At 37.1% G+C, this 57,671-nt stretch carries 57 protein-coding genes and 1 riboswitch (1 of these 58 running past the window's edge); of the genes, 34 read left to right on the forward strand and 23 right to left on the reverse strand.

Annotated features, from left to right (window positions below):
* A partial coding sequence (locus COE25_RS31095; RefSeq protein ID WP_218964345.1) for a hypothetical protein occupies window positions 1-214 on the forward strand: 214 nt, incomplete at its 5' end.
* Between the two features lie 223 nt (window positions 215-437).
* Window positions 438-1,796, forward strand: a complete 1,359-nt coding sequence (locus COE25_RS27295; RefSeq protein WP_088087742.1) for an arsenic transporter — start codon at window positions 438-440, stop codon at window positions 1,794-1,796.
* A gap of 20 nt (window positions 1,797-1,816) precedes the next feature.
* Here COE25_RS27295 and COE25_RS27300 read toward each other — a convergent pair whose 3' ends face one another.
* Window positions 1,817-2,422, reverse strand: coding sequence for a VanZ family protein (locus tag COE25_RS27300; RefSeq protein ID WP_098934884.1), 606 nt, complete (start codon window positions 2,420-2,422; stop codon window positions 1,817-1,819).
* Window positions 2,423-3,778 carry a D-serine ammonia-lyase gene (locus tag COE25_RS27305; protein WP_373605384.1) on the reverse strand — a complete coding sequence of 452 codons (1,356 nt, stop codon included), beginning with the start codon at window positions 3,776-3,778 and terminating at the stop codon, window positions 2,423-2,425.
* Between the two features lie 213 nt (window positions 3,779-3,991).
* On the opposite strand from COE25_RS27305, the gene COE25_RS27310 reads away from it, so the two are divergent.
* From COE25_RS27310 to COE25_RS27380, 14 genes are all read left to right on the forward strand, one after another.
* Window positions 3,992-4,741, forward strand: a complete 750-nt coding sequence (locus COE25_RS27310) for a hypothetical protein (protein ID WP_142292175.1) — start codon at window positions 3,992-3,994, stop codon at window positions 4,739-4,741.
* Window positions 4,742-4,890: 149 nt separating this feature from the next.
* A complete protein-coding gene (gene map / locus COE25_RS27315; RefSeq protein WP_088087739.1) occupies window positions 4,891-5,631 on the forward strand; it encodes a type I methionyl aminopeptidase in 741 nt (246 codons plus the stop codon).
* 95 nt (window positions 5,632-5,726) lie between these two features.
* A complete protein-coding gene (locus tag COE25_RS27320; protein WP_098934885.1) occupies window positions 5,727-6,140 on the forward strand; it encodes a MerR family transcriptional regulator in 414 nt (137 codons plus the stop codon).
* Window positions 6,141-6,229: 89 nt separating this feature from the next.
* Window positions 6,230-7,540 (forward strand): hemolysin family protein, encoded by a 1,311-nt coding sequence (locus COE25_RS27325; RefSeq protein ID WP_088087737.1) that lies wholly within the window; start codon window positions 6,230-6,232, stop codon window positions 7,538-7,540.
* A 296-nt stretch (window positions 7,541-7,836) separates the two neighbouring features.
* Window positions 7,837-8,496, forward strand: coding sequence for a sugar transferase (locus tag COE25_RS27330; RefSeq protein ID WP_098934886.1), 660 nt, complete (start codon window positions 7,837-7,839; stop codon window positions 8,494-8,496).
* Between the two features lie 18 nt (window positions 8,497-8,514).
* The gene (tuaB, locus tag COE25_RS27335; protein WP_098934887.1) at window positions 8,515-9,975 is read left to right on the forward strand and encodes a teichuronic acid biosynthesis protein TuaB; all 1,461 of its coding nucleotides are present in this window, start codon (window positions 8,515-8,517) and stop codon (window positions 9,973-9,975) included.
* Complete coding sequence (gene tuaC / locus COE25_RS27340) at window positions 9,975-11,168, forward strand: teichuronic acid biosynthesis protein TuaC (RefSeq protein WP_088087734.1); 1,194 nt, start codon at window positions 9,975-9,977, stop codon at window positions 11,166-11,168. The genes tuaB and tuaC overlap by 1 nt, the downstream gene beginning before the upstream one ends.
* A gap of 40 nt (window positions 11,169-11,208) precedes the next feature.
* Window positions 11,209-12,543, forward strand: a complete 1,335-nt coding sequence (tuaD, locus tag COE25_RS27345; RefSeq protein WP_088087733.1) for a UDP-glucose 6-dehydrogenase TuaD — start codon at window positions 11,209-11,211, stop codon at window positions 12,541-12,543.
* A gap of 11 nt (window positions 12,544-12,554) precedes the next feature.
* Complete coding sequence (locus COE25_RS27350) at window positions 12,555-13,499, forward strand: NAD-dependent epimerase/dehydratase family protein (protein WP_088087732.1); 945 nt, start codon at window positions 12,555-12,557, stop codon at window positions 13,497-13,499.
* 24 nt (window positions 13,500-13,523) lie between these two features.
* On the forward strand, window positions 13,524-14,840 hold the full coding sequence (gene tuaE, locus COE25_RS27355) for a teichuronic acid biosynthesis protein TuaE (RefSeq protein WP_098934888.1): 1,317 nt from the start codon (window positions 13,524-13,526) through the stop codon (window positions 14,838-14,840).
* Window positions 14,841-14,854: 14 nt separating this feature from the next.
* A complete protein-coding gene (locus COE25_RS27360; RefSeq protein ID WP_098934889.1) occupies window positions 14,855-15,541 on the forward strand; it encodes a hypothetical protein in 687 nt (228 codons plus the stop codon).
* Between the two features lie 11 nt (window positions 15,542-15,552).
* Window positions 15,553-16,311 (forward strand): teichuronic acid biosynthesis protein TuaG, encoded by a 759-nt coding sequence (tuaG, locus tag COE25_RS27365; RefSeq protein WP_098934890.1) that lies wholly within the window; start codon window positions 15,553-15,555, stop codon window positions 16,309-16,311.
* A 6-nt stretch (window positions 16,312-16,317) separates the two neighbouring features.
* Window positions 16,318-17,484 carry a teichuronic acid biosynthesis protein TuaH gene (tuaH, locus tag COE25_RS27370; RefSeq protein ID WP_373605385.1) on the forward strand — a complete coding sequence of 389 codons (1,167 nt, stop codon included), beginning with the start codon at window positions 16,318-16,320 and terminating at the stop codon, window positions 17,482-17,484.
* Window positions 17,485-18,528: 1,044 nt separating this feature from the next.
* Window positions 18,529-18,867 (forward strand): YmaF family protein, encoded by a 339-nt coding sequence (locus COE25_RS27380; RefSeq protein ID WP_098934892.1) that lies wholly within the window; start codon window positions 18,529-18,531, stop codon window positions 18,865-18,867.
* A gap of 73 nt (window positions 18,868-18,940) precedes the next feature.
* Here the strand turns inward: COE25_RS27380 and COE25_RS27385 are convergent, their stop codons facing one another.
* Both COE25_RS27385 and COE25_RS27390 read right to left on the reverse strand, forming a co-directional pair.
* Window positions 18,941-19,879 carry a TIGR03943 family putative permease subunit gene (locus tag COE25_RS27385; protein ID WP_098934893.1) on the reverse strand — a complete coding sequence of 313 codons (939 nt, stop codon included), beginning with the start codon at window positions 19,877-19,879 and terminating at the stop codon, window positions 18,941-18,943.
* 11 nt (window positions 19,880-19,890) lie between these two features.
* Window positions 19,891-20,898, reverse strand: coding sequence for a permease (locus COE25_RS27390; RefSeq protein ID WP_098934894.1), 1,008 nt, complete (start codon window positions 20,896-20,898; stop codon window positions 19,891-19,893).
* 225 nt (window positions 20,899-21,123) lie between these two features.
* On the opposite strand from COE25_RS27390, the gene COE25_RS27395 reads away from it, so the two are divergent.
* Window positions 21,124-22,062, forward strand: coding sequence for a metal ABC transporter substrate-binding protein (locus COE25_RS27395; protein WP_088087724.1), 939 nt, complete (start codon window positions 21,124-21,126; stop codon window positions 22,060-22,062).
* 103 nt (window positions 22,063-22,165) lie between these two features.
* On the opposite strand, the gene COE25_RS27400 is transcribed toward COE25_RS27395, so the two are convergent.
* The 3 genes from COE25_RS27400 to COE25_RS27410 all read right to left on the reverse strand — a co-directional run bounded on the left by COE25_RS27400 (window position 22,166) and on the right by COE25_RS27410 (window position 24,771).
* Entirely contained in the window at window positions 22,166-23,014 is an 849-nt protein-coding gene (locus COE25_RS27400) for a TIGR03943 family putative permease subunit (protein WP_098934895.1), read from the reverse strand.
* Window positions 23,015-23,026: 12 nt separating this feature from the next.
* Complete coding sequence (locus tag COE25_RS27405) at window positions 23,027-23,914, reverse strand: permease (protein ID WP_088087722.1); 888 nt, start codon at window positions 23,912-23,914, stop codon at window positions 23,027-23,029.
* 230 nt (window positions 23,915-24,144) lie between these two features.
* Window positions 24,145-24,771, reverse strand: a complete 627-nt coding sequence (locus COE25_RS27410) for a metal-dependent hydrolase (RefSeq protein WP_088087721.1) — start codon at window positions 24,769-24,771, stop codon at window positions 24,145-24,147.
* Window positions 24,772-25,004: 233 nt separating this feature from the next.
* Here COE25_RS27410 and COE25_RS27415 point away from each other — a divergent pair, with 233 nt between their 5' ends.
* Window positions 25,005-25,379: a DnaJ family domain-containing protein gene (locus COE25_RS27415; RefSeq protein ID WP_098934896.1), complete on the forward strand. Its 375-nt coding sequence runs from the start codon at window positions 25,005-25,007 to the stop codon at window positions 25,377-25,379.
* Window positions 25,380-25,462: 83 nt separating this feature from the next.
* On the opposite strand, the gene COE25_RS27420 is transcribed toward COE25_RS27415, so the two are convergent.
* The 7 genes from COE25_RS27420 to COE25_RS27450 form a co-directional block, all read right to left on the reverse strand.
* Entirely contained in the window at window positions 25,463-26,026 is a 564-nt protein-coding gene (locus COE25_RS27420) for a YitT family protein (RefSeq protein WP_179195844.1), read from the reverse strand.
* Window positions 26,027-26,158: 132 nt separating this feature from the next.
* On the reverse strand, window positions 26,159-26,485 hold the full coding sequence (locus tag COE25_RS27425) for a hypothetical protein (protein WP_088087719.1): 327 nt from the start codon (window positions 26,483-26,485) through the stop codon (window positions 26,159-26,161).
* A gap of 71 nt (window positions 26,486-26,556) precedes the next feature.
* Window positions 26,557-27,729: an MFS transporter gene (locus COE25_RS27430; protein ID WP_088087718.1), complete on the reverse strand. Its 1,173-nt coding sequence runs from the start codon at window positions 27,727-27,729 to the stop codon at window positions 26,557-26,559.
* Between the two features lie 313 nt (window positions 27,730-28,042).
* Entirely contained in the window at window positions 28,043-29,680 is a 1,638-nt protein-coding gene (locus tag COE25_RS27435; RefSeq protein WP_098934897.1) for a PhnE/PtxC family ABC transporter permease, read from the reverse strand.
* Window position 29,681: 1 nt separating this feature from the next.
* A complete protein-coding gene (locus COE25_RS27440) occupies window positions 29,682-30,434 on the reverse strand; it encodes a phosphonate ABC transporter ATP-binding protein (RefSeq protein WP_098934898.1) in 753 nt (250 codons plus the stop codon).
* Window positions 30,435-30,448: 14 nt separating this feature from the next.
* A complete protein-coding gene (locus COE25_RS27445; RefSeq protein ID WP_088087715.1) occupies window positions 30,449-31,348 on the reverse strand; it encodes a putative selenate ABC transporter substrate-binding protein in 900 nt (299 codons plus the stop codon).
* Window positions 31,349-31,552: 204 nt separating this feature from the next.
* Window positions 31,553-33,106, reverse strand: a complete 1,554-nt coding sequence (locus tag COE25_RS27450) for an ABC-F family ATP-binding cassette domain-containing protein (RefSeq protein WP_098934899.1) — start codon at window positions 33,104-33,106, stop codon at window positions 31,553-31,555.
* 162 nt (window positions 33,107-33,268) lie between these two features.
* Here COE25_RS27450 and COE25_RS27455 point away from each other — a divergent pair, with 162 nt between their 5' ends.
* Both COE25_RS27455 and COE25_RS27460 read left to right on the forward strand, forming a co-directional pair.
* Window positions 33,269-33,748, forward strand: a complete 480-nt coding sequence (locus COE25_RS27455; protein WP_088087713.1) for a hypothetical protein — start codon at window positions 33,269-33,271, stop codon at window positions 33,746-33,748.
* Window positions 33,749-33,884: 136 nt separating this feature from the next.
* The gene (locus tag COE25_RS27460) at window positions 33,885-34,103 is read left to right on the forward strand and encodes a spore germination protein (protein WP_088087712.1); all 219 of its coding nucleotides are present in this window, start codon (window positions 33,885-33,887) and stop codon (window positions 34,101-34,103) included.
* A gap of 316 nt (window positions 34,104-34,419) precedes the next feature.
* On the opposite strand, the gene COE25_RS27465 is transcribed toward COE25_RS27460, so the two are convergent.
* The 3 genes from COE25_RS27465 to COE25_RS27475 all read right to left on the reverse strand — a co-directional run bounded on the left by COE25_RS27465 (window position 34,420) and on the right by COE25_RS27475 (window position 37,589).
* Window positions 34,420-34,725 carry a hypothetical protein gene (locus COE25_RS27465; protein WP_098934900.1) on the reverse strand — a complete coding sequence of 102 codons (306 nt, stop codon included), beginning with the start codon at window positions 34,723-34,725 and terminating at the stop codon, window positions 34,420-34,422.
* 966 nt (window positions 34,726-35,691) lie between these two features.
* Window positions 35,692-36,996, reverse strand: a complete 1,305-nt coding sequence (locus COE25_RS27470; protein ID WP_098934901.1) for a nucleobase:cation symporter-2 family protein — start codon at window positions 36,994-36,996, stop codon at window positions 35,692-35,694.
* Entirely contained in the window at window positions 36,993-37,589 is a 597-nt protein-coding gene (locus COE25_RS27475; RefSeq protein ID WP_088087709.1) for a xanthine phosphoribosyltransferase, read from the reverse strand. The genes COE25_RS27470 and COE25_RS27475 overlap by 4 nt, the downstream gene beginning before the upstream one ends.
* 131 nt (window positions 37,590-37,720) lie before the next feature.
* Window positions 37,721-37,822, reverse strand: a riboswitch (purine riboswitch).
* Window positions 37,823-38,032: 210 nt separating this feature from the next.
* Here COE25_RS27475 and COE25_RS27480 point away from each other — a divergent pair.
* Entirely contained in the window at window positions 38,033-39,031 is a 999-nt protein-coding gene (locus COE25_RS27480; RefSeq protein ID WP_098934902.1) for an NAD(P)H-dependent flavin oxidoreductase, read from the forward strand.
* Window positions 39,032-39,170: 139 nt separating this feature from the next.
* On the opposite strand, the gene COE25_RS27485 is transcribed toward COE25_RS27480, so the two are convergent.
* A complete protein-coding gene (locus tag COE25_RS27485; RefSeq protein ID WP_098934903.1) occupies window positions 39,171-39,458 on the reverse strand; it encodes a hypothetical protein in 288 nt (95 codons plus the stop codon).
* 336 nt (window positions 39,459-39,794) lie between these two features.
* On the opposite strand from COE25_RS27485, the gene COE25_RS27490 reads away from it, so the two are divergent.
* Window positions 39,795-40,985, forward strand: coding sequence for a glycine C-acetyltransferase (locus COE25_RS27490; protein WP_098934904.1), 1,191 nt, complete (start codon window positions 39,795-39,797; stop codon window positions 40,983-40,985).
* Window positions 40,986-41,067: 82 nt separating this feature from the next.
* Window positions 41,068-42,012, forward strand: a complete 945-nt coding sequence (locus COE25_RS27495; protein WP_098934905.1) for an L-threonine 3-dehydrogenase — start codon at window positions 41,068-41,070, stop codon at window positions 42,010-42,012.
* 71 nt (window positions 42,013-42,083) lie between these two features.
* Here COE25_RS27495 and selD read toward each other — a convergent pair whose 3' ends face one another.
* Window positions 42,084-43,139, reverse strand: coding sequence for a selenide, water dikinase SelD (gene selD, locus COE25_RS27500; protein ID WP_373605386.1), 1,056 nt, complete (start codon window positions 43,137-43,139; stop codon window positions 42,084-42,086).
* A 137-nt stretch (window positions 43,140-43,276) separates the two neighbouring features.
* Between selD and COE25_RS32435 the strand changes: the two genes are divergently transcribed.
* Window positions 43,277-43,516 (forward strand): Rdx family protein, encoded by a 240-nt coding sequence (locus COE25_RS32435; RefSeq protein WP_373408495.1) that lies wholly within the window; start codon window positions 43,277-43,279, stop codon window positions 43,514-43,516.
* Window positions 43,517-43,696: 180 nt separating this feature from the next.
* On the opposite strand, the gene COE25_RS27510 is transcribed toward COE25_RS32435, so the two are convergent.
* Window positions 43,697-44,095, reverse strand: a complete 399-nt coding sequence (locus COE25_RS27510) for an Hsp20/alpha crystallin family protein (RefSeq protein WP_098934907.1) — start codon at window positions 44,093-44,095, stop codon at window positions 43,697-43,699.
* 169 nt (window positions 44,096-44,264) lie between these two features.
* On the opposite strand from COE25_RS27510, the gene selA reads away from it, so the two are divergent.
* On the forward strand, window positions 44,265-45,671 hold the full coding sequence (selA, locus tag COE25_RS27515) for an L-seryl-tRNA(Sec) selenium transferase (protein WP_098934908.1): 1,407 nt from the start codon (window positions 44,265-44,267) through the stop codon (window positions 45,669-45,671).
* An 82-nt stretch (window positions 45,672-45,753) separates the two neighbouring features.
* Here selA and COE25_RS27520 read toward each other — a convergent pair whose 3' ends face one another.
* Window positions 45,754-45,891, reverse strand: a complete 138-nt coding sequence (locus tag COE25_RS27520; RefSeq protein WP_088087701.1) for a small acid-soluble spore protein P — start codon at window positions 45,889-45,891, stop codon at window positions 45,754-45,756.
* Between the two features lie 113 nt (window positions 45,892-46,004).
* Here COE25_RS27520 and COE25_RS27525 point away from each other — a divergent pair, with 113 nt between their 5' ends.
* Window positions 46,005-46,274 (forward strand): hypothetical protein, encoded by a 270-nt coding sequence (locus COE25_RS27525; RefSeq protein WP_088087700.1) that lies wholly within the window; start codon window positions 46,005-46,007, stop codon window positions 46,272-46,274.
* Between the two features lie 36 nt (window positions 46,275-46,310).
* Here the strand turns inward: COE25_RS27525 and sspO are convergent, their stop codons facing one another.
* Entirely contained in the window at window positions 46,311-46,463 is a 153-nt protein-coding gene (gene sspO, locus COE25_RS27530; RefSeq protein ID WP_066087231.1) for a small acid-soluble spore protein O, read from the reverse strand.
* 329 nt (window positions 46,464-46,792) lie between these two features.
* On the opposite strand from sspO, the gene acnA reads away from it, so the two are divergent.
* Together acnA and abc-f are read left to right on the forward strand one after the other, a co-directional pair.
* The gene (acnA, locus tag COE25_RS27535; protein ID WP_098934909.1) at window positions 46,793-49,498 is read left to right on the forward strand and encodes an aconitate hydratase AcnA; all 2,706 of its coding nucleotides are present in this window, start codon (window positions 46,793-46,795) and stop codon (window positions 49,496-49,498) included.
* Between the two features lie 323 nt (window positions 49,499-49,821).
* A complete protein-coding gene (gene abc-f / locus COE25_RS27540; RefSeq protein WP_098934910.1) occupies window positions 49,822-51,552 on the forward strand; it encodes a ribosomal protection-like ABC-F family protein in 1,731 nt (576 codons plus the stop codon).
* Between the two features lie 85 nt (window positions 51,553-51,637).
* On the opposite strand, the gene COE25_RS27545 is transcribed toward abc-f, so the two are convergent.
* Window positions 51,638-52,675: a Rossmann-fold NAD(P)-binding domain-containing protein gene (locus COE25_RS27545; RefSeq protein ID WP_098934911.1), complete on the reverse strand. Its 1,038-nt coding sequence runs from the start codon at window positions 52,673-52,675 to the stop codon at window positions 51,638-51,640.
* Window positions 52,676-52,858: 183 nt separating this feature from the next.
* Between COE25_RS27545 and mtnA the strand changes: the two genes are divergently transcribed.
* The 6 genes from mtnA to COE25_RS27575 all read left to right on the forward strand — a co-directional run.
* A complete protein-coding gene (mtnA, locus tag COE25_RS27550) occupies window positions 52,859-53,908 on the forward strand; it encodes an S-methyl-5-thioribose-1-phosphate isomerase (protein ID WP_098934912.1) in 1,050 nt (349 codons plus the stop codon).
* A 188-nt stretch (window positions 53,909-54,096) separates the two neighbouring features.
* Complete coding sequence (locus tag COE25_RS27555) at window positions 54,097-54,633, forward strand: redoxin domain-containing protein (protein ID WP_098934913.1); 537 nt, start codon at window positions 54,097-54,099, stop codon at window positions 54,631-54,633.
* Window positions 54,634-54,776: 143 nt separating this feature from the next.
* The gene (locus COE25_RS27560; protein WP_088087694.1) at window positions 54,777-54,908 is read left to right on the forward strand and encodes an FbpB family small basic protein; all 132 of its coding nucleotides are present in this window, start codon (window positions 54,777-54,779) and stop codon (window positions 54,906-54,908) included.
* Between the two features lie 67 nt (window positions 54,909-54,975).
* On the forward strand, window positions 54,976-55,119 hold the full coding sequence (locus COE25_RS27565; protein WP_088087693.1) for an acid-soluble spore protein N: 144 nt from the start codon (window positions 54,976-54,978) through the stop codon (window positions 55,117-55,119).
* A gap of 125 nt (window positions 55,120-55,244) precedes the next feature.
* The gene (tlp, locus tag COE25_RS27570) at window positions 55,245-55,478 is read left to right on the forward strand and encodes a small acid-soluble spore protein Tlp (protein ID WP_373408494.1); all 234 of its coding nucleotides are present in this window, start codon (window positions 55,245-55,247) and stop codon (window positions 55,476-55,478) included.
* 101 nt (window positions 55,479-55,579) lie between these two features.
* Window positions 55,580-57,671, forward strand: partial view of an AAA family ATPase gene (locus tag COE25_RS27575; RefSeq protein WP_098934914.1) — the 5' portion only. It continues 233 nt past the right edge of the window; 2,092 of the gene's 2,325 nt are visible here — the first part of the coding sequence; it begins with the start codon at window positions 55,580-55,582; the stop codon falls past the right edge of the window.

Below are 57,671 nucleotides of genomic sequence, written 5' to 3' on the forward strand. Positions count from 1 at the left end.
GGCAGCTCAGGCAGCTCAGGTAGCTCAGGCAGCTCAGGCAGCTCAGGCAGTGGAAGTCACGGTAGCAGTGGCAGCTCAGGCAGCAAAGGAAGCAGCGGTAGTAGCGGAAGCCACGGTAGCCATGGTAAAAAAGGTCCAAAAGGAAAAAAACACTAACAGTAGCAACCGATACTTTCAAAAGTATCGGTTTTTTTGTTCATTTCTTGTTACATAAACCTATTAAGATGCATGTGTGGCATTCGTCTATATATAAAAATATAGGTAAAAATCTAGGAGGATTTTTGAAAATACTTCTAGTTACATGCTGATTTATGAAAAGACGAGACATTCGTTTAGAACAAGCCTTCACATTGGGACGTAATATAAAGCAAAGGACAAGAAGGAAATAAACGGAAAATAATGAAGGAAACTTATGTGAAGGGAGTAAATTAATTTATATGTATCATCAATCGACGGTAATCATTACCATCCTTGCTTTTATTCTAACAATGGTCCTGATCTTTATCCGTCCAAAAAATATGAACGAAGCAATCCCAGCAGCAATAGGCGCCATTATTGTTTTTGTAAGTGGAAGCGTTTCGATTGGGGATTTAGTTGACATAAGTTCAAAGGTTACAGGGGCAGCAATTACCATTATCGCCACAATCGTTATGGCTATCGTACTTGAAAGCTTTGGTTTTTTTAGCTGGACCGCTGCTTTAATGTTAAAAATATCAAAAGGGTCAGGAATTCGCTTATTTTGGAATACCTTGATACTCTGCTTTTTAATGACACTATTTTTTAATAACGATGGAAGTATCTTAATTACTACACCAATTCTGATCTTAATTTTAAATAATTTAAAATTAAAAAACAGGCAAAAGATACCGTTTCTCTTAAGCGGTGCGTTAATCGCGACTGCTTCAAGTGCTCCAATAGGTGTTAGTAACATCGTTAATCTAATAGCCTTGAAAATAATAGGAATGGATTTGTATCTCCAAACGGAAATGATGTTTGTTCCTGGGGTTCTGGGATTACTATTTTTATCCTATCTATTATTCCTAGTTTTTAAGAAAGATATTCCGAAAGAAATCCGCTTCCATTCCTACTCCATTCCACTGCATAAAAACCGTCCATATCATCCCTTACAACAAGGCTCTGAAACTTTATTCAATCAACAAAAGAAACTCATGCTCAATATGCTCATCTTTGTATTCCTTGTACGGATTAGTCTTTTCGTCGCATCCTTTATTGGCATCTCAGTCTCGTTGGTAGCTGTGTGTGGTTCGGTTATCTTACTTATATGGAGATGGATTCACTTAAAGGTAAATCCAAAAGATGTAGTCGGCAAAATTCCGTGGCATATCTTAATATTCGCCTTTAGTATGTATGTCATCATCTATGGTTTACACAATATTGGATTATCGAATCTTCTTATAAGCTATCTAAAACCAATCGTTAATGATAGTCTGATTCATGCTAGTTTAACCATGGGTGTCATAACAGCATTTCTTTCAAATATCTTTAACAACCATCCAGCCTTAATGATTTCAACCTTAGCCTTGACGGATATGGGACTAGAACCCTTATTAACGAAAACCGTTTACTTATCAAACATCATTGGCAGTGATATTGGGTCGCTGATCCTCCCAATCGGAACTCTTGCAACACTACTTTGGATGCATATTTTAAAGACTAATAAGATTAAAATAACTTGGATGGAATATATTAAAGTGACCATTGTTGTCATACCTCTAACACTAATTTTCACGCTAATTAGCTTGTATTTATGGCTATTACTCGTATTTGCAGCTTGATAATAAAAGATAAAAAGGACTCATCTATCGATGGGTCCTTTAGTATTCGGGATATTCACTACTTGTTGAACCAAAGGAAAGAGAACGCAGCCAAGATAAATTCCAAGTAAATTTAAAATCAAATCGTCTATGTCCAAGCTCCCGCGATGGGAAACAAATTGAAAAACCTCAATGCAAGCAATGATCAGTGAAGCAATAAATATTGCCTTCCATTGAGAGAAACGTTTAAACCTAAGGAATAGGCCGTAGGGGATGAACAAACCAATATTAGCAGCCAAATTATAAAAGGAAATTAACCAGTTTACCTTTCCTGACAAATAAAATGCAACTGTGGAAAAGGGGACAAGATTCATTGAGTTATAGCTTTGCTCGTTCGGTCGGAAAAATAACAAAATCACAAGTGCAACCGAGTAGAGAGTTAACCCTACCAAAAACAGTGGGTAGGGAAGATTGATTGTTTCTTTCCGGATAAATAAAACCAACCCTATGACCAACCAAACAATACATAACAGGACCACTACTAAAACGATTGGGTGTAAATATGAAACTAGTCGAATAAAAACAGGTGAAAAAAGAATAAATATAACAAAAGAAATCATCGTTGAAATAAATAATGTTTTTCTCAATTATTTTGATCCTTTTTGATAATATTCTGCCATCATTTCTGCAGGAACCATGCTTCCGCCAGTTGCCCAAACGATATGTGCAGCATTGCTCATTTTATCCAATAAATTATGGTCTCGTAAGTAATCAATTCCCTCTCTAAATAAGAAAACCGGTCCAATCATGCCTGCGAGTGCAGAAGGCTCTAAATGAATTTCTTCAGTATCGACAAGATCCTTGAGCAATTTGTATAATTGTTCGTCGCATATTGTATAACTTCCACTTAAGAAGGGTTCAATTATTTTGCCGACAAATCCCGAGGGTCTACCGACAGCAAGTCCATCTGCATCTGTCACATTATCAATCCCAACATCTTGGACAGATATTTGATCATGTAATCCCGTCATTATTCCGAGTAACATACAAGGAGAATGGGTGGGTTCAGCAAAGAAACAGTGTATGTTATCTTTAAACAATTGCTTCAATCCAAATGCTACGCCTCCGGGACCACCGCCAACCCCACATGGCAGGTAAACGAATAAAGGATGATTTTCATCGACAGTGTACTCTAATTGTTCTAACTGCTTCTTTAAGCGGGAAGCGGCCACCGCGTATCCTAGGAATAAATCACTTGAATTTTCATCATCCACGAAATAACATCTAGGATCTGCTTTTGCTTGGATTCGTCCTTGCTCGACAGCTTTGCTGTAATCGGCTTCATATTCAATTACCTGCACATTTTTGCTGCGAAGCAAGTCCTTTTTCCATTGTTTTGCGTCCGCGGACATATGAACTGTTACCTTAAACCCTAATTTAGCACTGATGATACCAATACTTAGCCCTAAATTTCCAGTAGAACCGACGGCAATAGAATAAAGGGAAAAGAAGGATCGGAATTTTTCACTTGCTAGAATCGAATAATCATCTTGGATGGTAAGCAATTGATGTGAAAGAGCCAATTCTTCTGCATGTTTGAGTATTTCATAAATACCGCCTCGCGCTTTAATTGATCCAGAGATTGGCAGGTGACTATCACACTTTAGTAATAAATCACCTAAGATAGGCTGTCCGTAATCCTGGGCTAATTTTTGCTGCATAGATGGTATGCTCACTAATGGAGATTCAATGATCCCATTAGCTGCTTTTGTTTCCGGGAAAACCTTAGCGAGATAGGGAGCAAAACGATTTAATCTTTCTTCAGCATCTTTAATCTCCTCTAAAGTCAGCGGAGATTTTTCGATTCCTCGCTGAGAATTTTCAAGGGTAGGATTCACCCAAAATACTTCATCTAATGATTTGAGTTTTTCTAATAATGGGAGTTTTTTGCTATCGAGCCATGTTTGTATTTCTTTGTTAATCATGTTCTTCATGTTCTTCATTAGGATACCTCTGTCTTTTTGGAATATAATAAAGCTCTTTTTTAGAATATATAAATTTTATCACAAGAATATTTTTCTACGTTATTAATTGTATAGTAGTCGCTTGTCTTTAACACTTGTTTTGTTCTTGCATATGATTTAAATAAAAGGCATGTGAGGGACATGTATTTAGTTGGCTTTTACTCTCCAAAAGCAAAATCAGGTGTAACTGAATTGTCTTTATCCATTTATAATTGGCTTAAATTAAATACAAATATAGCTGCAGCATTCATTTCTTACGGGACTTTAGAAAAAGAAGAGACTTCAAATGAGCTCATCCACGAATTTTCGAAATTAACTTTAATCGAACAAAAACGAAAAGTGAAGTTAATGAAAAACGAGTATGATATCATTATTTATGATGCATCAAGTCAACTTTCCGAGGGAGTCTTAAAGCTTTTACCGATTGTTGACCGGCTATTTGTTGTGGGTGAAGAACATACTGATTTTGCCGTTAAACTGCAAAAAATTATTCAATTTGATAAAATTTTTGATAAAAGCGTCAAAAATTTTATTACACATTTACGAGGTAGTAAAACGTTTATTATTCGTGAAAATAAGGAAGATCGTGTGATTGGATTCAACTTCTCAAAAAATGAAACAAATACTATTGGTCAGATGGTGTATACAGACTATGTAACACGGTATATAGAAGAGAAATTCATTGAAAAAAATATTAAAATATTTAAGAAGATCTTACGTATACCTAAGAAGGACTTATATAAAGGCTTACATGAATTAGGTATTGATTTTGAAAAAGCACTGCTATTTCATGAATATGTTTTTCTCCGGGAAGCGTTAGGTCAAGAATACCAAGAAGCACTAGAAAACCTCTTTCCACTTTTAATTAATTCCACCTACAAAGAAATTTTTGAAAAATTTCTAAATGAAATAAATTTTATCAAAAAAGTAAAATTATTATGATGGATAAAAAACAGTGTTACATTGGGTAACTCTGTTTTTTGTTGTTTTAAACTTCATGAAATTATTATGCTTGGATTTTATCTGAGGATAAATGTACAATCTAATAGGTGAACGTTTATTAAGATAAAATAATTTAGGTGGGAAAAAGCATGATTGCAAAGACGGAAGAGGATTTTAATGGATTGAAAGAAATTGGCAGAATCGTTGCCGGGATTCGCGATGAATTAGTGCAACGAGCGGTACCTGGGGTAACTACTAAAGAGCTCGATGATATAGCTGGTCAGTTATTTGAGAAGGAGGGTGCCATTTCTGCTCCAAAGGGGGAGTACGATTTTCCCGGGTTTACGTGTATTAGTGTCAACGAAGAAGTGGCTCATGGAATTCCTAGTGATCGAGTGATTCAAGAAGGAGATCTTGTTAATATAGATGTTTCTGGTTCCAAGAACGGTTATTTTGCAGACACAGGCGTCTCGATTGTCGTTGGAAAAGGTGAGGAAATCTTATTGAAAATTTGCGACGTTGCAAAAGAGGCATTTGAAGCTGGTCTTAAAAAAGCAAAACCAGGTTCCAAAATAAACGGGATGGGTAAAGTCGTTTTCCAAACGGCTAGAAATCATGGATTAACCGTGATTAAAAATCTTACAGGACACGGTATTGGACGAACCATCCATGAAAAACCTGAATATATTTATAATTATAATGAAACCTCTGACAATGGATTGCTTAGAGAAGGCATGGTTATTGCATTTGAACCATTTATCTCCACCCATGATGAAGAAGTATTTCAACTAGAGGACGGCTGGACCTTTGTTACAGAAAGAAGCTTTGTCGCTCAGTACGAACATACACTTATCATAACTAAAAACGGACCAGTCATATTAACACGATGATATCCATAGATCAAACCGGAACGTTGACTGTACGGTTTGATCTATGGTATATTTAATTTAACATTTAACTGGGAAGGGGTGAGTAATTTGGGGAGTTGTATCGAATTGGTGAAATAGCAAAATTAAAGAATATTTCCAAACGGACAATTGATTATTACACCCAAATAGGCTTACTTAACCCTATTCGGACGGATTCTAATTATCGATTGTACAATGAGGAGTGTCTTCAAATTTTAAATATGGTTGAACATTATAAAAATTTGAATATGCCCCTTGAGGAAATAAAGTCTTCCATTGAATTGATTAAGTCAGACAATACAATTGATAAACAAAAAGTAGAAAAACATGTTGAACAGATTGCTAGTATTATGCAGCATCTGAAAGAAGAAATAAATGTCATGGAACCTATTCTTCAAAAATTAAACAACCAGCAAAAAGAATCACTTGTTAATAAATTATCATCAGAAGGCGTTACATTGGCTCAAACATTATTATTATTGTTTAGCTAAGTTTTAATTTATTATTTTGATAGAAAATAATTAATCTCGTAAAAAAACAGGAGGTGTATTCCTTACTTATCTATTAAGTAAGGAGACCATTGATAATTAGTAATCTACTAATAATAGCAATTTTAATTGCATTTACAGCATTTTTTGTAGCATATGAATTTGCTATTGTTAAAATCCGCGGTACACGTATTGATCAGCTCGTTAGCGAAGGGAACAAGAACGCGATCGCGGCAAAAACGATTGTTACTAATCTTGATGAATATTTATCTGCATGTCAATTAGGAATTACCGTTACAGCTTTAGGGCTTGGGTGGTTAGGAGAACCAACGGTGGAACTTATCCTTCATCCGTTGTTAAGTTACTTTAACATGCCAGAATCTATATCAGGTATTACTTCATTTATACTAGCGTTTGCATCAGTAACTTTTATTCACGTAGTTGTTGGGGAGCTTGCACCAAAGACGTTTGCCATACAAAAAGCGGAACAGGTCACTTTGATTTTTGCACGACCGATGATTCTCTTTTATAAAATAATGTATCCATTTATTAAAGCACTAAATGGTTCTGCTCGTTTCATTGTCGGAATTTTTGGACTGAAACCTGCATCAGAACATGAAGTAGCACACTCAGAGGAAGAACTTCAATTAATCATTTCCGAAAGCTATAAGAGCGGGGAGATTAATCAATCTGAATATAAATATGTGAACAATATTTTCGAATTTGATGATCGAAACGCCAATGAAATTATGGTACCGCGCACTGAAATTATTGCTTTTGATATCTCACAATCTTTAAATGAATGTCTTCAAATCGTGACGGAAGAAAATTATACAAGGTATCCGGTCATCGATGGTGAGAAGGATAACATCGTTGGTATGGTAAATATGAAAGAGGTTTTTACCGAATATATTAAAGGCAAAAATGTTGAAACATCGATTCAAGAGTATGTTCGCCCAGTTATCCAGGTTATTGAATCGATCCCAATCCATGATTTGCTCCTGAAAATGCAAAAAGACCGTGTTCATATGGCCATCTTAATGGATGAATATGGCGGTACAGCAGGATTAGTCACTGTCGAAGATATTTTAGAAGAAATTGTTGGTGAAATCCGTGATGAGTTTGATGCGGATGAAGTCCCTGAAATTAATAAAATTAGTGAAAATAAAACCATCGTTGAGGGTAAAGTCCTTATTGATGAAATTAATGATTTATTCGGTTTAGACCTTGACGATTCAGATATGGATACCATCGGTGGATGGATCTTATCAGAAAAAATGGATGTCGTCGAAGGCGATAAAGTTAGATATGATGATTATGAATTTAAAGTGCTTGAAATCGATGGCTACCATATTAAATCATTAGAAATTTTAAAAATTGCCAAGCAAGAATCGATTGCTTAAACTAACTCCCTCTTGTCTAGATAAGAGGGAGTTTTTTTGTAACCCTATAAGAATCTAAGAAACTGACACAAAAAGGAAAAGTCCAAATCCTTATTGTGTCAGTTTTTTTCATTATATCGTTATATCTGCCTATACTTTGTAAAAATCTTTACAAAGTATTTAGAAACTTAATAAATATTCTAAATATTTTACAAACTCTTCACCAGTACTCAACAGCAACTTCAAGTTTTGTACCTATACTTTACGTATGGATTAGCAAAACACTTTATTAATAAATCTTATGGGGTGGTACATTTGTGAGTACTGAAAAAAGCTACAATATCTACCAAGATTATTTGACGGTCCCAGCCTCAAATCTCACTTTATCAAAGAATGTGGAACATTACCTCTATTTAAAAAGAGTGTATGATATTTTTCTTGCAGCCACTGGGTTTCTTATCGCACTGCCAATCGTTGTTATATTTGCTGCCCTCATCGTCCTTGAAACACCAGGTTCACCATTTTATGTTCAGGAGAGGATGGGGAAGAATGGAAAACGTTTCAAGATGGTAAAGTTACGATCCATGAGGAATGATGCTGAAAAAGAGGGGGCCAAGTGGGCAGTGGTAAATGACCCTCGTATAACAAAAGTTGGGGCTTTTATACGAAAAACGCGCATTGATGAGCTTCCTCAATTGATATCGGTTTTAAAAGGAGATATGTCAATTGTTGGTCCAAGGCCCGAAAGACCTGTTTTTACAGCACAATTTAATAAAGAGATAAAAGGTTTTGAAAATCGTTTGCTTGTTAAACCAGGCCTAACAGGACTTGCCCAGGTTAGTGGGGGTTATGATATTTCTCCAAGAGAAAAACTTAAATATGACTTGTTGTACATACAAAATCTAACATTCTCTCTTGAACTAAAGATTATTTTGAAGACATTTAAAGTCATTTTCACAGGAGATGGAGCACGATAAAAAAGGCAGGGAATGTATATGTCAGACATCAGAAACCAACTACATAAAGGAGTAAAGTGGACTGGAATTTCTACACTTATGATTTCAGCTATTCAAATCATCCAGTTTGCATTACTTGGAAAACTAATGAGTATATCCGAATTTGGGCTAGTTGGAATGATTACAACCATAGTTGTGTTTGCTCAAATAGTGCTAGATTTAGGCTTTGGTTCAGCCGTGATTCAAAAAGAAAAGGTTTCATCTCGTGTGTTGTCAACTCTGTTTTGGCTCAATGTGGGGGTTGGTTTGGGCTTGTTTGTTCTCTTATTTCTATGTAGCCCACTGATTGCGATGTATTTTCAACGAAGTGAATTAAGCGAGCTGATTCGTATATTGGCGCTGATGTTTTTAATCGCTCCAATCGGTCAGCAATGCCAATATTTGTTGCAAAAAGAATTACGTTTTAATTTGCTGGGGGCAATTGAAGTGGGGACTACGTTGATCTCCTTTTTAACATTGGTTATTCTCATGTTTACAATTCGTCCGATTTATGCATTTGTCATTTCACAAGTTGTCCTGAATTCGTTAAAAGGCATTCTTTATTATATTAGTTATCAAAAGAAATGGCGTCCATCTTTGGTATTTGATATGTCAGAATGCAAAGAATACATGACATTCGGGGCATTCCAATTAGCGTCACGGTTAGTTAATCGAATTGGCTCCAATCTTGATGTTATATTAATTGGCCGATTTATGGGTGCTGAGGCACTTGGTATTTATAATCTTGCCTATCAAATCGTAACCATTCCGGTATTAAAGATCAATCCGATTATTACAAGAGTAGCTTTTCCGGTTTTTTCGAAAAGTCATCAAAATCAAGTTGAATTAACTGATGGATTCTTACACATGACAAGGCTTTTAAGTCTAGTTTCTTTTCCCATCTTGATGGGTTTGACTGCGGTGTCAAATGTTTTAATCCAAACTATTTTTGGACAGAAGTGGCTGGAAGCTGTTCCTGTTTTGCAAATTATGGCAGTCGTAGGCATTCTAAGGGTTTTAATGAATCCAAATGGATCTGTAATTTTAGCAAAAGGAAAAGCCAATCTTGCATTTTATTGGGATGCCTGCGTTCTTATTTTCTATGGTGTTTCTTTATGGCTAGCGGTCATGACGAATAAATTGGAAATTGTAGCTTGGACCTATGCAGGGGTAAGCCTGGTGAATTTCTTAGTGGGGAGATGGTTCTTAAACTGGTTGATACAGCTGCGTTTTCGGCAATACCTGAAAACCATTTCTATTCCATTCCTATTATCTTTGCTCATAACAGCAATCGCCTTTTGTATGAAAGAAATTTCTGTCTTTTATTTTTCTCAAACCAGCATTTGGCCACTTATTTTTTCGGTGGGCGTAAGTGCGGTCGTCTATATTTTGCTTTTGTATAAGATGTATCCCCATTTTTTCTTGAGTATCGTAAAAAAACAAATAAGAGGGCAATCCTAATGAAGATTTTATGGATTACAAGTGTATATCCTAGTGACGAAAAACCTGGTCTTGGTGTATTTCATGAGACTCAGGTTCAAGCATTGATACGACTAGGAGTGGAGGTTACAGTGATTTGTCCTGTACCGCGGAATCCCGTTTTGATCAGATACGCGCGAAAGAAATATCGGGCTAATCAGGGTATTCCTTTTCAGTATCTCCGAAAAGGAGTGACGGTCTATCGCCCGTCCTATTTAGCTCTTCCTGGCCAACTAAGATGGGCCCAGCCAGATAAACGAATTGCAGCTTCCATATTAAAAACAATGTCGGATTATCAGATAGAGGCCGATTTAATTCACGCACATTTTGCCATGCCGTCTGGAGGGGCAACGAGAATTGTTGCTGAACAAAAAAAGCTGCCCTGGGTACTAACGTTACATGGTAGTGATGTAAATATTTATCCCAATTTTAGTGCTAGTGCAAAAAAAGCATTCAAACAAACTGTACAGGCGGCAAATCAAGTAATAGCAGTGGGTGAGAGTCTTAAAAAGAGGGCAAAAGAATTAGCAGGTAGGGATAGTATAGTTCTCCCCATAGGGATTGATCTATCAAAATTTCAACAAACAACCGAAACCAAAACTCAACTAAGAAGACGTCTTAACCTTCCAGAATACAAGAAGATTGTTGTTTTTGTAGGAAGGTTAACAAAAGCAAAAGGTGTTTTTGAACTCGCTCATTCACTTGGATGGCTTTCTAATGATGTAGCTCTTGTGTTTGTTGGAGATGGGCCCGCTAAAGAAAAATTACTTCAGCATTCTGATTTTAATAGCAGATTGTACTTAACAGGGCAGGTTGAAAATGAAAGTGTAAAAGATTATTTGTTTGCTAGTGATGTATTGGCCCTCCCGTCTTACACAGAAGGGATGCCAACTGTAGTCATTGAAGCATTAGCCTTGAAAACACCAGTGATATGTACAGCAGTAGGAGGTGTTCCGGATTTATTTGGGGAGCATTGTCCACTTTTAATAAAAAGTAAGTCGGTATCAAGCCTAGTAAATCGTATAAACGATATCCTAAGTAGGAATCTATATACTCCTGAGGTTCAGGATCAACTGTATGAAAATATACAAAAAAACTATCATGCCGATCACAATGGAGCATTGCTAAATGATGTCTATACACGGACGATAGAATCTATTTATGTAACTAAATAGTCTTTTCTTCAAGTAAAAATCATCAGGAGGATTGATAAAGATGAAAAAAATTGCTGTCATTGGAACTGGATATGTTGGTCTCGTATCAGGCACATGTTTTGCTGAATCAGGAAACCAAGTTACTTGCTGTGATATTGATCAACTGAAAATAAATGACCTCATACGGGGGATCATGCCTATTTATGAGCCTGGATTAAAAGAGCTGGTCCACAAAAATGTACGGAAGGGAACGCTAAATTTTAGCGCTAATATAAGTCAAGAGATTCGAGATGCTGAGGTAATTTTTATTGCAGTTGGTACCCCAATGACATCATCAGGCAAAGCGGACTTAACCTATGTAAAACAAGTCGCTAAATCCATTGGTGAAAATTTAAATAATTACAAGGTGATTGTCACAAAAAGTACGGTACCCGTTGGAACTGGAAAATTAATTGAAACTATTGTTCATGAATTCAACAAGGAAAAACAACCTTTTGATGTTGTTTCAAATCCTGAATTTTTAAGAGAAGGGACAGCTATTCAGGATACGATGAATATGGAGCGTGCAGTAATTGGGGCCAAAAGCGAAAAAGCTTTTCAAATAATTTCGGAAATACATCAACCGTTTACAGCAAATATTGTGAAAGCCTCTTTAGAAACGGCGGAAATAATTAAATATGCTGCCAATGCTTTTTTGGCTACTAAGATTTCATTTATCAATGATATAGCTAATATTTGCGAACGTGTCGGTGCTGACGTAACAAAAGTATCCACTGGAATTGGCTTAGATAGCCGGATTGGTAATAAATTTTTACAGGCAGGCGTTGGATTTGGCGGTTCCTGTTTCCCAAAAGATACCGCTGCACTTCTGCATATTGCCGAGGATTGTGGATACGATTTTAAATTAATCAAAGCGGTTATTGAAACAAACGAAGGGCAAAGGGTGCAATTAGTGAATAAATTGTTACTTAAATTAGGTTCTTTGAAAGGGAAAACAATAAGTGTTCTTGGATTAGCGTTTAAGCCTGATACAGATGATATTAGGTCTTCTCCAGCAATGGATATTATTCCTTACTTAACAGAGCAGGGTGCGATCGTTAAGGCATATGATCCAATCGCGATTGTAGAAGCAAAAAAACAGATCGGTTACCAGTGCATCTATTCAGAAGATATATATGAAACTATCAATGATTCAGATGCGTGTATGATCTTAACAGACTGGATGGACGTAAAAAAATTGGATTTACCATTAGTCAAACAATTAATGAAGCAGCCTCTGATTGTTGATGGGCGGAATCTCTTTGATTTAGAGATGATGAAAGGTCTTGGATTTACGTACCTTTCGATTGGGAGACCAGCTATTCAATCGGAATCAGTCATATCAAAGGTAATATAGGAGGGTTTTTGATGAGTAAAGTGATTGTCACAGGCGGCGCAGGGTTTATTGGCTCCCATATAGTAGAGGAATTGCTTCGAAAAGATTTCAAAGTTTCGGTTATTGATAATTTTTCAACTGGTCGAAGAGAAAACATCGAGCATTTACCTATTGAAGTCATTAATTACGACATTACCGATCCAAGTGTTATTGAATTAATTGTTTCCCTATGTCCAGATTATATTATCCATCAAGCCGCACAAGTAAGTGTGGCAGAGTCTGTCAGGGACATTCTATTTGATGAAAAAGTAAATATTAGGGGATCTCTTCACATTATTAAAGCTGCGATTAAATCAAAGGTGAAAAGAGTTGTTTTTGCTTCATCCGCAGCTGTATATGGAAACCCTATGGAATTGCCTCTGACGATCGCTCACCCAACGCAGCCTGAGTCACCATATGGTCTTACAAAGTTATCAGTTGAAAATTATTTGAAAATGTCGAGTAAACTGTATCAACTGCCATATAGTATTTTGCGCTACAGCAATGTATATGGTCCAAGACAAGACTCAAAGGGTGAAGGTGGAGTAGTAGCTATTTTTTCAAATCAACTTACTGAGAATAGAGCACCCGTTATATATGGAGATGGAGAGCAAACGAGGGATTTTATTTTTGTTAAAGATGTGGCATCTGCAAATGTAAAGGCGCTTAATGCAAAGGAAAATATTAATGTCCATGTGTCATCAGGATCATGCATTTCCATCAATGAATTGTTCGAAACGATGAAAGAAGCTACTGGTTCGAATTTATCTCCAATCTATAAACAGGAGCGTTCAGGCGATATACGTCATAGTATTCTTGCCAATGAAGAAACAAAAACAATACTGAATTGGGAGCCCTCTATGACACTATTCGAAGGATTACAAGAGACTCTCCAGTTCTCAAACAAAGCTTATCAATTGCAGCTAGTAAATAGTTAATGTGAAAAAGGAGAAGGAAGTTTGATGCAAAGTAATCCACTAGTTAAACAGGCAACAGATGTATCAGCTTGCGTTATGTACATTTTTGTCATGACAACTTTTCTGAATCAATCGGTTTTACACATTCATATTGGATTTTTTAGTTTATTTTTGTATCGCTTGTTCCTGATAGCTGCGGTTATGCTCTTTATCTTTCAAGCTATGAAGGAAAAGAATCTTCCGCAATATTGGAATGAGGTACATATAAAAGGTGTTCTCTTTTTTCTATTGTTTTGGATGGCCTATGGAGCGGTTTCACTACTATGGGCAAAGTCCATAATAGAAGGCATTAAGTCATTAATTCTTTTGGGTATGGGAATATCGTTTGTTTTTCTGGCAGTTTTTACTTTCAGGAAAATGATCAATTTGGTTCTGTTTTATGGAATTTGGATGTTTATGACAGCCATTTTATTGGTGATTGGATTAATAAATCATTTTGCACACATCCAGCTGCCTACATCAACTTTATACGGAGGCTCTGAGTATAAGTTGTCATATCCAACATCTGTTTTCTTTAATCAAAATGATTTTGCCACGTTTCTTACCATATCATTCTTTTTTTATCTATCTTTAACAAAAAATAGTAAACTAGTATTTTTGAAAACAACAAGTTGTATACTTTCGATTTTATGCGTGTATTTGATCTATTTGACGGAATCACGCGCTAGTTTGCTTGGAGTCATGATCGGCATAATCGTTTATATGTTTATCCTTCTTCCGAGATTTTTAAAGAAAGTGGCAGCCATTATCGGTTCAACAGTTTTCCTATTTTGTGTAATCGTATTTTTCGGCAGGTTTATCAATATGTTTGAGCGTTTGTTTAGCGCTGCAACCTTTTATCCAAGTAATGAACTGCTTCCATCTAATTTAGCGAGATTAAATTTACTGAGAAATACCCTTCACTTTTCATTAGAAACATTTGGATTTGGGGTTGGTGCTGGCAATATCCCATTCTATTTAAAAAACGAGTCCATCTATGCAACAAATCATGTGGTAGAAGTGCATAATTGGCTGGCCGAAATAATGGGTAATTTTGGAGTAATAATTTTGCTTGGTTATGTAACCATGTATGCTTATCTTTTCGTAAGTCTCTATAAATTTTATAAAGAATGTACCAACCGGAACCATAAAGGGTTACTTGAAGCGTGTATGATGGGCTCTATTGGATTTCTAGTTTCAAGTATCAGTCCAAGTTCCGTTAGTAACTTATATTTTCATTGGGTATTTCTTGGATTAGTTATTTCTATTGTTTCGGTATTGACAGGCAAGAAAAATCAACACAATGTGGAAAATTCCTATTAAGGAGCAAGGTTCAAATGGGACAAATGATTCAAGCTTTAAAAGACAGAATGAACAAATACATCCTAATAATATTAGCAACAACCGTTTTGCTTGGTGTGATGGGGTGGTGGCTGCCGGTAGGAAAAGAGGAATCAAGTTATACAGTAGAAGCATCCCTTACCCTTGGAAACTACAAATACCCAGAGTTAAATAATCCTAAAAGTGTCATTATTTTGTTAACTAGCGCCCGGTTTTATAAAGAACATTTTGCGGATCTATGGGAAGAAAAGTATGACGAAATAAGGACGAAATTAAATGTAACAGCAGGAACGGATAACATGATAACACTTTCGTATTCCGATCATTCGAAAGAAAGCGCTGCTAAGGTTCTTAACGAAATCATAAGCGCCTTTATGGCCAATGACCAAGCTAAGTTCCAACAAAAACAGAAAATCATTCAGGAATCTATTGAATCATTAAACAATGAAAAAGTAGGTCCAGAGGCATTAGTAGATCAGCGATTCTTATATGAACAGAAGACAGCTCTAGATGAAATTAAACCGGCTTTATTACTAAAAAAAGCAGATGAAAATGCAAGTAATACTGAAAATAGAGCCTTCAACTCAAAAGAGAGAGCGGTTTTAGGGGTGTTATTGGGCGTAACACTAGGCTTTTTCTGGATAGTTTTCCCCGTAATTTTCCGGGAAGGGTCATATGAATAGGAGGTTTTTTTATGGGTCCACAGCAGCCACTGATCTCAATTATAACACCTTCATATAATGCCAATTTGTTTATAGAACATACAATTGATTCAGTTCGAAAGCAAACCTTTCAAAACTGGGAAATGGTTATTGTAGATGATTGTTCTACTGACGATACACCAGATAAATTAAAATTCTATGAAAAAATAGATGAAAGAATACATGTTATTTATTTAAATCAGAATGGTGGGGCTGCTGTTGCAAGAAACATTGCTTTGCAGCATGCAAAGGGCAGATTTGTAGCATTTCTTGATAGTGATGATTGCTGGAAACCAGAAAAATTGGAAAAACAGCTTAATTTTATGCTAACAAACGATTATGCTTTTACGTTTACAGGCTACGAATTTGTATCAAATGAAGGAGTACAATTGAACAAACGGATAGGAGCTCCCAAGCAGGTTTCGTACAATGATATGTTAAAGAATACTATAATAGGATGTTTGACAGTAATGATAGATCGAAGCATTGTCGGTCAAATTCAAATGCCTAACATACGAACACGACAGGATTTAGCCACCTGGCTTGCCATTTTAAAAAAGGGCATTATTGCATACGGGTTAAATGAAAATTTGGCCGAGTACCGGATAGGAAATCCTTCCATTTCGAGAAACAAGTGGAAAGCTGCAAAAATGAATTGGTTTGTGTATCGCAAGGTTGAAAAGCTAAACCTTATAAAAGCATTTTGGTGTTTTTCTCATTATGCCTTGCATGCGGTTGTTAAAAGGATCTAGAAAGGGATGGGACAAATGAAAAGCATACATATCATTGTGGCAACAGGTGAGTGGGATCAAGATCAACTTCGGTATCGTAGACATCGGCTTGCAGAATATTTGCAAAATCATCCTGAAACAAAGGAAGTAATCTGGTTATGTCCAACACCAAACCAAAAAGAAAAGCACAATAAAAGATTATCAAATGGAATATATCAGTGGACCATCCAAGATTTGTTTCCACAAAAAGTGTTTCGGTTTGGCCGCTATATCGATGCATTTCATAAAATAAAATTGCAGCCATTACTATTATATTTAAAAAAAGCTAAGGAAAGGTATATTGTTAATTTATGGTATACCTTTCCTGGATTCCCAACACTTTCTAACCTTTTTTCTTGGAATAAAGTGGTTTATGATTGCAGTGATTTATGGACCTCTCCTATCAATGGGAAAAACTCTATCCTATCCAATTTTAGAAAAAATATCATATCAATTGCAGAAGAGCGGATTATTAATAGGGCAGATGTGATTTTTTGTACCTCTGATTATTTACGTACAAGAATCATAGAAAAATTAGGTACTGAAGAAAAGGTGTTTACCTTTGAAAATGGGGTGGAATTTGATAGGTTTGCAAACTATCCGACAAAAATGGATCATATTCTACCTGATCATTTTGACGGAACGGTTTTAGGCTTTATCGGGGGAATTAAACCTAAGCTGGATTTTGATTTGATCCAGGAAGTAGCACAAAAAAAGCGTGAGTGGATTTTTCTGTTTGTGGGTCCAGATGGTACCAATGATCATCCTAAATTTAAAAATTTATTAACTGAGCGGAATGTTTTATGGACTGGAAGTGTCGCTCCTTCCGAGGTTCCAAAATATATGAACTTAATAGATATTGGAATTATGCCCTACAAGTCATCTCGGTATAACCAAGCGGTCTTTCCATTAAAGTTATTTGAATTTCTAGCAGCGGGGAAGTCTGTAATTGGCATGCATTTGCCATCTACTAAAAAATATGCTGAGCAGTCTGTATATGCTCTTTTAGATACCAATGATTCTAGCCAATTTATCAGTGCATGTGAACATTTAGAGAGCATCAAAAATCACGAAAACTATATCCTTAGACGTAAGACACTTGCTAAAACAAAAAATTGGAACGAAGTATTTGAGGATATGTTCCAATTAGTTTAGATTAGAACAAACCTAGTTTATTTCCATTGTAGGAGACCCAAAAGGGTTTCCTTATTTTTTGTGTTTATTAGTCCGTTGGAAATATACAGAGTCTACATAGGCACAGGTGCGTAATTTTAGGGGAAGGACATGAAATGAATAGATAACTTTGTGGATAAGTTGATGGATAATGATTGGGTGTAGCAATCAATGTTTATTCGATTTTGTTTTAAAGAAAGAGTAATAAAAAATTCTTATAAAGGCAACCGAGATATACATTAAGAACAGAAAATTTAGAAAACTATACATGCAACTTCCTCCTAGTCAGAAAATGTACTTATAAGAAGAGCTATTGAATAGGTATCGCTATAGTTACATTTTATGCTGTTAATACGAAGAAATAATGGATTCCATGTTAATCTTTTGTAAAGTAATGAGAATCTTATTTAAAATGTAAATAAGCCCATCTCCATCTTAAAAGACAAGCGAACCAATAACAGCCATAAGCGGGACTGGAATGCCCAGAAACGAAGCGACAAAGAGGCTGACACGGACAGCAAATACAAATAGTAGGACGTTGCGCATAAACCTTGAACGTTCCTCCTCAGAACCATGTTTCATTGAACTTGGCTTAAGAGGATGATAAGAAGGGAGTGACAAACCAGTTACCTTAGTAGGGACAGTTTTCGGTAAGACTTTTTTGAAGCGAAGGAACAAGAGCCATGTCAGCAGTGTATAGGTATAACAACTAAGACAGGCTTTAGGTTTGTACCTGTTTTTCCATAAATCCGCTGAAGTCTAAAAAATAAAATCTTGTTTTTGGTTGTCCAAAACATATTCCTAGTATTAAGTAAATATCATTAGTAATAAAGCAGCAAAGGAGGTTCATCATACAAAATCAGCCGCAACTTCCAGTTCATGTATATAACGACAAGTTTAATCAGATGTTAGATGCTCCAGAATCATTCGCAGGAAGATCTGAATCGCTAACCGAGCAACTAGTAAATCGTGCACAAAATCTATAAAACAACGAAATTAGCCAAAAAAATTAACTGAGGTGAGGACGTGAGTAAGGTAAGTAAAGATGATTTTGTTCAGGGGTTTGTGGCTAACCATAATCATGGTTCGGTTGATTATACTTCTGTGGCTGCAGGTCATGTCCATCAGTGTTTAGATGTTACTTCGCCTCCAATCCAGACTCAGGATCAAAACCATATTCATTTTACAGAGGGATATGTTGTTTTCGAAAATGGCCATACCCATTATTATAAGGCATATTCCGGTCCAGCTATTCCGGTAGGAAATGGAATGCATGTACATCATTATGATTTTTATGCTACAGAAAATGATGGGCATAAGCACCATATAAGAGGTGTGGACCAACCTGCACCAGGAAATAAATAAAAATCACTGGAAATTTTTTATTATTAATTATTCTCAACACAAAAAAAGAGACAGTGAGTCTCTTTTTTTGTGTTTAATCAATCTTCACTCCAACATCAAATACATAAGGCTGCTTTGGAGCAGCAATTTTTGAAATCTGCTTTATTTTTATCATAGGGATCGTACCACCATCATATTGGGTTTGCCCAATTAAACCAGTTACTTGTACCCATTTATCTTTCGGTAAGGCTGCTAAATTACCACTTGCCATAATTCCATAGACTGAAGCATCTGCAACACAACAAGAAATTCCAAATCGCGCAACTATGATTTGATTTTGCATGAAATTCTTTTCCCTATAAACAAATCCTTTTGTTGAAACCGTTTTACCAATCATACTTGGTAGATTATCTTGGATGATACTCATCATTGGAACATAAAGCTGATCATTAATATTTATTATCTTTGACTTTAACAAGTCATTTTTTAAATTGTCGTATTCCTTTACTGTTAATGGCTCAGGTTGATTATCGAGATAGTCATTGGTATTTGACGTGGAATTCGATTTATTCTTATTATTTGTAGAATTTAATTTTTCCGGTTTATTATTGTTTTTAACCGTCTTGATTTGATTTGTATCTTGAGAATTTGATCCAAGTTTAATGGTTCTGTTCATCGCCACGGAGCTATCCAGCACATTGTTTGCAAAAAGAAAGCCCGTGCTTATAGGAATAACAAATAATAAATAAAGGAATAGACTTTTACCTGTTGAAGTAGGATAAGAATGATTCCCGTCACAATCACAATGATAAGAATGTTTATGATCCGAAGTTCCTCGGATAACCAAAAGAACACCCAGAATAAGTAAGACAAATAAAGTAAAGTAAAGAAAACGAATCATTTTCGGTGCAATCAGAAGTGTAATATTACCGGTTAGAAGTAATTTAAATAGAAGCAACATAAATCCAATTAATATGATTCCCCTAATAAGGTGATGGAAGGAGAAATTATAGACTTCATTTGTCTTCTTCATAAAAGCATCTCCTAAATAAAAAATAGCTGAAATATATAGACGGACAAATAGACGACAACTGGAGTTACTATTAGTAAGAAAAGTACAAACCGTTTCTTAAAATACCCGAACAACATTAAAGTGTTTTTAATATCAATCATTGGGCCGAAGACTAGAAAAGCAAGGATTGATCCTTCCGTAAAGGTAGAACCGAATGAAGAAGCAACAAAGGCATCCGCTGAAGAACACACCGAAAGGACATAGCCAAACCCCATCATAACCACTGGTGCTAAGTTTGTGCTTGTCCCAATGGATAAGAGAACATTGCGATCTAAAAAAGTCTGAAATAAACTTGCAAGGAAGGCTCCTATGAATAAATATTTTCCAGTATCAAATAATTCATCACTTGCATGATATAAGGTTTCTAAAAGTTTATTTCCTTTTGTATGGTGGTGATGATGGTCATCATGAGGACCATCATTAACTGTTTTAAGAATATTTTCCCCCTTAAATCGTCGGTAAATGATTAATCCAATAATGATTGAACTAATAAATCCTACAACCATCCTGGCATTGGCAATATAGGGTGTACTCTTAAAAGCAAAGTAGGTAGACGCATAGACGACAGGGTTTAAGATCGGAGCACTAAGCATAAACACAACGCCTACGTGGGATGGCATGCCTTTCTTTATTAACCTGCGAACCACAGGAACGATGGCACATTCACAAATGGGAAAGATTATTCCCAGCAATGCAGCGGGTATTACGGCTAAATAGGCATTACGAGGTAACATCTTTCGAATTGCATTTTCAGATACAAATGATTGAATAATGGCTGATACAAATACTCCTAACAAAATAAAAGGAATAGCTTCTAAAATAATACTCAGGAAAATCGTATTGATATTAAAAAAAGAACTTGGGATTCTATTAAAAAAAGAGATATTTTTAATTTCCTCAGCAAAAAGAAAGAGAATCAAGAATAAACCAAATAATAGAATACAAATGATATCCTTTAGCAGCTTATTTAAATAGGCCATAGCAAATTACCTCCTCAAATCTATCATCCCATTCATATTGATATGCACTTATCTGAGAATATTTCATTAAATTTCATATTGACATAAAGAATGAATCGTTATAAGATACAATTCGTAACGATTACGATTTGTTAAATCTAATAAACTAATATTATATGGAATAATTATTCGTTTTAAATCGTAATAATTCCTAATTAAAAACTAGTATGGAGAGGAAAAAAGATCATGAAAAGACTTATATGCGCTTTAATTATTTTTCTTATGATGATAAGCGGCTGTTCCAATGCCGTTCAGACAAAAGGAGAAAAAGGTAGTGGAGGTACAAAAAAATTACAAATTGTCACCACGTTTTATCCAATGTATTATTTTACCCAAAAAGTGGCTGGCAATTCAGCAAATGTTGAGTTATTAATTCCGAACGGTGCAGAACCACATGACTGGGAGCCAACTGCAAAAGATATGGCAAAAATTCAAGATGCAGATATGTTTATATACAATAGCCGATACTTTGAAAGCTGGACTGAAAAAGTATTAAAGAGTATTAATGATTCAAATTTAACTGTTGTAGAAGCTTCAAAAGGGATTGAATTGATGAATGCATTAGAATCAGAGGAGGAACATCATTCTGATCATGCATCTTCAAAAGACCCCCATGTTTGGCTTTCACCCGTGTTAGCCCAGCAAGAGGTCGACACAATTGCTAAAGCAATTGAAAAGCTAGATTCAAACAATAAAAATCAGTATGAAAGGAATGCAGAGAATTTTAAATCCCAACTTGCTGATTTAGATCACTTGTACAAGGAGACAATTGATAAGGCGAAGAAAAAAGAATTTGTAACACAACATGCAGCATTTGGATATTTAGCAAAACAATACGGGTTAACTCAAATTCCGATAGCTGGATTATCCCCAGATGTAGAACCAACCCTAGGGAAATTGAAGGAATTAGCAGAAGTAACGAAGAAGAAAAATGTAAAGGTAATTTATTTTGAGGGACTTACTTCTTCTAAAGTGGCTCAGACATTAGCTAATGAAATAGGTGCTACAACTGAAGTTTTAAATCCATTAGAAGGATTAACTAAAGAAGAGCAAGAAAAAGGTTTAGACTTTATTGATGTTATGAAAAACAATCTTGAGGCACTAAAACCATCTATTTTAGAGTAATATTCCTCGAACGAAAAATCACAAAAAGGTCAAACCTGAATTCAAGTTGTCGTTCTGAATTCAGGTTTTCAAGTAGAAAGAGCCACCGAATTCGGTGGCTCTTTTAATATCCTCTAAAAACATACTCTTCTTTAGGAGCAGAAGTAGTCGACCAATCTTCTACCTTTAAATAGGGAATGTTTGTTTTAAAAGGTTGATAATAGATTGTTGATATTTTTCCTTTTACAGTTACCCATTCATCGTTTTTAAATTTCTTGCCATCAGGCATTTCAACTAACAATCCGAAGACACCTGAATCTGCAATACAATGGATCACACCAAAGCGGAACACAAATATCTGGTTCTTATTTATTGTTTCTGAATCATTGAAAACAAAACCTTTAAACTCGATTTCTTTTCCAAGAAAATCACCAGGGAAGTTATAAATAGTTTCCATACCTTTTAAATAATTCTTATCATTCAAGACAATCGTTTCTTTATTTACATACTTTTTCTTTTCCTTTTTCATTAACACATCATAATCTTCTTTCCCATAATACACACTTGTATCTGGTCGCAAAAATTGCTGTTGCATAAAGGAATCGCCTTTTCCTTCATCGTAAATGGGAAAATGAAATCCTTTTGCTTTTACAATATTTGAATCAAGTGTTGCAATTGGAAAAAATAATCCTGAAATAATTGGAAAGGCGAAAATTGGATATATGAAAACTTTTTTATACCATTTATTCTCTTTTGAATGATTATGCCCACAATGATCATGATCACAGCCAGCATCTTTTGACTCGCCTTTACTGAGCATAAAGATTTGGACAATCGTTAATACAAGTAAAGCATAACCAGCAGTTGCAGAAAGATAAGAATATTTCATGTTGATATATTTATTAATATCCCCTGTAAGATGCATTTGAAAGATTAAATAAGTAAAACCAATTAATATTAAGCTTCTTATCATAGTTCCCACTCCTTAAAACAACAAAGAGTATACAAATACAACAGCGAAAACGGTAGAAACAATCATAAAAACTAGCCGCTTTTTAAACGTTGCAAGCATCATCATTAAATTTTTTATATCCACCATTGGCCCAAACACAAGAAACGCTAATAATGAACCAGTTGAAAATGTCGTTCTAAAAGATGAAGCGATAAATGCATCTGCTTCGGAGCAAAGAGAAAGAATAAAAGAGAGAGTCATCATCACGATGGAAGATGATGCTTGTCCCTGACCAATCGAAACAAGAGTCGATGTCTTAATATATGTTTGAACGGCTGCGGCAATTAGTGACCCGATAATTAAATATTTACCCATGGAGAAAAATTCTTCAACAGCATGTTCCAAGGTCAACCAGATCTTTTTGAAAAATGGGGTCGATTTTCCATCAGAATGATGAATATGGAAATGCTCTTTAAAAGGGCTCCCTTTATATCGAAAAGCGATCAAAATCCCTACTACAATAGCTACAATGATTGCTCCCAACGCACGGTATAACGCCATCTTCCAGTCACTGCCGAATGCAATAAAAGTTGCAAATAAGACAACTGGATTGATGATCGGAGCTGTCAGCATAAATGCAATCCCCGCTGAAATCGGAACTCCTTTTGAAACAAGCCTGCTAACGATAGGCACAATCCCACATTCACATGAAGGGAATAGAATACCTAAGAAACTAGCAAAGATTACAGCTAGTACTTTATTTTTAGGCATGATTTTTGCAATCATTTCCTCGGTTACAAATATTTGAATGATCCCTGAAATTAGTACACCTAATGTCACGAATGGCAGGGCTTCAATTAAGATCGAAATAAAAATGGTATTCATCTGTAAAAAAGATTGCGGTAAGGATATACCAAACATAAAAGGCCTCCTATAATCCAAGACTCATGGAGACTACTATACTCTTATTCTATTAGTTCGTCTAACGAAAAATCTGGAATACGTTATATTTATTAGCCATGAGTAATTTAAGTACTAAAAAAGATCAACCATAAATATCTGGCGAACACAATGAAAGGCATGGGTACTTTCTTCAAAATATAATTATTACTAAATAACCTGATATACGAAAAAAATTTAATGCTACTTTATTAAATTTCTTTCGATGAAACAGGTAAAAAAAGCTTAATCCCCCGTTTATTGAACGGTAAGATTTTAAAATCTGCAATCAAATGACTTATGTATCCAGCAAGACAGGTGTAGAAAACGCCGTCAATTCCTAGGGATCTTTCTAATTTAGAAGCAATAATTCCGAAGAAAACAACCCCTAATATGGAATGGGTATAGCTTCGGTGTGATACTAGAGACGCGATTAAGATATAAATCCCAAGCAGTATTAACCAAATTTCTGTTAAGGAGAATCCGCCTGCAATTACACCGATTCCTGTGATCGTTAACATGTGCTTTTGCTTGATCAATGAGGCTGCAATCATCAACCCCATTCCAATTCCTAAACCAATCCACTTCTCACGAGTAGTTCCTTCATAAAAACTATAAAAGACCATCAGTATTCCAATTAACTGTCCCACTATCCGAATCACCTTATGAGATAAGGTGATTTTGCCCCGAAGCTTCCCGTCTATATCGAGATCGGGGATTAAGCCTGAAATACCACCTAATCCGACTAGAAAGAGTGTGGTTGAAGGGGAGGTATGGAAAGTGTTCGCAACTATAAAACCTGTTGCTGCTCCTATTGCTGCATGTGCCGTTCCGTTCACTTTTATTTCACCTCTATATGTTATTTATGGTATTTTACAAAACACCACAACATATTTAATATACTATAAAACATTTGTTCTGTTTAGAGGAAAGTTGAATTTGTTTTAAGCAATATATTTTGATTAGAGTCTTTTTATCAATCAGATAAAAATCGAATCATGTTGTTGTTTGTTTTGTCATTCCGTATAACATTTACATAGGGTAAAATAAAAATAAAAAGGGGGGACTTGTCATGGACCTATTTTCAAGAATTGCAGAAGATAAAATAAAAGAAGCGATAAAAAATAAGGAGTTTGAAAATCTACCTGGAATGGGAAAACCATTGGATTTAAGTGATGAACTGCCAGGGATGAGCGCTGAAATGAAAATGGGCTACCGCATGCTTAAGAATGCTGGGTACATTTCAGATCAAGTTGATTTAAGAAAAGAATTGATCACCTTAAATGATTTAATCTCTGTCGCAACCGATGACGAAGAAATCGCTAGGTTGCAAGAAAAATTAACGCGTAAACAGCTGCAGTTTGAAAAAGTAATGGAACAAAGAAGAAAAAATACAAATGTACGATTTGGAAGTTACGCGGAAAAAATATACGGAAAGATGAAATGAAAAGATTATGACAAAGTTGATAAAAAAATAACTTCAATCTCAAATAACAAACCAGCATACCTTCTGAAAAATGAACTTATTAATCAAAATGCATCACTTTTATAATTTTTTACCAGTAATGATGTGATGAATCCAAAAGAAAGTATAGTTAGTATGGAATAGAAGAAACTTTGTGATCCGAGCACTCTAAACCCTGATAATAAGACTAAACCATCGACAACCAAGATAATGACTCCGATATTAAAAGAAAAGGATTTTGCTAAGAAATGCGCTAACAATTCTGTACCTGCTGTGCTTGTCTGATAGCGAAGCATTAATCCAACACCCAGTCCGCCTAGTGTTCCACCGATTATTGCACTAATAATAATAGGGAGTGGAAAATGATTTTGTAAAGGAGCCAGTATATCAATAAAAAATGAGGAAACCATTAGACCATGAAAGCTACTGTAAAAGTAGTTCCGTTCTCGGAACCATGCATAGATACACAGAGGCATACTAAATAAAATTACACATAAGCCCGTTTGAAAATCGAAATAATAATGGAGAATGAGTGATATGCCGATGATCCCGCCATCTAGTAAATGATGAGGGATTAAAAATGCATTAACCCCAATCCCTATTAATAGGCTCCCAATTAAAATAGCCATTAACTTTTGCAGGATACCTCACCTTGCCTTATTCCATTTGTTTGAGTACTTAACTTTTACTAAACCTATATCCACGGATTTGGAAAAGCGATAAATCTTCTCAACAACAAAGACCGCTGACATTAGCGGTCTTTATTGTTGATCATCATCCCAATATTGCAGCGTATCTGTTTTTCCAGTAGGCTCACTCTTTAGTACATTCCCATCTTTGTCTTTATATACCTCATACTCCTGGTACGTTTCTACGATATAGCCATCTACTTTTTCGATTTTCTCTAGTTTTTCCTCCAATACTGGAATATCGTTAGAAGGCTCAACTTCTACTGGCTGTGCCATCACAGGTTGATCGGCAGAATAGGCATAGTCTTTATTAATAAATGAGTAGGGTGAATCAAGATAAGCTGCAAATCCTAAGGTTACCAACAGGAGACAAATACATAGAACGTTTTTTAATTTCATAAACTGGGCTCCTTTTTACTTACATCCTCGTAACCCATTTTATGCATGTCCTAAAAACATATTCCAATTGATTAGTTTTGAATATTTGTTATTTTCACGGTATCGATCTGTGGGCGAAAAAGTAGAAATAGGATAAATGCTGCAATTGAAATAATCGCACCTGAGATATAAGGGAGGCCCATTGCCATCGAAAACAGCCATCCTCCAAGTGGCGGCCCAATAATCCTGCCTAGAGAATCAAAGGATGATAAAAGCCCAGTTGAACTTCCATAACCTGCCGTTGACGTCTTCGTAATTAGTGAAGAAACACTAGGACGAATTACGCCATTTCCTAGTCCAAAAATAGTTAAAAAAATGGCTGCAGTTGCAAAACTATTTACTAATAAAATCAAACCAAATCCAAGTGCAGAAACAATGATTCCGCACTGAATTACAACCTTTTCACCGTATTTCTTGGTCAATCTACCGACCAGACCACCTTGGACGATCGCACTTGCAAACCCCATGATCATAAAAATGTATCCAAGTTGAGTGGCGCCCAAATCTGCCTTTTTAGCGGCAAAGTAGGCAAACGTTGCTTCCAAACCAGAAAGTGATAAGGAAATTAATAATTGCACCAAATATAGTACGGTAACAGTACCACTAAACGCCTTCCCAAAAGAGGGTTTTTCTTTGCTAACCGATTCTTTTTTCTGTTTTGATTCTTTTAGCAAAATAAAAACAAGAATTAAGGTGATGAACGAAGATCCACTTGCAAGATAAAAGGGCATATTCAAGCTAAATTTTGAGAAAATCCCACCGATTGCCGGACCAAAAACAAAGCCTAAGCCGGTTGCTGCACCAATTATCCCCATTCCTTTGCCGCGATTTTCTTCCGTGGTGATATCTGCAACATATGCCATGGCTGTTGGCATATTGGCAGAGGAAAGAATGCCACCGATAATTCTTGCCGCAAATAACATCCAAAGCTCCGTAGACAATGCTTGAATTAGAAAAGAGAGACCAAGACCTGCAATTCCAATCATCATGACTGGCTTCCGCCCAATTCGGTCGGAAACTTGCCCCCATATCGGAGCGAAAATGAGCTGCATGAGCGAATAAACTGCCATTAATAATCCTAATTCGGTTGGATTCGCTCCAATTTCTTCAGCATAGAAAGGTAACACTGGAATGATAATTCCAAATCCCACCATCACCAAAAACATAACTATAAATAAAATCGGTAAAGCGGACTTAGTTTGCAAAGAATTTTCACCCCTTGATGACTTTTGAAGTCGTTGATATTACTTACTTCTTCCTATCAATAGGATAATTGAAATGTTCGTAGAAATACAAGCCTCATTCATCAATTATTTCCTTTGATGGAAATAGTATGCAGTTAGGGTTGATAACACAGGCTAAATTGGATCATATCAGATACTTAGAAGTTTGATAGCGATTAGCTAGCAGAGCATGTCAAACGGATATCAATGATTAATACTAAAAGAACACCGTTCCTTTCGAAGGAACGGTGTTCTTTTTATTGTGGATACCATTGAATAGTTCTTTGCGAGCATCTTATTTTACTGCCTTTCTCGTACTTTCTGAAGCAAAGTCAGCGATGACGACGAGAATCATATAACAAAGAAGTAACAGGGTGATTTCAGTATAGTGGAAATAACTCATCGCGAGCTTAAACTCCATTCCAAGGCCGCCTGCACCGACAAAACCGACAACTATCGTTGTCCTCATAATGACTTCCCAACGATATAAAATATAGGTAAGAAATCTAGGTAAGACACTTGGCAAGATCCCGTAGAAGAAGATCTGGATTTTGGAGGCACCTGCGGATGCTAAATTACGGATTGGTCGAGGGTCCATATCCTCAATTACCTCGGCCCAAAGCTTACCGAGTATCCCAAAGTTATGGAGTGCAAGTGCGATTGCTCCTGGCAATAACCCTGGTTTAAAAATAAAAATAATCAACATTGCCCAAACCAACTCAGGAACGGCACGTGAAAAGATATAAGTGATTCGGACGAATCCATAAAGAATCCAACTATACCATCTCTTTGATGAAGTTAAACTTCCATTTGCTATATTTCTAGCTGCTGGAATAACAGTTAAAAAGGCAGCAACCGTCGCAAATCCGATGGCCATGATACTCATTTCCAGTGTTTCAAGAGTGAGCTTTAATGCGGCAGACCAGCTTTCAGCATTTAGGAAAGCAGGATGCTTATCATTTAAACCTAATAGGCTGCCAAAAAACTTCTTCGCATACTCGATATTTTTATCCGACAGCAATTCAAATAACTCAGCATTCTCACCTATGGTAATAAATATCCATGAACCGATGATTAATAGCATGGTGAATAGGGTGGACCCCCATCCAGGACTGAATCCGTTCCGACGTTTTCGTTCCGTCAATCCTTTTCTAACATAATTACTCCATATATCCACGAACAAGACGAGAGCAATCAGGAAAAATATATATGCCCATACCTGATCATATTTCAAATCAGCGAGCGATAATTGAATTTGATAGCCTAAGCCTCCGAGTCCGATAAAACTCATAATGGCCGAAGAACGAATCGCACACTCAAAACGGTACATTGTGTAGCTGATCATATCTGCCCAAATCAATGGAAGGTAGCCATAAATAAGGATTTGAATTCTTGAGGCACCAGTAGATTTTAATGCTTTGATGGGCTCCTCCGGTACATCATTTAACATATCAGCAAAAATACGGCCAAGAATTCCTCCATATGGAATAGCAAGAGCAAATATAGCCGCATAAGGGGAAAGACCTACAGCAGCAACAAAAAGCCATGCCCATATTAACTCATGAATCGAACGAGTAAACCCTAAAACACCCCTAAAAATTACTTTAGATGTTAAACGAGCAACCCTGCCTGAGGTTAACGTTCCAGATGCAAGAATCCCTACAATCAGTGCATAAACTACAGCAAGAGACATTCCAGCAATAGCATAAGCAAGAGTAATCCAGGCAGATTCGAGCCCGTTGATCAATACTTCTGCTGACAAATCAGGTTGAATTAGGCCTTCAAATATTTGCAGTATCGTCGGAATTCCGCCTGCATGGAAAAGGTGGTCATTCCATTGAATCGAAAATAAGCTCCATACGAAAACTGACATCAATAGTAATGTAAGGATTAGGCGATTATACCTACCCAATACTGATTTTCGTCTCAACATCTTAACCTATCTCCTTTAGTCGATAAAGGTTGGTTAACAGATCATCCGTTACTTTTTCAGTCGGCAAATCAAAAAGGATTTCACCATTTTTAAGAGCGATGATTCTGGTGAAATATTTACGAGCATATTCGACGGAATGCAAACTGGCAATTAACGTTTGTTTTTCCTCAGAAACGATATTTATCAGCATAGCTAATACATCTTCGGCTCTTGCAGGGTCTAAGGAGGCAACTGGTTCGTCAGCCAAAATTACTTCAGGTTTTTGGACCATTAATCGCGCCATCGCGACACGCTGCTGTTCGCCTCCAGATAAAGTGGAGGTAATTTCGTACATCTTATCAGTAAGACCCACTCTTTCAAGTGCTTTTAAGGCGATTTCTTTTTCTTGTGGCACAAGTAACGACAAGAGGGATTTGAAAAGTCCCCAATCAGCTAATCGGCCAGCCAGGACATTATGGATAACCGCGATTGAGCCAATCAAATCAAATTGTTGACGAATCACACCAACCTTTTTTGCAAATTTATGCCCATTTTTATAGGCTGATATCGGTTTTCTATCAATCAATAGCTCGCCAATTTGGATTGGCACAAGGCCGGCAATTGAATTTAATAACGTTGTTTTACCTGCACCGCTAGGTCCAATTATCGCTACCAATTCCCCTTGCTTAATAGAAAAAGAAAGGGAAGATATGGCTATCTTCCGCTCAAAGTGTTTCGATATATTTCTTGCTTCAATCATTATTTTTGAAGTCATGTCTACGACACCTACTACTTAATAATCTGTAATTCTTTTGCTACTTGTTCAATTTTTTTGTAATTATCGTTATTCGTTTCCACAAAGCTATCTGTTTGGAATAAGTCCGCAATTTCCTTTTGCTCGCCAGTAATCGATAGAAGGGCGTCTTTTACTTTTTGCTTTGAACCTTTACCAAAGACTTCCTCCACATTGCTATTGATTGTCCAGTTATAGTCGTAGTAAGCAGGAGTTGTATAGAATACTTTAACTTTTTTCGTATCAACTTTGCCTTCTTTTACAGCTGCTTCCCAAACTGCTTCATTTAGTGCACCCGCTTTAAAGGCACCGGATTCAATTAATTTGTAGGTTGTATCATGGGAACCGGAGAAATTAGGTTTGCCGTCAAAGTCTGTATTGGCATCAATTCCAGCCTCTGATAAATAGTAACGTGGCATTAAATGACCAGATGTTGAGCTTTCACTGCCAAAAGTGAATGACTTTCCTTTTAGATCTTCAAGCTTATTAATATTTTCTGATGTTTGGGTGATAAATACGGAATGGAATTCCGCGTCACGTGGTCGTTGTACTATCGATTCTGCTTCAGGGACAAGGTTCCTGGCTTGTACACTTGTTAATCCGCCAAACCAAGCCATATGAATTTCACCGCGTTGAAAACCAGTGACTAGTGCAGCATAATCAACAGACGGGACAAATTCAACTTTCATACCAGTCTTTTCGCTTAGGTATTTAGCTACGGCAGTCATCCCTTTATCTAAATCGGCGGCATTTTGGTCAGGAATTGCCCCAATTTTAAATACTTCATTCGTTGTCGTTTCTTTCTTACCTTCATTTGTTTTTTCATCACTTTGGCCACATGCAGCTAACGAAAATACAAGTATAGCAAGCATAATGACAGATATCCATTTTTTCATTAAAATTTACACCTCTATAGTATATTTTAAATAACTTAGAATTGCTTAACCCTATATATTATAGGAGAGGTATATGTAAAAATAAATTCAAATTATCTATTTGTTCAATAAAAATCCATCGGTTATATAGATTGAAGGGTGTTAGGTAATGAAAATATAAAAAAACCCCTGCCGCTAGAGCAGGGGGAATTAAACAATATTTCTTTACACTGTCTGTTGTGACCATTCTTCAACATTCCATACTTTTGTTACCCAATCTTCATAAAAGTCTGGTTCGTGGCAGACAAGGACGACAGTTCCTTTGTATTCTTTTAAAGCACGTTTTAGTTCTGCCTTGGCATCAATATCAAGGTGATTGGTCGGCTCGTCGAATAGGATCCAGTTACTTTCATTCATCATCAACTTACAAAGTCGGACCTTGGCTTGTTCTCCACCGCTTAGCTGATTCATTGGACGAGAGATGTGATCATTTTTCAAACCACAGCGGGCAAGAGCGGCACGCACTTGATTTTGATCCATGGATGGGAAGGCATTCCAAACCTCATCAATCGGTGTAATGCCGCCTGCTTTTACTTCCTGTTCAAAATAAGAAGGGAAGAGGAAGTCGCCACGTTCAACCTTGCCATTGATCGGATCGATTTTACCAAGCATCGTTTTTAGAAGGGTGGATTTACCAACCCCATTACAACCGATGATAGCGACCTTTTCGCCACGTTCTATGGTCATACTCATTTTCGGTAATAGTGGTTCTAAATAGCCGATTTCTAAATCCTTAGCCTCAAAAACGTAGCGACTGCTGCTGCGAGACTCTTTGAATCCGAAGGTAGGCTTTAACGCTGTTTCTGGACGGTCAATCCGTTCAATCCGGTCCAACTGTTTCTGACGGCTTTTTGCCCGGCCAGTTGTCGAATAGCGTGCTTTGTTTTTAGCAATAAAGTCTTCTTGTTTTTTAATGAATTCCATTTGTTTCTCATAAGCATTAATATGCTGATTCTTATTAATTTCCGCTAACTCTAAGAATTTCTCATAGCTTGCTGTGTAGCGTGTAAGCTTCGAAAATTCTAATTGAAAAATAACATTGGAAACAGGATTCATGAATTCAGTATCATGAGAGATTAGGATAAACGCATATGGGTATTCTTTTAAATAAGAAGTTAACCAACGAATATGTTCAACATCCAGGTAGTTGGTCGGCTCATCGAGCAGAAGAACTTTTGGTTGTTCCAAAAGAAGCTTAGCTAGAAGAACCTTTGTTCGCTGCCCGCCGCTAAGTGCTGCGACGTCACGGTCTAAACCAATTGCATCAAGTCCCAACCCGCGTGCTGCTTCCTCAATTTTTATATCTAATGAATAGAATCCGCCAGCGTCTAAGACATCTTGGATTTCACCCATTTTTTCTAAAAGAACCTCTAGCTCTTCAGGTGAGGCATCAGCCATTTGAGCGATTACTTCATTTAGTTCCTTTTCTTTTTCGAAAAGAGGGAGGAAAGCATCGCGAAGAACGTCACGCATCGTTCTTCCTTTTGTCAGCACCGTATGCTGATCCAAATAACCGTAATGAACACCTGGTGTCCATTCTACACGACCGCTATCGTGAATCAATTGACCAGTAATAATATTCATTAATGTTGATTTACCGACGCCATTGGCGCCAACAAGTCCCACATGGTCTTCAGCTAATAATCGAAAGGAAACGTCTTTAAATAAAGTACGGTCTCCGAATGTATGACTTAAATTTTCTACATTTAGTAAGCTCATTTTTTGTAATCCTCGCTTCGTCAAGAATTAATACATTAGTACATCATACTAGATTTTTAAGGATTCGACTAGATTTTTGATGAGAAAAACACTGTATTTTTATTGGAAATAGTATAGGATGCCTAACTATTTGGGTATTTTAAATATAAAAAGGAAAAAGATATGATTGGATTACTAATTGCCATTATCACATTTAATTTTTTTGCTTTCAAAAATAATAAAATACTAAGTGCTAATCAAATTGTACATATTTGGTCATTTACAATTTCATTACAGGTCATCTTCGATGTGTTTATTGAATTCAAATACCACGGATACTGGTATTTTGACAATGAAATTGATTGGGCGGGATTGCTTCCACATTTATTCTTAGTTCCTGCTGTTAATATGATTTTTTTAAATTGGTTTCCTCATAAATCAAAAGTTATTAAGCAATTTTTTTTTATTACCATTTTTGTTATTGCCATTTTGATATATGAAGTCATTACCTTGCTGCCTCCTCCTTGGGGATTCTTTCATTACGGCTGGTGGAAGCTTTGGCATGCAGCTATACTTGATCCGTTTTTGCTTCTTATCTTATTAGGATTTTATAAGTGGATTTGCAAGTTAGAAAAGGATGCATGCAAATCTCCAAAAACATAATTATGAAAAACAAATGGGCCTCACACGTGGCTCTTTTTGAAATTAAGAAGCATTAAAAAATAAATAATGAAAATGCTTAAACAACCGAATAACCTTGTCCATATAATAGTAAATAAGCGTGGAAGGGGGTGATTGGTTGGCGACCAATCATGATTGTATTACTATTGGGACCATTTCTGGGGGGATCGTAAACTTTGGTGGTGCAAATAATATTTCTCCAATATCGGTAACTAAAACAAATTCAGGTTCAGGAAGTGATAATACAGGGACTGATATTACGACCATCACTGGTTTAAGTTCTACAACTAAAAGAAACATAATTGAACTCTTAGAAATGATTAAGGCGATGCTTTAGAATGGAATCGCCTTTTTTGAAATTATTTAGATCCATTTCTAGCGTTTCGTAACATACATTTCCTGAACGAGAAACAACAAAGACGATACCAAATCAGTATCGTCTTTTTACTATTTCTTTTTCATTAAGAGGAAATTTGATTATTTGCTGCCTTAATTTGCTTTGTTGACTTTGTTACATTGAAAACAATGTTTAGGGTGTATTTGTATTAGATTTAAGTAAAATGGCTTAAATCAATTCATAAACGAGTCTGACAGTGTGCTAGATAAATTGAAAAGAGATGAAAAAAAGAAGCTCTTTATGAGCCACCTTGTAGTTAATCTAAATCAATTTTCTTAATTTCTAAAAAATTTTTAATACCAGTTTCAACAGTCCCTAATTTTCTATTAATATAACTATGCGGTTCTGATGTTTCTATATGCCCTTCTAACTGTTGTTCAATTACATCACACAGCATACCTGACATTCGACATAAATGGTCAATTGTATCAAGTAATTGAAGTTCTGTAAGCCCAGCGTTTGATCTAGTTTGATAATGGGTTACTTGATAGAAGATGTGATTGAGTCTTTGGTCTAATGCCTTCATGTCATCAATCGTAAATTTATCTTTTAAATTTGCCATAGTAACCATTCCCCCTAAGAATATTTACAGTTTAAAGGTATCAGATTGGCAAGGTAAATAGAACACAATGGCATGTTTCTTTACATGGAATTAATAATAACTCAACAATGCTTGAAAGGAGTGATGACTTCCAATAAAACAAGAAATTTATTAGGTGTATGGGAGGTGGATCAAAATTGAATAATGAAAAGGACTTTGTATAACTATATAACCGAATTATAATTAGATGGTTTTCGTACCATTTGGACTAAGTTTGATAATAAAGTAAGAACTTATACAAGACACAAGAATGAAATTACATCTAAGTCTCCTGAGTTAGTTAATCTACCTATACCTGACGGATCGATTTTATCAATACCTAAATCCTAAAAAAACATAAAAAATAAAGGGTGATACATATTAGTCATGTCTAATATGTATCACCCATTTATTCAATTAAAGCGCCCTTTAATGGAACAACAAGGAGATTCTCTTTTAACCTTTAATTAGTCTGCAGTAGTCAAACTTCCTCTGTTAGATACTAAGTGTACAATGAAGATACGTGGGGTCGGCTGTCCCTTGAGGGGGATAAGTGCAATCGGAGTTTTCATTTAGCAGTTAATTAAACTTAGTTCTATTTCTTATAGTAAGAAATGATAAAATTTTTAAAATCCTCTGCATAGGATGAAAGATGTTTGTCTTTTAACCATGATATGTTACCAAGATAATCGTCATATGCTAATAAATCTGTAAATAACATGAAGAAGACGCTAATCGTAATTTTTTTAACGATTGGCGTCTTTTTCATTTTTTATGGTTTTGTAATAACCCTATTATATGCTGAGTAAATATCATCTTTATGGCATTGAAATAAAGATCTCTAATATTTGTCATCGCATTTACGATTATTTCCTCAGCTGTTATTTTTAGTCGTTTCTGATAAAAGCCATTATGGTGCTGAGGAATGTGTTGGATATATGATGTTATTTAAACAGCACTTTGATGATTTTTTAATTCCTTTACCTTAGTTGGCTTTGAAACATTGAAAACAATGTTTAGAAAAATAGCAGTAAGGCTTCCTGTTACAATTCCACTGCTGGTAAGGATTTTAACGCCTTCTGGCAGGTGGGAAAACATATCTGGTACGGCAGTTACGCCCATCCCCATACCGACAGAACAAGCAATGATTAAAAGATTTTCTTGTGATGCAAAATCTACATTTCCTAGCATTTTTATTCCGTAAGCAATGACCATTCCAAACATTGCCACCATTGCGCCACCAAGGACAGGTGTTGGAATAACGGTAGTGAATGCCCCGATTTTAGGAATAAACCCTAAAAATACTAGCATCCCGCCCATGGTATAAATGACGTTTTTGCTTTTTACACCTGATAGCTGAACAAGTCCCACGTTTTGAGAGTAGGTTGTGTATGGAAAAGCATTAAATAAAGCTCCGATTATACTCGCGAGACCTTCAGCACGGTAACCTCTTGATAAATCCTTTTCATTTATTCTTTTTCCTGTGATATCACTTAGAGCGAAATATACACCTGTTGATTCTACCATGCTCACAATTGCTACGAGAGTCATAGTAAGAATCGGGGTCCATTCAAAAGTAGGTGTACCAAAATAAAATGGCTTCACCATATGGAACCATGATGCATCAGCTACCGCTGAGAAATTTACTTTCCCCATAATAGAAGCCGCAAGAGTACCACCAATTAATCCTAATAGTATGGAAATGGAGCGAATAAAACCTTTCGTAAATCGATAGAGCAAGATGATAAATAGCAAAGTTCCGAAAGCTAAACTGATATTTGATAGGCTTCCAAAATCAGGGCTGCCTTGACCACCGGCGATGTTATTCATTGCCACAGGGATAAGTGTAATCCCGATTATGGTTACAACCGAACCAGTCACAACAGGTGGGAAGAACTTAATTAATTTTCCAAAGAATTGAGAAATAATAATGACGATAAGTCCTGAGATAAGAATCGATCCATAAATAGCGGAAATACCATACTGTCCACCAATGGCAATCATTGGTCCAACTGCAGTAAACGTACAGCCAAGTACAATCGGTAAACCAATTCCGAAAAAGCGATTCTGCCAAACTTGTAAAATTGTCGCAATTCCGCACATTAAGATATCGATCGATACCAAGTAGGTTAATTGTTCTCCGGTAAATTTAAGTGCTCCACCGACGATAAGTGGGACGATTACCGCTCCGGCGTACATGGCTAATACATGTTGAATTCCTAATGAGGCTATTTTAAACGGATGTTGTTTCATTTGATTAATTCCTCCACGTTCTCATTTATAAATGACACTTTTCCGTTTGAAAGCGAGGCAATCCGTGCTAAAGATTCAACCCTAAAACCAAGGTCCTTTAATTTTTGAGCGCCATGTTGAAAGGACTTCTCGATGACAATGCCAATTCCAACAACTGTTGCACGGCTTTTTTGAACAATATCTACTAAACCAAGTGCAGCCTCCCCGTTTGCAAGGAAGTCATCAATGATTAGGACTCTATCATTTTCATTTACATATTTCTTTGAAATGGAAATTTCGTTTGTTTCATTTTTAGTAAACGAATGGACTGAAGCAGTTAATAAATCATCGACTAGTGTCAAGGATTTTCTTTTTCTTGCGAAGATTACAGGAACATTCATATATAAACCAGCCATAACTGCAGGGGCAATTCCTGAAGATTCAATGGTTACGATCTTAGTAATACCATCACCTGCAAAAATCCTTGCAAACTCTTTTCCTATTTCAAGCATTAATTGCGGGTCTATTTGGTGGTTCAAAAATGAATCAACCTTTAAAACATTTTCCGAAAGAACCTTTCCGTCGGTGTTGATTTTCTCCTCTAGTAATCTCATGTTAGATTCTCCTTATAAAATAATAAAAAGCCCAAAGGTCATTAACTCACATCAAAAAATTGAGTGAGATAATGATCTTTGGGCTACATGTCCGAAAGAATATGGAATTAGTGCACTCAAATAGAAGAGCGACTTTCCCATTACTCACTCATAGTCGGATGGTTAATGGCAATCCGGTAGAAACTTGCGGGCCATATCCCCGCGATTATATGAGTGAAACCATATGAATTTATTCACATTATAAAGCACAGGAGAAGAGTAAATCAATCATTTTTCGCAAAAAACGAACATTTTATCAATTTAATTAAAAATCGTTCGTGGATGGTAAGCGTTTTGATAGACAGAAATAAAAGGTTCATGCAAAGATTGAATACTCATTCATTTTCAGGTACTATGAAAGTGAATCATTTATTCTGAAAATTCTAAAATAAAGGGTGATCAAAATGAAGAAATCAATTCCTGAATCATGGTGGAACCAATTAAAATTACCGGTCATTTCGGCCCCGATGTTTTTGGTGTCAGGCACCGAACTTGTGAAAAATTGTTGTTTGAATGGCGTGATAGGTTCTTTTCCTGCTCCTAATGCAAGACCAATTGAGGTTCTTGATCAGTGGATGGGGCAATTAAATGAAGAGTTAGAAGAGGCTCGTGCGCTCGATCCCAGCCGAAAAATTGCTCCTTGGGCGATGAATATGGTCGTACATAGCTCTTACAGCCGCCTGCAGGAAGAACTTGCATTGATTAAAAAGCATCAGCCGCAATTGGTAATTACCTCCTTAGGAAGTCCGAAACAAGTAGTCGATATTGTGCATGAATATGGCGGGCTCGTATTCTCTGATGTGAGTGATTTGAAGTTTGCTCAAAAAGCAGCTGAATCTGGTGTCGATGGACTTATTTTGGTGGCAAGCGGGGCGGGTGGTCACGCGGGTCAAATCAACAGCTTTGCCTTCGTAGATATGGTCCGTAATTTCTGGGATGGTATCATTGTCCTTGCTGGTTCCATTTCAACAGGGAAGGGAATTTTAGCTGCACAGGCAGCAGGCGCTGACCTTGCTTATATGGGAACCCGCTTTATTGTTGCGACAGAAAGTATGGCCAATGATGAATACAGGGAAATGCTGGTTGAAGCCACACAAGAGGATATCATTTTAACGGATGCTTTCTCCGGCATCATGTGCAATATGCTGGTACCTAGTATTAAAAAGGCAGGTTTGGACCCAGATAAACTTGTTAAAAAAGACAAGGTAAACTTTGATAATATGCAAAGGGAGACGAATGCGAAAGCATGGAAGGATATTTGGTCAGCAGGACATGGCGTCGGGGCAATAAATAAAATAGAATCGGTTTCTGAAATAATTAGTAGTTTAGAAAAAGAATACAAGGAGGCATTACAAAATATCAATCGAAATGTAGGGAAATTGAGTTCGGTGTCCGTAAAATAAGAAAAGCACGTTAGCGAAATGGGACTCTCATAGTGAAGCAAACAAATGTCCTTGACGAGGAAAATTAAATAGATGGAAAAAAAACCGGGAATTCCCCGGTTTTTCTTTTGGAGTAAAATAACTTATCCCCGAATTTTGCTTACTTTTTGTTTTTCTCCTTTGGTACCATATTGACTACTTTATAACCTGGTTTCATCTTAATCTTCTTAATACCACTATTCATTGTGACTTGGTACATGGTAAATTTTCGAGGCTGATGTTCCAGTCTATCAATTTTTTTAATGGTTTCTTTTTGAAAATATTTATGTATTTTCTTCGTTTGTTTTTCTGGTTTTTCACCGTAAAGAAAATCGTAGGCAATAATAAATAGAAAAATAAATACCGCCCCTATAACTAGTGTGTATAAGATTGAATACAAAAATGACAAGGTTGACATCCTTTCTTTGTTGCGTTGGAGATTGGCTCAGTACGATTAAAAAACCATTATAACTTAAAACCATGCCATTATAAAATAATTCATTGATAGCAGTTTGGTTATCTTAAGAAATAACATTATTGTTAATAGGGCATTCTAAAAGATATAAAAAATATTTTTGTTTTTTTGTCCACTAGATATGCACAACTATAAAAATTTATGATAAAGTATAGTGCAGGAATCCTTTAATACCAGTGTTTAACAAAGGTGTGGATGTCCGCCTGAAACGGACGATTGTTTTTCCGTTAACGACAAAGCACGTTCAAATGAATATAGGGGGAATTGAATATGTCCAGTACTATTTTGGAGCAATTTTTAAATGAAAATCTTGATAATTTAAAGGGAAAAGGTTTGTACAATGTCATCGATCCGCTCGAAAGCCCAAATGGACCAGTTATAACAATTAATGGCAGAGAGCTAGTCAATCTATCTTCCAACAACTATTTAGGCCTAGCCACGGATGAACGTTTGAAAAAAGCCGCTACTGAGGCGATTGAACAATACGGAGTTGGGGCAGGGGCCGTTCGAACCATCAACGGAACGCTTAAACTCCATGTTGAACTGGAAGAAAAATTAGCTGAATTCAAACATACAGAAGCAGCGATTGCTTACCAATCTGGATTTAATTGTAACATGGCGGCTATTTCCGCAGTAATGGATAAAAATGATGCGATTCTTTCGGATGAATTAAACCATGCGTCGATAATCGACGGCTGCCGTCTTTCTAAAGCAAAAATTATCCGTGTGAACCACTCCGATATGGAAGATTTACGCGAAAAAGCAAAAGCAGCAAAAGAGTCAGGCCTTTACAATAAAATTATGGTGATTACAGACGGCGTGTTCTCGATGGACGGAGATATTGCTTTACTGCCTGAAATTGTCAAGATTGCTGAGGAATTTGATCTGATTACATATGTAGACGATGCTCATGGATCAGGTGTGCTTGGTGATGGGGCAGGGACCGTTAAGCATTTTGGTCTTTCTGATAAAATTGATTTTCAAATCGGTACATTATCTAAAGCAATTGGCGTGGTTGGCGGTTATGTCGCTGGTAAGAAAAATCTCATTGACTGGTTGAAAGTTCGCAGCCGTCCATTCCTATTTTCTACCTCATTAACTCCTGCCGATGTGGCTGCAAGTAAGAAGTCAATTGAAATCCTTATGGAGAGCACGGAACTGAACAAAAAGCTTTGGGAAAATGGAAATTATCTAAAAAAAGGCTTGAACGAGTTAGGCTTTAATATCGGCAACAGCGAAACTCCGATCACCCCTTGTATTATCGGGGACGAAGCACTTACTCAACAATTCAGTAAACGTTTGAATGATGAAGGGGTTTATGCCAAGGCGATTGTGTTCCCAACCGTTCCAAAAGGGACTGGACGAGTGCGTAACATGCCGACAGCTGCACATACAAAAGAAATGCTCGACCAAGCGATTGCTATTTATGAAAAAGTCGGCAAGGAAATGGGCGTTATTTAGGTATCACCCTAACTGATTAAGTAACGTAAAAATAAAGTAAATCACTATTTTTAGTAAGAGTGAAGAGGACGGAGAAACGACGATGAAGCGTATTTTAGTCACAGGTGCTTTAGGGCAGATTGGATCAGAATTAACTTTAAAGTTAAGAGACATATATGGTGCAGATAATGTCATTGCTACAGATATTAAAAAGAATGACAGCGAAGCCGCTCATAGTGGTCCTTTTGAGACTGTCGATGTAACGGATTTAAACAAAATGGTGGAAGTAGCCAAAAAATACAACGTTGATACTGTTATGCATTTAGCCGCTCTTTTATCAGCTACAGCAGAAGCCAAGCCTGTGTTTGCTTGGAATTTAAATATGGGCGGGCTATTGAATGGTTTGGAAACTGCAAGAGAGTTAAAGGCGCAATTTTTCACACCAAGTTCGATTGGTGCTTTTGGTCCATCCACACCTAAGGACAGCACCCCACAAGATACGATAATGCGTCCAACGACGATGTACGGTGTCAATAAAGTGGCAGGGGAGTTATTGTCTGATTACTATTTCCAAAAGTTTGGTGTCGATACCCGCGGCTTACGTTTTCCAGGGTTAATTTCCTATGTTGCACTTCCTGGCGGAGGGACTACGGATTATGCCGTTGAAATCTATTATGAAGCGATCAAGAATGGCCAATATACTTCATACATTGATAAAGGTACCTATATGGACATGATGTATATGCCCGATGCCCTAAATGCAATTGTTGACTTAATGGAGGCAGATTCATCAAAATTAATCCACCGTAATGCTTTCAACGTGACAGCGATGAGCTTTGATCCTGAAGAAATTGCGGCTTCTATCGCTAAGTATGTACCTGGATTTGAAATTTCTTATAATGTTGATCCAGATCGTCAAAAAATTGCGGAAAGTTGGCCAAATTCAATTGATGCTAGTGCGGCAAAAGAGGAATGGGGCTTTAAATACGCATTTGATTTGGATAAAATGACCAAGGATATGGTGGAGAAGCTACGTCAGAAAATATAATAATCCTGGACCAAAATGGTCCAGGGCTTTTTTTGCATAAAAGAAACAGCGAAGCAACTAAGGCTTCGCTGTTATCTTGTTACATAGATATATTTGTCTTTTTTCTCGGTAACTCTCCCAATAATCGCAGCATCTGCTAGACCGTTAGAATGTAGCTTGTCGACATATTGAGCCGCTTCCTGTTCACTAAGTGAAACAAACAGACCCCCAGATGTAATCGCATCACATAGGACCAGCTGCTCCTCCAGAAGGATATCCTCATAAACAACATCATCAGCTATCCATTTATGATTCGACTTAGAACCACCAGGCACCACACCATTTTTCGCTAATTCAAGAGCACCTTCTAAAACAGGGACTTGTGAGAGTGAGAATTCAAAACTAACATTACTTCCACGTGCCATTTCACTGCCATGTCCAAGTAATCCGAATCCAGTTACATCAGTTACAGCGTGAGGATGAAATTCTGTTAACACTTCAGCTGCCACCTTATTTAGCGTAGCCATTGTCTCTGTCACAATCTGTTCCTGCAGAGGAGTTACGACACTTCTTTTTATACCGGTTGTGATAATACCCACACCAATCGGCTTAGTTAACACGAGAACATCACCAGGCTTAGCGCCGACATTTTTCCAAACTTTATCGGGATGGACTATACCTGTAACGGAAAGTCCAAATTTAGGTTCCTGATCATCAATTGAATGGCCGCCAACGGTAATCGCACCGGCTTCTTTTACTTTATCTGCTGCACCACGAAGAATATCAGCTAGCATTTCGGCACCCAACTTTTTAATCGGAAAGCCGACAATATTCATAACTGTTTTAGGTTCGCCGCCCATGGCATAAACATCGCTTAATGCATTTGCAGCCGTGATCTGACCAAACATATATGGATCGTCGACGATTGGGGTAAAGTAGTCAACTGTCTGTATCAAAGCGATGGAGTCGGTTATTTGGTACACTCCAGCATCATCAGAAGTATCAAGTCCCACTAATAATTCAGGAACAGGTTCTTGTTTCGGTAATTGACGCAACACTTGCGCCAGGTCCTCAGGACCAATTTTGCAGCCTCAACCCGCTTTTGTTGACAAAGAAGTTAGGCGAATTTTATCTTGTTCACTCAACATGTCCACCTCCATTTATTTAGTATAACTCTTTTAAAAAAATTGCGCACGAATAGACAAAAAAATTGCTGAAGGAAAAGGAATAGGTTAAAATATTAACACTATCCTGATGTAGGAAACACTTTTTGGAGGGTATTTTTATGAAGAACTATCATGTTATTGTTGAATTTTGCATGCAATGAAATTACGCACCAAAAGCCGCGAGTTTCGCGGAAGAGCTATTTAATCATTTTTTTAGAGATATTCAAAAGTTAGAACTGATTCCAAGTTCAGGCGGCGCTTTCGAAGTGACCGTGAATGGAGAGAAGATCTATTCAAAACTCGAAACAGGTGTTTTCCCTGATACCGATGAAATGATAGAGATCATTACTAAAAAATAGGCTATGTTAAAGGTCATTGTTGATTTTTATAGCTTACGTTGATTGGAGCGGAAATCAACAGACCAGTTTAACAGAGCCAATAAAAAACACCCCTCAAATCCGGTTGGAAATGAGGGGTATTTTTTTACAGATAAAATTATTATGTTAACTGAAGCATAAAAAATAATGCCACAAGTTTTCTTAAGGCAGGGTAATGAATCTATTTTTTCCTACTCCTCTATCTATTTTTGAAATAATTACCTCTAGAGTTCCATTTGTAAATGTAGCAAATACGTTCTGATTAATGACTAGAAACGGAAAATTAATGGAACGGACTCGTTTTTGTTTATTCATGTAAGGGGGGTATTTGGATGCAGTAATCATTAATTTATTTCCTTCTATATAAACCTTTATTTCCGAAGCCTCGAATTCGCTTAAAATGGCCTCAACAATCCATTCCTTTTCTGTTTCATAAAGATCGATTGGAAATTGTGTTTCATCATAATAGGAAGTAAGTGGATCTAGAAAATAGTTTTCCAGCCATTTCTCCACTAAGTCAAAATCAAAGGTTTGATTTTTAAGTTGTTTCTTTTTTGACATATCTAATCCCCCTTGCTCGTTTCATTTTATTCAATGTGACTTAAAACGTGAAACTGATGTGATATAATTGGGAAAGTTAAAGCGCCCGTTTGTGGATTCCACTCATTCATATAGGCAACCACTAGTCAAATGTCAGAGAAAAAGAACATGTGATAAAGGAGTTTTTATGTTGAAAGAATGGCTACGCTCAATTCCACCGGTCCATGAACTTCAAAATCATGAGAGGTTTTTAACTCTCCTTCTAGAAAGTCAACTTGATCATACGCATCTGACCAAAAGGCTTAAAGAGGTCATTGACAACATTAGGGAGGCAATCCTAAATGATAATTGGCCAGGTGGCAGGCCAGGGACCAATCATTTTATTGAAGACCTATTTTTTATTCTCGAAACAAAAATACAGAAACAGTATTCTTATACCTTAGAAAAGGTCATCAATGCGACAGGAACTATTTTACATACAAACCTAGGAAGGGCTAGATTAAGCGAAAATGCAATCAACCATGTGATTGACACTGCAAGGAACTATTCAAATCTTGAATATAAGCTAACGGAAGGTGAAAGAGGTTCAAGACATAGTCATGTTGAAGCATTAATTAAAGATATCACCGGTGCAGAAGCGGCTATGGTGGTTAATAATAATGCTTCTGCTGTCTATCTGGTTTTAAGAGCTCTAGCCGCTAACAAAGAAGTCATTGTTTCAAGGGGACAGCTTGTTGAAATCGGTGGCTCTTTTCGAATCTCATCTATAATGGAAGAAAGTGGGGCAAAGCTTGTAGAAGTTGGCACCACTAATAAAACACATCTTTATGATTACGAAAAAGCTGTCAGTTCAGAAACTGCAATCGTCATGAAGGTACATACGAGCAACTTTAAGGTCATCGGATTTACCAAATCTGTTGATACCGAAGATCTTGTTGGGCTTACGAAACGATTAGATCGTGTCATTTTTTATGAAGATCTCGGAAGTGGTGCTCTATATGACTTTAGAAAGCACGGAATTGGTGAAGAACCGGTAGTAAAAGAGGTCATTGAATTAGGGGCAGATGTTGTAACCTTTAGTGGTGACAAGCTTCTTGGCGGTCCACAGGCCGGTATAATTGCTGGAAAAAAAGAAATCATTAGTCGTTTAAAAAAACACCAGTTGGCACGCGTTGTCCGGGTTGATAAGATGACGTTGGCTGCGCTTGAGGGGACATTAATCGATTATGCCCGTGGAGAAAATGGCTTAGTAAATATTCCAACCGTCCGTGATTTATTAGTTTCCTCTGAAGAATTAGACGTACGATCGCAGTCGTTTGTTACAAACTTATTACAAAATACTGGAAAATATGTTACAAAAATTACAGAAGGAAGAAGCCAAGTGGGTGGGGGTACGATGCCGGATGTTGAGCTTCCAACCATGGTCGTGTCCTTAAAACATCGTGAATTGACGGCAGAACAGCTGGGAAGAAAGCTTCGATCCGAAGTGAAACCAGCAATTGTTGGAAGGATTCAAAAAGATGAATTTATCATTGATTTACGAACAGTGACTCCAGAAGAAGAAGAGGACTTGCTTCGGTCATTAATCAATGTATAGAAAAGCTTAGTAATCGACGGATGCCCCAGCACTTAAACAAAGTGCTGGGCATTTTTTTGACTTGCGCCTATCTTATAGGTTTCTACATATCGTGATGTGTATTATGTTTGGCTCTAGTATGGTTGCGATTCTTGACTTTGTGGGAACCGCTTAACGGTTCAGGCTGCCCCGATTGTTTTGGTGCATTTTTTCGCATGTCTTTGCCATCGTTTTTGTTCATATTGCATCCCTCCTATATGTTAGGATGCAGTGATAAAGTCCTTTTATACCGTATATTTTTTGTTGTTCTGTGCAATTTAACGGTAAACAAAATGAAGGAGTGAATGAAGAAAGATGGATAAATTCCCATACAATAAAGATAAACAACAAGCATTTCAAGCAGCACAGCAGGGGTATGAGAATGCACAAGGACTATTCGAGACAATTGTAAGTGATAGTGCAAGTTATGGTCATCAACTAAAGCATCTAAAAGACGAAGTCAATGAAGCCTACCAACAAATTGAAAATGCACTAGAAGTGGCATCGGAACATCAACGATCGCAGCTAGAGCGTTTCCAGCAGGATCTGCAAAGCATGGTGACAGAAGTAAACCAAACAGAATAGGAAAAGCAGGCGGGGGAGCCCGCCTGCTTTTTGTTATTATTGATTTTTCTTTCGTTTTTTGTTATTCATTCTTTCTTTTGCAGTTAATTCTGGTTCACTCGCCAATTCCTCATTAAAACCTGCACCTTTTCCTTGCCCCTTGGCTGCATTCATCCCTGGAATTACATGATTAGACTTTCGTTTCACCATTCTAATCACCTCCTACACTTTTACTATTTCCTCCATAGCAAAAAACATGACAATGAAAAAGTTTTTTGAGATAATAAATAATGAAAAAGGTGGTTTTCCCTTGTCTTAAATCATATAAGCACAAATAGTGTTTTTTGAATTTTCGGAACAAAATACATAAAAAACATAAGTGAAACTTATCAATCGCAATAACTTTCTTGTTATTTACTTATGTAATCGCTTGTATTAAGATTAGAATTGTGAGAAAAGTTAAGCAGGATGGGAAAATTCAAATTTTTCAACTTTTCGTTAATTTTCGATTTATTAATGACGAATTAGGGGGTTTTTACATGGTAAAAAATGATGTATTTAACGCACGCACTTCCTTTGAAGTGAATGGTAAACGTTACAACTATTACCGTTTAAGTGCACTGGAAGAGGCCAGAATTGGAAAAGTTTCTAAATTGCCCTACTCTATAAAAGTACTTCTTGAATCTGTATTACGCCAATTAGATGGCCGAGCAATTTCAAAAGAGCATGTTGAAAACTTAGCAAAATGGGGCACAAATGAGCTAAAAGAAGTGGACGTACCATTTAAGCCTGCTCGTGTTATCCTTCAAGACTTTACAGGTGTTCCAGCAGTCGTTGACCTTGCTTCTTTAAGAAAAGCAATGGCAGACTTAGGCGGAGACCCTGACAAGATCAACCCTGAAAAAACGGTTGATCTTGTAATCGACCACTCCGTACAGGTTGATGCATATGGAGCTGCTGATTCCTTAAAAATTAACATGGATTATGAATTCGAACGTAATGCTGAGCGCTACCAATTCTTAAGTTGGGCGCAAAAATCATTTAATAACTATCGCGCCGTTCCACCTGCAACAGGTATCGTACACCAAGTAAACCTTGAATACTTGGCTGATGTTGTCCACGTTGCAGAAACAGACGGTGAATTAGAAGCTTATCCAGATACTTTGGTTGGTACGGACTCCCATACAACAATGATCAATGGTCTTGGTGTTCTTGGCTGGGGCGTTGGCGGTATTGAAGCTGAAGCAGGAATGCTAGGTCAGCCTTCATACTTCCCTGTACCAGAAGTAGTAGGTGTTAAATTAACAGGTGAGCTTCCAAACGGTGCTACAGCAACTGATCTTGCTTTAAAAGTAACTCAAGTTCTTCGCAGCCATGGGGTTGTAGGGAAATTCGTTGAGTTCTTCGGACCAGGAGTATCAGTACTGCCACTTGCAGACCGTGCAACAATTGCAAACATGGCCCCTGAATACGGTGCAACTTGCGGATTCTTCCCAATTGATGATGAATCACTTGCATACATGCGCTTAACAGGCCGTGAAGAAGAGCATATCAATGTAGTAGAACAATACTGCAAAGCAAACGGTTTGTTCTTCGATCCAGCGATCGAGCCAGTTTACACAGATGTAGTTGAAATCGATCTTTCCGTCATTGAAGCAAATCTATCTGGTCCAAAGCGTCCTCAAGATTTGATTCCACTTTCTAAAATGAAAGAGGAATTCGTGAAAGCTGTTTCTGCTCCACAAGGAAACCAAGGCTTCGGCTTACAAGCAAATGAGCTTGAAAAGTCTGCAACTGTTAATTTCCTAAACGGCGAGGAAACTACTATTAAAACGGGTGCCGTTGCGATTGCATCGATTACAAGCTGTACAAACACATCTAACCCTTATGTTCTAGTGGGTGCTGGACTTGTTGCGAAGAAAGCTGTTGAATTAGGAATGGAAGTTCCTAAATTCGTTAAGACTTCTTTAGCACCAGGATCTAAAGTTGTAACTGGATATCTTCGTGATTCGGGGTTACTTCCTTACCTAGAGCAAATCGGCTTCAACCTCGTTGGTTATGGCTGTACAACATGTATCGGTAACTCCGGTCCTTTAAAAGAAGAAATCGAAAAAACAATCGCGGAAAACGATCTTTTAGTTACATCTGTACTTTCAGGTAACCGTAACTTTGAAGGACGTATTCACCCGCTTGTAAAAGCTAACTACCTTGCTTCACCACCATTAGTTGTTGCATATGCTCTTGCTGGTACTGTAAATATTGATTTTGCAAATGAAGCAATTGGTAAAGATAAAGATGGAAATGATGTCTTCTTCAAGGATATCTGGCCATCAACTGCTGAAGTAAATGATGTTGTTAAACGTACAGTAACTCCTGAACTATTCCGCCGGGAATATGCAAACGTGTTCGGTGACAACGAGCGTTGGAATGATATCAAAACAAGCAATGAGCCTTTATATACTTTTGATGAGGATTCTACTTACATCGCAAACCCGCCGTTCTTTGAAGGCTTATCACCAGAACCAGGTATCGTCGAGCCATTAGCAGGACTACGTGTTGTTGGTAAATTTGGTGATTCAGTTACAACTGACCACATTTCACCTGCAGGAGCAATTGGTAAAAATACTCCAGCTGGTAAATATCTGTTAGAAAAAGGCGTTGCAATCCGTGACTTTAACTCTTACGGATCCCGTCGTGGTAACCATGAAGTGATGATGCGCGGAACATTCGCAAATATTCGTATTCGTAACCAAATCGCACCAGGAACAGAAGGTGGGGTAACTACTTACTGGCCAACTGGCGAAGTGACATCTATTTACGATGCTTGCATGAAGTACAAAGAAAACGGTACTGGATTAATCGTTCTTGCTGGTAAAGATTACGGAATGGGTTCTTCACGTGACTGGGCTGCTAAAGGTACAAACCTTTTAGGTATTAAAACAGTTCTTGCTGAGAGCTTTGAACGTATTCACCGTTCAAACCTTGTGTTAATGGGTGTGCTTCCACTTCAATTTAAAGATGGCGAAAGCGCTGAAACACTTGGCCTGACAGGTAAAGAAACCATTGATGTTCAAGTAGACGAAAATGTAAAACCACGTGATCTTCTAAAAGTAACTGCAACGGACGAAGCTGGTAACAAGAAAGAATTTGAAGTTCTTGTTCGCTTTGACTCTGAAGTTGAAATTGATTACTACCGTCACGGCGGAATTCTTCCAATGGTTCTACGTGAAAAATTACAAGCTTAATATTGGAAAACACCATGCCAGCTGGTATGGTGTTTTTTCGGAAGAAATGTTTGACAAAGTTAATGATCGTCTAATAAAATAAAACTAACAAACGAAAAGGAATGATTAAGGTACGATGAAATTATAATCTTATTTTTCAGACATGATTCGAATAACGAAAAATGTTGAACCTGAAGAATAGGATTAGACTGTCCTTTTTTATGTCCTGATCGTATATACCAATAAAACCTTTAAAAGGTTTATTTGTTGTTCATTTTAACGGCAAATGGTGATCATTTCTAAGACATAATCTCTCTTCAGGTTCAATTGAAGGGAGTTTTTTTATGCATTCAAATCAAAAAACAGTCATTAAAGTAATCGGCTTAGAAAAAAGTTTTCATTTAAGAAAGGTATTCGAAAATATCCAATTTGATATAAAGAACGGGGAGAGGATTGGCCTTGTCGGGTACAACGGTACAGGAAAGACAACACTAGCCAATATCCTTTTTGGAAAAATAACACCCGATAAAGGGGTCATCGAAAAATCAAGCGAGTTAACAATAGGCTATCTATCGCAGTCGATTGATTATGAGATAAGTGATTTTCATCAGTCATTATCAGGAAGCACAAGGAAAGAATTATTCCAGCATGCTAGTGAATTAGGTCTTCAAAAGGTCTATGACTGGGAGGATGACCGATTAAATCATTTAAGCGGAGGCGAAAAATTAAAACTGGCACTCTCGACGGTTTGGGCATCAAGACCTGACTTCTTAATTTTGGATGAACCGACAAATCACTTGGATTTTCATGGGATTAAGTGGCTGGTAACCGAATTAGAAAAATTTCAAGGACCTGTCTTAATTATCTCTCATGACCGTCATTTTTTAGATGAAACAGTGCATCGTATTTTCGAAATTGAACATGGCAAACTCCACTTTTACAATGGTAACTATAGTGACTATCGTGTTGAAAAACAACATCGGGCGGAGAATCAGCGTCATCAATATAGCACCCAGCAACGGCAAATAGAAATGGTTGAATCACAAATGGAACAATTAAAGTCATGGTCGGAAAAAGCCCATCGTGATTCAACCAAAAAGGGATCAGGACCCAGTAAAAGACAAAATGGTATTAAGGAATACCATCGGGCTAAGGCTAAAAAAACAGACAATCAAGTGAAATCAAAAATGAAACGTCTGCAAAATGAGCTTGCAAAAAATAAAATTGATAAGCCTTTAGATGAAGTCCAAGTAAGGTTCCAGTTTGACACTCAAGGGAAGAGAGGCAAACGGATTGTCGAGGCCAAACGTCTAAATAAATCGTACGAAGATCGAACACTCTTTCATAGCTCTAACTTCTACATTAATCATGGAGAGCGAATGGGACTCTTAGGGGAAAATGGCTGCGGGAAAACGACATTAATTAAGATGATCCTAGATCAAGAGACGTATACAGATGGTAATCTATGGAAGAGCGACTCGATAAACGTTGCTTATTTAAGTCAGGATGTTGATGATTTACCAGACGATAATTCGGTGATGGAGGCTTTAGGTTTCACAGATAGGGAAGATGTGTTAAAAGCGCGGACCTTGCTCGCCAATTTAGGCTTAAAAGACGAGTTCTTTACAAAACCTATTAGGACATTGAGTTTGGGCGAACGAACAAGAGTAAAGCTAGTCGATATATTAATGAAAGAATACGATGTTCTTATCCTTGACGAACCGACGAATCATTTGGATTTGCCGAGCAGGGAGCAGCTGGAAAAGACATTAGCAGAGTTTAATGGGACGATCATAACGGTTTCCCATGATTATTATTTCTTAAATAAATTATGCAACCGGCTGCTAGTATTTGAAAACCAGCAAATTAAACGTGTAGAAATGACACCAGAGGAATATTTTAATAAAAAAGTAAAGAAAGAGGATAATCAAGAAGAAGCATTATTAATCATTGAAAACAAGATCGCGGTGATTTTGGGAGAAATATCATTAATCGATCAAAATGATCCTAAATATCTTGTATTAGACCAAGAATTTAAAGAACTTCTTAAGCAAAAACGGGATTTAAGCAATTAACAACGGAAGAGAGCAGGGATATCTGCTCTCTCTTTTGTTGTTTTCCTCCGGTAATTGATGGTTTATTTGCGAATCCACAAGTTGATTATTTTTCATTTAATATGGAAAACAGTTCTTTCTCTTTTTCCGCTTGCATCCCCGATTTCCACTCATATTCCGTCAAATGGCGAGTCTTCTCCCACTCATAAATATCAGTGATACTTTCCTCAAGCGGTCTAAAAGTAAGTCCACTCTGAATCGCTTTATCCACGTTGATGGAGAAAGCACCTTTCCAAGGCTCTTTAGTCTCAGGTGATAAAGGATAATTCTCTGGTACCCAGAGAGGCATCTCTGTCCAAGGAGCCACTTTTTGATCCAGAAGGAATTTCTCATCTGCCCAAACCACTTCTGCATTTGAATCAGTCACTTTGATACATGCGTCGATAAACTCTTCCATCGTTAGCGGATAATCAGGCCCTGTTGCATTAAAGGTTCCTGTGGAATCCTGCTCTTCCATATCGAGGATCCAATTCGAAAGGTCTTTATTGTCAATCACCTGCACACGTCGATGAGGGCTTCCGGGCACCAAAACCTTGCCGCCTTTTGCTATTCTGTTAATCCAATAGGGAACACGGTCCGTATAATCATTCGGCCCAATTAATTGACCCGCACGAACGTTTAACACTCGTCCAGGCAAATTTTTTTCAGCAATCTGCTCACATAACGCTTTAAAATGTCCATAATATTCATAAACTGGCTCGTCTGAATCCATTGAAAGTTTATTAGCTTTCTCAAGTGACATTTCTAAAACAGAGTAGCCTTCATCTAAATTTTCTGGAACCCAGTCTTGGTAAACGGATATACTCGAGATGAATGTATAATGTTTTACGCGATCCTTCAATAAATTGGTTGTATTTTGGACCGTATATGGAATAAATCCGCTTGTATCCAAAACAGCATCCCAGTGGCGGTTTTGAAGCGCTTTCAAATTACCAAACCGATTCCCAGTAAGGACTTCAACGTCTTTTATTCCTGGATTTTGAATTCCGCGATTAAAAATCGTCACTTCATGATTTCGCCTCAAAGCCTCTTCCACAAATGTTCTCCCCAAAAAGCGACTTCCACCTAAAACAAGAATCTTAATAAGAATCCCCTCCAGTCTTGTTTTTATTTTAACAAATTTTCGCGCAATTTAGTTAATATTTAAGAATTCCATCTTACAAAAATGAAAGTATTGCATATGTCATGGATATTGTTAAAATTACATAGGTAGAAGTTGAAAATTAATACATAATAGAAGTTATTTAAGCAGAAGGGATGTTTCTCCATGGAAAACACATACTTACAATCCGTTTCTTATGAAAACGGAGTTCTTAAAATACTAGATCAAACCAAAATTCCAAATATAACAGAATTTCTTGAAACGACGAAAATTGAAGACGCCTGGGATGCAATAAAACAGTTAAAAGTCCGCGGTGCCCCAGCGATTGGAATTGCAGCAGCATACGGTTTAGTGCTCGGTATAAAAGATGCACCTGAAAATTCCTTTGAAGATTTTTATGCTCATTTTAAAAAGCAATCCGATTATTTGGCCACTTCACGACCTACCGCAGTTAACCTATTTTGGGCACTAAAACGAATGAATGACAGGGCCTTAAAAGAAAAAGAATTACCGATCCATCAAATCAAAGAAGCACTAGAAATTGAAGCACATACTATTCGCAATGAAGATGAAGAAGTTTGCCGCACGATCGGGGAGCATGCATTAAACCTTTTAAAGGATGGGATGGGCGTTCTCACACACTGTAATGCGGGAGGCATCGCAACAGCAAGATATGGAACAGCCCTTTCTCCGCTTTATTTAGCAAAAGAAAAGGGCTGGGATATAAAGGTGTTTGCGGATGAAACAAGACCGCTTTTACAAGGTGCTCGTTTGACAGCTTGGGAGCTTATGCAAGCTGGCATTGATGTCACCCTAATCACAGACAATATGGCAGCAATGGTCATGCAAAAAGGCTGGGTTGACGCTGTTATCGTCGGTTGTGATCGCGTTGCGGCAAATGGTGATGTCGCCAACAAAATTGGTACATACGGTGTGGCATTATTAGCGAAGGCCCATAATATTCCGTTTTACGTAGCGGCACCGCTCTCTACCATTGATTTAGAAACTAAGACAGGTGCTGATATCCCAATCGAGGAAAGAGATGCCTCCGAAATAACTGAAGGATTTGGAAAAAGGACAGCCCCTGAAGGTGTGAAAGTATTTAACCCAGCATTTGATGTCACTCCTAATGAATTGGTAACAGCAATAATAACCGAAAAGGGTATATTAAAAGGAAATTATCAGGAAGAGCTTCACAGACTTTTTATATCCTAAAGAAAAGAAAGCAATTAACCAAATCGTTGAAATTGTCACGAAAAATATTTTAGCTGAATTGGGAAACATCTATAAAAACATGTAATCTTTGTGAATTGTCACAGTTTCGGCATATCCATGTTTTGTTTCACCTAAGTTTATAGTGTAAAATCGAAGTAGCAGAGTATGAAGTAAAGGAGGATTCGGGGATGATTAAAAAAGTAATTGCTGCCGTAATATTAGTTACATTACTTACTGTAGCGATTGTTCAGGCAATGGATAAAAAAACAGAAACTCCCGAAACTACAAGTCAAACAACAGCTAGTCAAGAAGGACTCGCTATTGGAGCAAAGGCACCTGATTTTGAACTTAAAACATTAACAGGTGAGACCGTGAAACTCTCCAATTTAAAAGGAAAAAAAGTTATGCTTAACTTTTGGGCAACATGGTGTCCGCCTTGTAAAGCAGAAATGCCAGCTATGGAGAAATTTTCCAAGCAAATGGAAAAGGATATCGTTATTTTATCGGTTAACATTGATCCACAATTAGATGTCCAAGGATTTGTTGATGAAAATAAAATTACTTTTCCAATCCCTCTTGATGCCGATGATAAAGTAAATGAAACCTATCAAGTACTTTCCATTCCAACTACGTATTTTATTGATAGTAAAGGGATGATCCAGAATAAATATGTCGGTGGAATGAAACTTGAAGATATGAAAGATTTTACAAATAAACTAAAATAAACAAAAGACGTTGGATTACTCCAGCGTTTTTTTCTTTTATAATAAATATTTAAAAAACGATATAATTTTCAAAAAGTTGTAATAATTGCAACCGTTTCCGGGCATAATAACTGTTACAATAGGAAATAAGGACGGTGATACCGATGAGAAAACCTAGAAAACGCTCGTTTGCAGAGCTTGTATCTGAAAATAAATCACAACTTTTAAAAGATCGTGCTGCAATTGAAAAAATCGAACAACGCTTGGAAGAAAAACGTCTCGGTAAAGCAGAATAACTAAAAAAGATTACCAATTATGTTTCCCGGCCATATGGACAAAATGTACATAAGGAGGGATCAGCACATGGGTAATCCAAAAAAAGACCACAAACATTTTACTCCAAGCCATGTAGGTACCCAGCCACGAGGGTTCAGTGGGAATAAGGGTAAGAAAATGAATGATACATCAGGGCAGCATGCACAAGTAATTCAAACAAAAGGTGAATAGGAATGGATGATAAGACTCAATAGGCGAAAGCCTCTGGGTCTTTTTTGTTATCAAAAATTTTCTTTGTTTATTTTTCCTGCTCAGTAACAAACTATATTTGTACCAATTACACCATAGGAGGAATTATGATGGCCTATAATAACAAACCGAATCCAGATGATCGCAGCGATAACGTTGAAAAGCTTCAAGCAATGATTCAAAATACGGAAAATAATATCGAAGCAGCTGAAGAATCTTTAGCATTAACAGACAGTGAGACACAACGTCAGGAAATTGAAGCAAAGAATGAACGCCGACGTGAAAGCATCGACTCCTTCCGTTCAGAAATTAAGGATGAGGCGCATAATCAAGAAAGCTAAAAAAGTGGGAGACCTGTTCATTATGGACAGGTCTTTTGTTTAGGTATGGAGCGACTGTTATGGTAAGATAGAAGGGAAATTTTGAAGAAGAAGTGATAACCTTGAGAGTACTTGTAAATCAAAAAACAATAAACGAAGACCTATTAAAGCAATGGGAAATTGAATTGAACGAAAACGGGTCCATTTCAAATGAAAGTGCATTAATTTCCGCTCTTACGTACGAATCCAATCCCGTCATCCAATCAAAGTTATTAACACTTGCCGCTTTGTCACGGATTGGTCGAAATAAACAGGATAAAATGGCAGCGGTATGGATTGAAAGAGCGCTTAAACTATTTCCTGATAATCAAGCCGCAAAAGAATATATGATGCAATCGGATTGGAAAAAGATGGAGGGCTTACTTTCGCAGCTTACCTTTCCTGCAATGAGAGAAACGGATAATCGAACAGCCAAAAAGAAAACTGCGGAACAATACATAGAAGTGTGTCAGAACTTTTTAACGGATGCCGATGAGATTCAACATGTATTAGAAACGAAAAGAGATCTTTCCTCAACATTAGAAAATAAGGATTTATTCCAAAAACATCAGCTTCTTTACGGGTTGTTGTCTTCTGCTATAGACGAAACAGGAAGTTTATTAAAGGCAGCTGAGGAGTACGATCAATCGATTACAGGTGTTTTCCATACTTCCACCTATTATGATGACTTGAAATTGCATTTATCTAATTTAGAGGAAATTAAAGCTACTTGGCAACGGGAATTTATTGAAGAAGAAACTGAGAGTCTTCCTGATCGAATCAACGCCTTAGATCAACTGAATGAAATGATTGGGATGGAGTTTGTTAAAAATCGGATCAATGATTTTTACCGATTTTTAAAGTACCAAAAACAGCGGAAGGAGCTCGGTTTTCAAATAAAGGACGAACTGAGCTTGAACATGATCTTAACCGGTAATCCGGGTACAGGAAAAACAACACTTGCCCGCTTACTTGCGAAAATTTATCACGAATTAGGTGTCTTGCCTCGTGAGGAAGTGATTGAGACGGATCGATCGCAGCTTGTCGGTTCATTTGTCGGCCAAACAGAAGAAAATGTTCGAGCGGTTGTTGAACGCTCTATTGGCGGGGTGTTATTTATTGATGAGGCCTATAGTCTAAAACGTGAGGGGCAAACAGGCAACGATTATGGTCAAGCGGCTATTGATACACTGGTTTCACTTATGACAGGAAATGAATATGGCGGGAAATTCGCGGTCATTATGGCAGGCTATCCTGAGGAAATGCGTTCCTTTCTAGAGGCTAATCCAGGTTTACGAAGCCGTTTTCCTCAGTCCAATCTCATTCATTTGCCAAATTATTCGAATGAAGAGTTAATAAGCATTGCAGAACATGTGGCATTAGATAATGATTACTTCGTTAGCGAAGAAGCCAAAATCGAAATCAATCATCGTCTCGATCGTGAACGGGTGGATGATTCCTTTGGAAATGCAAGAACAGTCCGCAATATTGTCTTAGATGCGATTTTTAAAAAGGGCTCTGACAAGGAAGTAAATGATGATAACATCTTAGATTATATGTTACTGAATAAAGAGGACTTTCTTTTAGACAAAGAGGAAAGTGTTGAGTCTCCTTATGAAAAATTGGACCGTCTAATCGGTTTAAAAGCCTTAAAGGTGGAGATGAGATCACTTATCTCATTTGTAAAAATGCAGCAGTACCGGATGAAAAAAGGGCTGCCGCCCGTACCTATTCAGCTTCATGCTGTTTTCACCGGAAATCCTGGTACAGGGAAAACAACCGTTGCTAAGATTTATGCGGAGCTTTTAAAGGAATGTGGCATTTTAAAACGAGGGCATCTTATCGTAGCAAGCAGGGCAGATTTTGTAGCCGGATATGTGGGTCAAACGGCAGGGAAAACAAAGAAAAAAATTAGGGAAGCGCTCGGTGGTGTCTTATTTATTGACGAAGCTTATTCCCTTTTCAGTTCGACAACAGGTGATTTTGGTAAAGAGGTCATAGATACACTTGTTGATGAAATGACCAAGCATAATGAAAACCTAGTCGTTGTCTTGGCAGGTTACCCACATGAAATGGACTTGCTCCTAGAAAGCAATCCTGGTCTTCGCTCCCGATTTAAAAAGTTCTTTTTATTTCCTGATTATTCACCAGAAGAACTGCTTGAAATCATGGCGG

The sequence above is a fragment of the Bacillus sp. AFS031507 genome (assembly GCF_002584635.1).
Taxonomy (GTDB): Bacteria; Bacillota; Bacilli; order Bacillales; family Cytobacillaceae; genus Neobacillus.

Bases quoted from the DNA above. Each gene is read 5' to 3' on its own strand.
- COE25_RS27360 (WP_098934889.1), top strand. From the start codon at position 14,855: ATGGGACAAATGATTCAAGCTTTAAAAGACAGAATGAACAAATACATC.
- COE25_RS27510 (WP_098934907.1), bottom strand. From the start codon at position 44,095: ATGTCAAAAAAGAAACAACTTAAAAATCAAACCTTTGATTTTGACTTA.
- tuaE (WP_098934888.1), top strand. From the start codon at position 13,524: ATGCAAAGTAATCCACTAGTTAAACAGGCAACAGATGTATCAGCTTGC.
- COE25_RS27405 (WP_088087722.1), bottom strand. From the start codon at position 23,914: ATGTTTGGTATATCCTTACCGCAATCTTTTTTACAGATGAATACCATT.
- tuaB (WP_098934887.1), top strand. From the start codon at position 8,515: ATGTCAGACATCAGAAACCAACTACATAAAGGAGTAAAGTGGACTGGA.
- COE25_RS27295 (WP_088087742.1), top strand. From the start codon at position 438: ATGTATCATCAATCGACGGTAATCATTACCATCCTTGCTTTTATTCTA.
- acnA (WP_098934909.1), top strand. From the start codon at position 46,793: ATGGTAAAAAATGATGTATTTAACGCACGCACTTCCTTTGAAGTGAAT.
- tuaH (WP_373605385.1), top strand. From the start codon at position 16,318: ATGGGACAAATGAAAAGCATACATATCATTGTGGCAACAGGTGAGTGG.
- COE25_RS27490 (WP_098934904.1), top strand. From the start codon at position 39,795: ATGTCCAGTACTATTTTGGAGCAATTTTTAAATGAAAATCTTGATAAT.
- COE25_RS27565 (WP_088087693.1), top strand. From the start codon at position 54,976: ATGGGTAATCCAAAAAAAGACCACAAACATTTTACTCCAAGCCATGTA.
- COE25_RS27495 (WP_098934905.1), top strand. From the start codon at position 41,068: ATGAAGCGTATTTTAGTCACAGGTGCTTTAGGGCAGATTGGATCAGAA.
- COE25_RS27465 (WP_098934900.1), bottom strand. From the start codon at position 34,725: ATGGCAAATTTAAAAGATAAATTTACGATTGATGACATGAAGGCATTA.
- COE25_RS27435 (WP_098934897.1), bottom strand. From the start codon at position 29,680: ATGTTGAGACGAAAATCAGTATTGGGTAGGTATAATCGCCTAATCCTT.
- COE25_RS27475 (WP_088087709.1), bottom strand. From the start codon at position 37,589: ATGAGATTACTAGAGGAGAAAATCAACACCGACGGAAAGGTTCTTTCG.
- COE25_RS27555 (WP_098934913.1), top strand. From the start codon at position 54,097: ATGATTAAAAAAGTAATTGCTGCCGTAATATTAGTTACATTACTTACT.
- COE25_RS27400 (WP_098934895.1), bottom strand. From the start codon at position 23,014: ATGATAAGAAGCTTAATATTAATTGGTTTTACTTATTTAATCTTTCAA.
- COE25_RS27350 (WP_088087732.1), top strand. From the start codon at position 12,555: ATGAGTAAAGTGATTGTCACAGGCGGCGCAGGGTTTATTGGCTCCCAT.
- tuaC (WP_088087734.1), top strand. From the start codon at position 9,975: ATGAAGATTTTATGGATTACAAGTGTATATCCTAGTGACGAAAAACCT.
- tlp (WP_373408494.1), top strand. From the start codon at position 55,245: ATGATGGCCTATAATAACAAACCGAATCCAGATGATCGCAGCGATAAC.
- COE25_RS27415 (WP_098934896.1), top strand. From the start codon at position 25,005: ATGGACCTATTTTCAAGAATTGCAGAAGATAAAATAAAAGAAGCGATA.
- COE25_RS27445 (WP_088087715.1), bottom strand. From the start codon at position 31,348: ATGAAAAAATGGATATCTGTCATTATGCTTGCTATACTTGTATTTTCG.
- map (WP_088087739.1), top strand. From the start codon at position 4,891: ATGATTGCAAAGACGGAAGAGGATTTTAATGGATTGAAAGAAATTGGC.
- COE25_RS27560 (WP_088087694.1), top strand. From the start codon at position 54,777: ATGAGAAAACCTAGAAAACGCTCGTTTGCAGAGCTTGTATCTGAAAAT.
- abc-f (WP_098934910.1), top strand. From the start codon at position 49,822: ATGCATTCAAATCAAAAAACAGTCATTAAAGTAATCGGCTTAGAAAAA.
- sspO (WP_066087231.1), bottom strand. From the start codon at position 46,463: ATGGTGAAACGAAAGTCTAATCATGTAATTCCAGGGATGAATGCAGCC.
- mtnA (WP_098934912.1), top strand. From the start codon at position 52,859: ATGGAAAACACATACTTACAATCCGTTTCTTATGAAAACGGAGTTCTT.
- COE25_RS27425 (WP_088087719.1), bottom strand. From the start codon at position 26,485: ATGAAATTAAAAAACGTTCTATGTATTTGTCTCCTGTTGGTAACCTTA.
- COE25_RS27420 (WP_179195844.1), bottom strand. From the start codon at position 26,026: ATGGCTATTTTAATTGGGAGCCTATTAATAGGGATTGGGGTTAATGCA.
- COE25_RS27520 (WP_088087701.1), bottom strand. From the start codon at position 45,891: ATGAACAAAAACGATGGCAAAGACATGCGAAAAAATGCACCAAAACAA.
- COE25_RS27455 (WP_088087713.1), top strand. From the start codon at position 33,269: ATGATTGGATTACTAATTGCCATTATCACATTTAATTTTTTTGCTTTC.
- tuaG (WP_098934890.1), top strand. From the start codon at position 15,553: ATGGGTCCACAGCAGCCACTGATCTCAATTATAACACCTTCATATAAT.
- COE25_RS27440 (WP_098934898.1), bottom strand. From the start codon at position 30,434: ATGACTTCAAAAATAATGATTGAAGCAAGAAATATATCGAAACACTTT.
- COE25_RS27385 (WP_098934893.1), bottom strand. From the start codon at position 19,879: ATGAAGAAGACAAATGAAGTCTATAATTTCTCCTTCCATCACCTTATT.
- COE25_RS27450 (WP_098934899.1), bottom strand. From the start codon at position 33,106: ATGAGCTTACTAAATGTAGAAAATTTAAGTCATACATTCGGAGACCGT.
- COE25_RS27395 (WP_088087724.1), top strand. From the start codon at position 21,124: ATGAAAAGACTTATATGCGCTTTAATTATTTTTCTTATGATGATAAGC.
- COE25_RS27480 (WP_098934902.1), top strand. From the start codon at position 38,033: ATGAAGAAATCAATTCCTGAATCATGGTGGAACCAATTAAAATTACCG.
- COE25_RS27390 (WP_098934894.1), bottom strand. From the start codon at position 20,898: ATGGCCTATTTAAATAAGCTGCTAAAGGATATCATTTGTATTCTATTA.
- COE25_RS27525 (WP_088087700.1), top strand. From the start codon at position 46,005: ATGGATAAATTCCCATACAATAAAGATAAACAACAAGCATTTCAAGCA.
- COE25_RS27470 (WP_098934901.1), bottom strand. From the start codon at position 36,996: ATGAAACAACATCCGTTTAAAATAGCCTCATTAGGAATTCAACATGTA.
- COE25_RS27305 (WP_373605384.1), bottom strand. From the start codon at position 3,778: ATGAAGAACATGAAGAACATGATTAACAAAGAAATACAAACATGGCTC.
- tuaD (WP_088087733.1), top strand. From the start codon at position 11,209: ATGAAAAAAATTGCTGTCATTGGAACTGGATATGTTGGTCTCGTATCA.